The following is a 55,373-nucleotide window of genomic DNA, read 5'->3' as shown; positions in this document are numbered from 1 at the left end:
CGGACTACTTCTTGCCGGCCTTCTTCTTGCCGGCCACGGTCTTCTTCTTGCCCTTGCGGGTGCGCGCGTTGGTCTGCGTGCGCTGGCCGTGGACCGGCAGCCCGCGGCGGTGCCGGATGCCCTGGTAGCACCCGATCTCGATCTTGCGGCGGATGTCGGCCTGGATCTCCCGGCGGAGGTCGCCCTCGGTCCGGTAGTTGCCCTCGATCCAGTCGCGCAGCTTGATCAGCTCGTCGTCGCCGAGCTGGTGCACCCGCAGGTCTCCGCTGACGCCGGTGTTCGCGAGGGTCTCCAGCGCCCGCGTCCGGCCGATCCCGAAGATGTAGGTGAGAGCGACCTCGACGCGCTTGTCGCGCGGGAGGTCGACGCCGAGAAGGCGTGCCATGTGGGCAGTTCCTTTCATCGCACGGAGGTATGGACGCATCGCGTCCGCACACACCCTGCCCGGGTGGCGGCCTCGGCCTCCGTCGATCCGAGGGTGGTCCCTTCACACGCCACTGCCGTACGCCCCTGCGGGACGTACGGCTGAACGTGCGAAGACTGCGATGCGCTTGTCGAGCGGGTCGAGCGGCCCTGCGGCCGTCAGCCCTGGCGCTGCTTGTGGCGCGGGTCGGAGCAGATCACCATGACCCGGCCGTGCCGGCGGATGACGCGGCAGTTCTTGCAGATCTTCTTGACGCTCGGCTTGACCTTCACTGGGTCTCCTAGGGCTTAGGGTCACCCCCGCACCGCCACGCGCGAGAGAGGCAACCTCAGTGAATTGGCGCCGCAGGCCGTCGCGGACGGGTCCCGCGGCGCACGTTCACTTGTATCGGTAGACGATCCGACCGCGCGTGAGGTCGTAGGGGCTCAGCTCCACAACGACGCGGTCGTCCGGCAGGATCCGGATGTAGTGCATCCGCATCTTGCCGCTGATGTGGGCGAGCACCTTGTGCCCGTTGTCGAGCTCCACCTTGAACATGGCGTTGGGCAGCGACTCGATGACGGTGCCCTCGATCTCGATGGCCCCTTCTTTCTTGGGCATGTCCTCCGCGCTTCACTGATCGGCTCATTGGACGAACCGGCCCGCTGCGTCCTTCGATGCGATTCTCGGACCGCCGGTGAAGGCGGAAGCCACGGCGATTCAACGCCGGAGATGGGAATCGGGCGGTCGACGACGGACCGACACAGGAGTGTACGTCACCGACCCGCCGAATGCGAAATCAGCGCATGACACGGCTGCGGAGACTGCTCCCATCACAAGCATACCCTGCTGGGGCGTTGGTACCTTTCAGTAGTAGAGACGTCCGAGGAGGATCAGCATGCCGAGCTATGACTTCGCGCTGATCCTCAGTCGTCCCCTCTACGAGGAGGAGCTGGACCCCCTGTTCGACCGCACGCACGGCGCGGTCACGGTGTCCATCATCACCGATCCCCAGCACGCCGAACGTCCCGGCAACGCGTCCTGCACCTGGGAGGGCCCCACCCTCGCCGCGGCGATCATGGAGCTGGTCGAGCACGTCGAGACGAGCGCCCCGGGCCTGCACGTCCTGCAGGTCGAGGCCGACCCGCTGCTGACCATCCGGGACATCGCCGAACGCGTCGGCCGCTCCACCGACTCCGTCCGGCACGCCATCACGGGCGCGCGCGGCGCCACCGGCTTCCCCGCGTCGGAGATGTCGAGCGCGGGCCACCGGCTGTGGCGCTGGTCGAAGGTCGCCGCCTGGTACGGCCTGGACGACCCGCAGCTCGTCGAGGCCAAGCCCACCGTGCAGGCGATCAACGGCTGGCTCGCGCTCCGCGACGTCGTCCCCGACGTCGCCCCCACCCCCGAGGAAGTCACCTCGGCCCTCAGCCTGGTGATCCCCCACGTCGCCTGACCCCGTCCCGCCGCCCGGAGCGCAGTTCCACGGAGCGGAGGCCGACGGGCATGCAGGAAGTCTTCAGGATCCGGGGACTGCACCGATACGGCGTCGAGACCGGGCCGTGATCTTCTTCTCATCGCACCGAGTCGACAGCCCGGCCCGCTGACGACAAGATCGTCCCGCACGGGTCCCGGCGCCGCGGCCGGACGGCGGCCCTCCGGACGTCCGGGCGCCGGTCCGTGGTTTTCTTGCAAGGGGGAGGATCAATGGCGATCATCGCGCAGTTGAGCGACATCCACCTGGCGGCCGGACGGGACGGCGAGGTGGACGACGGCTCGGGCCCGGTGCGCGCGCTGCGGGCGGCGGTGTCCAGCCTGCTCACGCTGCCGGCGCGGCCCGACGCGGTCGTGCTCACCGGAGACCTGGCCGACGGCGGGCTGCCGGCGGAGTACGCCCGGCTGCACGCGCTGCTGTCGCCGCTGCCGATGGCCGTCTACCCGATGCCCGGCAACCACGACGACCGGGACGCGCTGCGCGCCGTGTTCAAGGACCACCCTGCGGTCGCCGCCACCGGGACCGGTCCACAGGCGCCGCTGCAGTACGCGGTGGACGTCGCGGGGGCGCGCCTGGTCTGCTGCGACACCACGGTGGACGGGCACCCGCACGGCCACCTCGACGAGGAGCGGCTCCGCTGGCTGGACGACACGCTCGCGGCGGCGCCCGACACCCCCACGATCGTGGCGACGCACCATCCGCCGTACCCGATCGGCATCCGGTTCATCGACGACATGCGGTTCGTGGACCCCGCGGGGTTCGCGGCGGTGGTCGAGCGGCACCCGCAGATCGTCCGCGTCATCTCCGGGCACGTCCACCGGGGGTCGGTGGGGTCGGTCGGCGGGAAGGTGAGCACGACGTGCCCGAGCACCTACCGGCAGTTGTTCCTCGACCTGACGCGTCCCGGACGGGCCGCGGTCACCGGGGAGCCCGCGGGGTTCGCCATCCACCTCGTGGACGAGCGGGGCTCGGCCACGACGCACTTCGTCCCGACGGGCAACTACCGCCCGCTGATGGACGTCGAGTGATCAGCCGCGCCGCGAGTCCATGATCGTCCGCAGCACGAGGACGGCGGCCCACGGGCCCACGACCCAGATCCACCACGGGTAGACGAACCCGGCCGTCACCCCGATGATCAGCCAGATGGCGAAGTTGAGCCCGCCGACGGCCGCCAGCCCGGCCCACGCGGCGCGCTCGACGCTCACCCCGGTGCCGGCGCGGTGCACCGACAGGTCGGTGCTCTTGGGCTGCGCCGCGGGCACGGGCAGCTCGTAGAGGTCCTCCTCGGGAAGGTCCGCGGTGATCTCGTCGAGCCGGCCGATGGTCCTGGCGCTGTAGACGTCGTCGAGCCGTTCGTGCAGCTCGTCCACGGTGATGCGGCCGAGGGCGCAGTGTTCGCGCAGGCTCGCGGCCACCCGGTCGCGGTCGGCGTCCGATGCCCGCATGTCCGGATTCGGCGCCACGTCAGCTCCCTCCCGAAGCCCCCCGTCTAGGGGGTGTGCGCTTCCAGCTTGGCGAACCACTCCCGGCCCTCGTCAAGAGCGGTCAGCACACGCGGCCCGTCGGGGGTGACGGCGAACGTGTGCTCGAAGTGCGCGGAGGCGCGCCCGTCGGTGGTGATGACGGTCCAGCCGTCGTCCAGTTCGACGGTCTGCTTCGTCCCGAGGTTCACCATGGGCTCGACGGCGAAGCACATCCCGGGCCGCAGCACCGGGCCGTGCCCGGGCGCGCCGTGGTTGGGGATGAGGGGGTCCATGTGCATCTCGGTGCCGATGCCGTGCCCCCCGTACCCCTCGACGATGCCGTAGGGGCCCTGAGAGCGGACGTACGACTCGACGGCATGCGACATGTCGGTCAGCCTGGCCCCGGCGACTCCGGCCGCCAGACCGTGCCACAGGGACGTCTCGGTGACCTCCAGGAGCCGCTTCAGGTCGTCGGTGATCTCCCCGACCGGGACGGTGATCGCGGCGTCGCCGTGCCACCCCCGGACGATCGCGCCGCAGTCGATCGAGATGACGTCGCCCTCGCGCAGCACCTTCCCGGCCCGCGGGATGCCGTGCACGATCTCCTCGTTGACGGACGCGCAGATCGTCCCGGTGAAGCCCTGGTATCCCTTGAACGACGGGACGCCGCCGTTGTCGCGGATGTGCTCCTCGGCGAGCGCGTCGAGGTCCAGGGTGGTGATCCCCGGCTTGACCGCGTCCCGGAGGAGTTCGAGCGTGCGGCCGACCAGCAGGCCGGCGGCCCGCATCAGCTCGATCTGCTCGGCGGTCTTGACCTGGATCGCGGGCCTGCGTCTGAACATCCCTCTCCCAAAACGGCGTCGCCGGGACCGCGAGTGCGATCCCGGCGATCGTGCGGCCGCGCGCGGCCCGGCGTCTCCGCCGTCACTTCTCCGACCGGCGGAGCGCGTCCAGCGCGCGTGCGGTTACCTCGTCGACCGGGCCTGTGGCGTCGATGCGCACCAGAATGCCCTCGTCTCCATAGAACTGCACGATGGGCTCGGTCTGTTCCTTGTACACCTCGAGCCGGTGCCGGACGACCTCTTCCTTGTCGTCGTCCCGCTGGAACAGCCGACCGCCGCAGTCGTCGCAGATGTCGTCCTGCTTGTCGTCGAAGTCGACGTGCCAGATCTTCTCGCACTTCGTGCAGGTGCGCCGGCCCGACAGCCGCCGGACGACCTCGTCCTCGTCCACGACGAGCTCGAGCACGATGTCGAGCCGCACGCCGAACTCGTCGAGGATCTTCTTGAGCGTCTCGGCCTGCGGCACGTTGCGCGGGAAGCCGTCCAGGAGGAAGCCCCCCTGGGCGTCGTCCTCGGCCAGCCGGTCGCGCACCATCGCGATGGTGATCTCGTCGGGGACGAGATCGCCGCGGTCCATGTACTCCTTGGCCTTGCGGCCGAGGTCGGTGCCGCCGCTGACGTTGGCGCGGAAGATGTCACCTGTCGAGATCTTCGGGATGGACAGATGCGATGCGATGAACTGGGCCTGCGTCCCCTTGCCCGCTCCCGGGGGGCCCACCAGGACGATACGCACTACCGGAGGAAGCCCTCGTAGTGATGCTGCTGGAGTTTGCTCTCGATCTGCTTCACGGTATCCAGTCCGACGCCGACGATGATCAGGATGCTCGCGCCCCCGAAGGCGAACTGCTGGGTGGCGTTCAGGAGTGCGAACGCCACCATCGGGATCAGGGACACGATCCCCAGGTAGAGCGCTCCGGGTGTGGTGATCCGGGTCAGCACGTAGTCGAGGTACTCGGCGGTGGGCCGGCCAGGACGGATACCTGGGATGAAACCACCATACTTCTTCATGTTGTCGGCGACTTCAGTGGGGTTGAAGGTGATGGCGACGTAGAAGTACGTGAAGAAGATGATGAAGGCGAAGAACACCGCCATGTGCCACGGGTTGTCCTGCTGGAGGTAGGGCTGGGCCTCCTGCAGCCACTTGGTGTCGGGCCAGAGCTGCGTCGCCAGGACCGGCAGGTACAGCAGCGACGACGCGAAGATGATCGGGATGATGCCGGCCTGGTTCACCTTCAGCGGGATGTAGGTCGACGTGCCGCCGTACATGCGGCGGCCCACCATCCGCTTGGCGTACTGGACGGGGATGCGCCGCTGGGCCTGCTCGACGAAGACGACCCCGGCCATGATGGCCAGGCCGACCGCGATGACGACCGCGAAGACGAACCCGCCCTGCGCCTTGTAGATGCCCCAGAACTGGGCGGGGAAGACCGCGACGACCTGAGTGAAGATCAGGATCGACATGCCGTTGCCGACGCCGCGGTCGGTGATCAGCTCACCGAGCCACATGATCACCGTGGTGCCGGACACCATCACGATCACCATCGTGACGATCGGGAAGATGCCGGTGTCGTACAGGATGTCGCCGCTGCCGGAGATGCCCTGGAAGAGCTGTCCGGTGCTGGCCATCGCCACGATGCCGGTGCCCTGCAGGATCGCCAGCGCGACCGTCAGATACCGGGTGTACTGGGTGATCTTCGTGGTCCCGGACTGGCCCTCCTTCTTCAGGGCCTCCAGTTTGGGGATCACCACCGTCAGCAACTGCAGGATGATGCTCGCGGTGATGTAGGGCATGATGCCCAGCGCGAAGATCGAAAGCTGCAGCAGCGCCCCGCCGCTGAAGAGGTCGACGAGGCCGTACAACTGGCTGCTGTCCCGGGCCGCGTCGGCGGTCTCTCGCAGCACCTGCACGTTCACGTTCGGGGTCGGGATGTTGGACCCAAGCCTGAAGATCAGGATGATGAACAACGTGAAAAGCAGCTTTTTACGCAGGTCAGGCGTACGGAAAGCCCGAGCGAACGCGGTCAGCACCATTCCTCCTGCGCGACTGACGAAATCATGAGGCCGCCGAGGGGCCGGTTACAGGTCCATGCGGTACGGCGGGGACGGCCGTGTGCAAGCTCACGTTAGCCGCCTCGCCGGTGTGACTCTAACAGCAGATGCGAACGGGGCCGCCCCGCCCGGCGCCCGAACCTTCCGGCCCGCGGCGCAAGGCGAAGACGGCCCCCGCATCGAAGGTGTTCCTTCTTACAGCTCGTCGGCGGTTCCACCGGCCGCGGCGATCTTCTCCTTCGCGGAACCGGAGAAGGCGTGCGCCTTCACCTGGACCGCGACGGAGATGTCGCCGGTGCCGAGGACCTTGACCGGACGGCCCGGGCGCACCGCGCCCTTCGCCGCCAGGTCCTCCGCCGTGACCTCGCCGCCCTCGGGGTAGAGCGCGGCGAGCTTGTCCAGGTTCACGACCTGGAACTCGACCCGGTTCGGGTTCTTGAAGCCCTTCAGCTTCGGCACCCGGCGGATCAGCGGCATCTGGCCGCCCTCGAACCCGACGGGGACGGTGCTGCGGGCCTTGGTGCCCTTGGTGCCGCGGCCCGCGGTCTTGCCCTTCGACGCCTCGCCGCGGCCCTTGCGGGTCTTGGCTCGGTTGGCGCCGGGGGCCGGACGCAGGTCGTGCAGCTTCAGGTGCGTGCCCTCGGAACCCGAGGCGTTCTTCTCGAGATCAGCCGCCATGGTCAGTCGACCTCCTCGACAGTGACCAGGTGGGCCACCGTCCGGATCATGCCGCGCACCTCGGGCCGGTCCTCGCGGACCACGCTCTGCCCGATCTTCTTCAGGCCGAGGGTGCGCAGCGTGTCACGCTGGTTCTGCTTCTCGCTGATCACGGACTTCTTCTGCGTGATCTTCAGCTGGCTCATGACGAGGCGACCTCCGCCCGCGGCTCGCTGCCCGCGGCGCGGGCCCGGAGCATGGCCGCCGGAGCGACGTCCTCGATCGGCAGACCGCGCTTGGCCGCGATCTCCTCGGGACGCTTCAGCGCCTTCAGCCCCGCGATCGTCGCGTGCACGATGTTGATCGCGTTGTCGCTCCCCAGCGACTTGCTCAGCACGTCGTGGATGCCGGCGGCCTCCAGGACGGCGCGGACCGGGCCGCCCGCGATGACGCCGGTACCGGGGCTCGCCGGACGCAGCAGGACCTCGCCCGCGGCGTCGCGCGCCTGCACCAGGTGCGGGATGGTGCCCTGGATCCGCGGCACCTTGAAGAAGTGCTTCTTGGCCTCTTCGACGCCCTTGGCGATCGCGGCCGGCACCTCCTTGGCCTTGCCGTAGCCGACGCCGACGGTGCCGTTGCCGTCACCGACGATCACCAGGGCGGTGAAGCTGAAGCGACGACCGCCCTTGACGACCTTGGCGACCCGGTTGATCGCCACGACCTTCTCGATGTACGACTGGCCCTTGTCGGCGCCACCGCGGCGGTCGTCGCGGCGGCCGTCGCGACGGTCGCCACCCTGACCGCCACCACGCCTCTGCGCTGCCATCAGTGGTTCCTCTTCTCGTTCGTCGTGCAGACCATCACAAGGGCCGTCACAGCTGCAGGCCCCCCTCGCGCGCACCGTCCGCGACAGCGGCGATGCGGCCGTGGTACTTGTTGCCGCCCCGGTCGAACACGACGGCGGAGACGCCGGCCTCCTTCGCACGGGCGGCGACGAGCTCGCCGACCTTGCGGGACTTGGCCGTCTTGTCGCCGGAGTCGGCGCGCAGGTCGGCCTCCATCGTCGACGCGCTGGCCAGCGTGTGGCCCTTGTCGTCGTCGATGACCTGGACGAAGACGTGCTGGTTGGAGCGGGTCACGACCAGGCGCGGCCGCGCGGCGGTGCCCACGACCTTCTTGCGGACCCGCAGGTGCCGGCGCCTGCGGGACTTCGCCCGCGCCGACGTGGCCTTCCCGGCCAGGGTCTTGGTGCCTGCCATGACTACTTACCAGCCTTTCCGACCTTGCGGCGGATCTGCTCACCCTCGTAACGCACGCCCTTGCCCTTGTACGGGTCGGGCTTGCGCAGCTTGCGGATGCGGGCGGCGATCTCGCCGACGAGCTGCTTGTCGATGCCCTCGACGGTGAGCTGGGTCGGCTTCTCCACCGTGAAGGTGATGCCCTCCGGGGGCTCGACCGTGATCGGGTGGCTGTAGCCGAGCGAGAACTCGAGGTTCTTGCCCTTGGCCACCACACGGTAACCGACGCCCTGGATGACGAGGGTCTTCTTGTAGCCGTCCGTGACGCCGACCACCATGTTGTTGATCAGCGTGCGGGTCAGCCCGTGCAGGCCCCGGACCTTCTGGATGTCGTTCGGCCGGGTGACCGAGATGACGCCGTCCTCGAGGGTGACCTCGATCGGGTCCGCGACGGTGTGCGAGAGCGTGCCCTTCGGCCCCTTGACGGTGACCGCGCGGCCGTCGATGTTCACATCGACGCCGCTGGGCACGGTGATGGGGGAACGTCCGATTCGCGACATTGTTAGATTCCTCCCCTCACCACACGTAGGCGAGGACTTCCCCGCCCACGCCACGCTTGCCGGCCTGCCGGTCCGTCATCAGACCGGACGACGTCGAGATGATCGCGACGCCGAGTCCGCCCAGGACCTTCGGCAGGTTGTCCTTCTTCGCGTACACGCGCAGACCCGGCTTCGACACGCGCTTGATGCCGGCGATCGAACGCTCACGGGTCGGGCCGAACTTGAGCTCGATCACGAGCTTCTTGCCGACCTCGGCGTCCTCCACGCTCCAGCCCGAGATGTAGCCCTCCTGCTGGAGGATCTCGGCGATGTGCGCCTTGATCTTCGAGTACGGCATCGCCACCTGGTCGTGGTACGCCGAATTCGCGTTCCGCAGACGCGTCAACATGTCTGCGATCGGGTCGGTCATCGTCATGGCCTGCTGGCCCTCCTCGCCACGGTTTCCTCGGCCCGGCGCGGGCCGTGGACCTTTGGCGCGGTCGAGGGCACCCCGCTGGGTGCCCGGTGGTTATTACACGCCGGTTCCGCTCCCCCTCGCGCGGAGGGGGAGACGGTCACCAGCTGGACTTGGTGATGCCGGGCAGCTCGCCGCGGTGGGCCATCTCCCGGAAGCAGATCCGGCACAGGCCGAACTTCCGGTAGACCGAGCGCGGACGCCCGCAGCGCGAGCATCGAGTGTACGCGCGCACGCCGAACTTCGGCTTCCGCGCCGCCTTGGCGATCATCGACTTCTTCGCCATGCTCAGCTCTCCTTGAAGGGGAAGCCCAGGAGCTTGAGCAGCGCCCGGCCCTCGTCGTCGGTCTTCGCGGTCGTGACGACCGTGATGTCCATGCCCCGCGAACGGTCGATCTTGTCCGGGTCGACCTCGTGGAACATGACCTGCTCGGTCAGCCCGAAGGTGTAGTTGCCGTTGCCGTCGAACTGCTTCGGCGACAGACCGCGGAAGTCGCGGATACGGGGCAGCGCCGTGGCGAGCAGGCGGTCCAGGAACTCCCACATGCGGTCGCCGCGCAGCGTGGCGTGCGCGCCGATCGGCATGCCCTCGCGCAGCTTGAACTGCGCGATGGACTTGCGGGCCCGGTTCACGGCGGGCTTCTGGCCGGTGATCGCCGACAGGTCGCGGATCGCGCCCTCGATCAGCTTCGCGTCCTTCGCCGCGTCGCCCACGCCCATGTTGACCACGATCTTGGTCAGGCCCGGGATCTGCATGACGTTCTCGTAGCCGAACTGCTCGCGCAGCTGCCCCGCGATCTCCTCGCGGTAGCGCAGCTTGAGCCGCGGCTGCGGGACGGGTCGTTCGGTCACGGTCTCAGTCATCGGAAGCAGGCTCCTTACCGCCCTTGCCGGCCGACTTGGCGCGGTTCTTGTGCGGGCGGGTGACCCGGACCTTGTTGCCGTCCTCGTCGAACGTGTAGCCGATCCGGACGGGCTCGCCCTTCTCGACGAGCGCGACGTTGCTGACGTGGATCGGAGCCTCGACCTGGACCCGGCCGCTCTCCTTGCCGGCCCGCTGCGCGTCGGCCTTGATGTTCTTGGTGATGATGTTGGCGCCCTCGACGACGACGCGCTCGCGGCTCGGGTCGACGCGCAGCACCTTGCCCGTCGCGCCCTTGTCCTTGCCGGCGATGACGACGACCTCGTCGCCCTTACGGATCTTCATCACAGCACCTCCGGCGCGAGCGAGATGATGCGCATGAACTTCTTCTCGCGCAGTTCGCGGCCCACCGGGCCGAAGATACGGGTGCCCCGGGGGTCGCCGCCGTCCTTGATCAGGACGGCCGCGTTCTCGTCGAAACGGATGTAGGAGCCGTCCGGGCGCCGGCGCTCCTTGCGGGTGCGCACGATGACCGCCTTGACGACATCCCCCTTCTTCACGCCGGCGCCGGGAAGGGCGTCCTTCACCGTCGCGACGATGATGTCGCCGACTCCCGCGTAGCGCCGACCCGAGCCGCCGAGAACCCGGATGCAAAGGATCTCCTTCGCACCCGTGTTGTCGGCGACCTTGAGTCGCGACTCCTGCTGGATCACGTTGACTCCTGTTCGTCACACCGGTTCTGCTCGCTTCGCGGAGCAGCCTGGTGGAACCGGGTAATTACTTGGCCTTCTCGAGGATCTCCACCACGCGCCAGCGCTTGGTGGCCGACAGGGGGCGGGTCTCCATGAGACGGACGCGGTCGCCGACGCCGCACTCGTTGGACTCGTCGTGCGCCTTGTAGTTCTTCGTCCGCCGGATCACCTTGTGGTACTTCGGGTGCTTGACGCGGTCCTCGACGGACACGACGACCGTGCGGTCCATCTTGTCGCTGACCACGAGGCCCTCGAGCACCTTGCGGGTGTTCCGCTGCTTGGTCTGCTCGGTCATTCGTTGCCCTCCACGGCGTCCTCGACCGTGACGATGCCGAGCTCCCGCTCACGCATCACGGTGTAGATGCGAGCGATCTCGCGCTTCACGGTGCGCAGCCGCCCGTGGCTCTCCAGCTGGCCGGTGGCGGCCTGGAAGCGAAGGTTGAACAGCTCCTCCTTCGCCTCCTTCAGCTTGGTCACCAGGACATCGTCCGGCTCGGTCCGCAGATCTTCGGCGGTAAGACCCTTGGCCATCAGGACTCACCCACCTCTCGCTTCACGATCTTGCACTTCATGGGCAGCTTGTGGATCGCACGCATGAGCGCGGCCCGAGCGATCTCCTCGTTGGGGTAGGAGAGCTCGAACATGACGCGGCCCGGCTTCACGTTGGCCACCCACCACTCGACCGAACCCTTACCGGAACCCATGCGGGTCTCGGCGGGCTTCTTGGTCAGCGGGCGGTCCGGGAAGATGTTGATCCAGACCTTGCCGCCACGCTTGATGTGACGGGTCATGGCGATACGCGCGGCCTCGATCTGCCGGTTCGTGACGTACGCGCCCTCGACCGCCTGGATGCCGTACTCGCCGAACGTCACCCGCGTGCCGCCCTTGGCCATGCCCCGGCGCTTCGGGTGGTGCTGCTTGCGGTGCTTGACCTTGCGAGGGATCAGCATGGGTTACTTCAGCTCCCCTCACCCTGCGGAGCAGCCTCGGTCGCCTGCGCGGGCTGCTCGGAACTCTGCTGCTGCTTGTTCGCGCCACCGCGGTCGCCGCCGCGGCCGCCACGGCCGCCGCGCCCGCCGCCACGGCGCTCACGGCGCTCGCCCCGGCCACCGCCGGCGGCGCGCTGCTGGGCGGCCTGCTGCTCGCGCTCTGCGCGGGTCTGCGCGGCCTCGCCCTTGTAGATCCACACCTTCACGCCGATGCGGCCGAACGTCGTCCGGGCCTCGTAGAACCCGTAGTCGATGTCGGCGCGCAGCGTGTGCAGCGGCACCTGGCCCTCGCGGTAGAACTCCGACCGCGACATCTCGGCGCCGCCGAGACGGCCGCCGCACTGCACCTTGATGCCCTTGGCGCCCGACTTCATCGCGGACTGGATCGCCTTGCGCATGGCGCGGCGGAACGCCACACGGCTGGACAGCTGCTCGGCCACGCCCTGCGCGACGAGCTGCGCGTCGATCTCGGGGTTCTTCACCTCGAGGATGTTCAGCCGCACCTGCTTGCCGGTCAGCTTCTCCAGGTCGCCCCGGAGACGCTCGGCCTCCGCACCGCGCCGGCCGATGACGATGCCCGGCCGGGCCGTGTGGATGTTGACCTCGACACGGTCACGGGTCCGCTCGATCTCCACCTTGGAGATGCCCGCCCGGTCCATGCCCTTCTGCAGCATGCGCCGGATCTGGACGTCTTCCTTGACGTAGTCCTTGTAGAGCTTGTCGGCGAACCACACGCTCTTGTGGTCGGTGGTGACGCCGAGACGGAACCCGTGCGGGTTGATCTTCTGACCCACTACCGGGCCCTCCTCGTCTTCTTACCGCCGGTGCCGGCCGAAGCCTCGTCACGCGACTCCACGACCACGGTGATGTGGCTCGTGCGCTTGTTGATGCGGTAAGCCCGGCCCTGGGCGCGGGGACGGAAACGCTTCAGCGTCGGCCCCTCGTCCACCCACGCACGACTGACCACCAGCGTGTCCGAGTCGAGCTTGAAGTTGTGCTCGGCGTTGGCGATGGCACTCGCCAGCACCTTGCCCACCGGCTCACTAGCAGCCTGGGGGGCGAACCGCAGCACCGCCTGAGCCTCCGCGGCGGGCAGGCCGCGGATGAGGTCCACCACGCGGCGGGCCTTCCTGGGCGTGACACGGATGTACCGCGCCTGGGCCCTGGCTTCCATCGCTGTCCCTCTCTCCTACGATCTCTGCTCTGCCGGTCAGCCGCGACGGCTACGGCGGTCTTCCTTGACGTGGCTGCGGAACGTCCGCGTCGGCGCGAACTCGCCGAGCTTGTGCCCCACCATGGCGTCGGTGATGAACACCGGGACGTGCTTGCGCCCGTCGTGCACGGCGATCGTGTGCCCGATCATGTCCGGGACGATCATGGAGCGCCGCGACCACGTCTTGATGACGTTCTTGGTGCCCTTCTCGTTCTGGGCGTCCACCTTCTTGATCAGGTGGTCGTCCACGAAGGGGCCCTTCTTGAGGCTACGTGGCATGACGAGCGACTCCTACCGCTTCTTCTTGCTGCGACGACGGACGATCAGCCGGTCGCTCGACTTGTTCGCCTGGCGAGTGCGGCCTTCCTTCTTGCCCTTCGGGTTCACCGGGTGGCGGCCACCGGAGGTCTTGCCCTCACCACCACCGTGCGGGTGGTCGATCGGGTTCATGGCCACACCGCGGACGGTCGGGCGCTTGCCCTTCCACCGCATACGGCCGGCCTTGCCCCAGTTGATGTTCGACTGCTCGGCGTTGCCGACCTGGCCGACCGTCGCACGGCAGCGCACGTCCACCATCCGCATCTCGCCGGAGGGCATGCGCAGCGTGGCGTACTTGCCCTCCTTGGCCAGCAGCTGGACGCCCGCGCCCGCGCTGCGGGCCAGCTTGGCGCCGCCGCCGGGCCGCAGCTCGATGGCGTGGATGACGGTACCCGTCGGGATGTTGCGCAGCGGAAGGCAGTTGCCCGGCTTGATGTCGGAGCCCGGCCCGTTCTCCACCCGGTCGCCCTGCTTCAGGTCGCGGGGGGCGAGGATGTAGCGCTTCTCGCCGTCCGCGTAGTGCAGCAGCGCGATGCGCGCGGTGCGGTTCGGGTCGTACTCGATGTGCGCGACCTTCGCCGGGACGCCGTCCTTGTCGTGCCGGCGGAAGTCGATCACGCGGTACGCGCGCTTGTGCCCGCCGCCCTGGTGCCGGGTGGTGATCCGGCCGTGGTTGTTGCGGCCGCCCTTCTTCGGGAGCGGCTTCAGCAGCGACTTCTCGGGCTCGCGGCGCGTGACCTCGACGAAGTCGGCCACGCTCGACCCGCGACGACCCGGAGTGGTCGGCTTGTAGTTACGGATGCCCATCTTTTTCGTTCATCCCTTGTCTTCTTCGAGGCCCCGGCCCGTTAGGCCGTGCCGCCGAAGATGTCGATCCGCTCGCCCTCGGCCAGGCTGACGATGGCGCGCTTGGTGTCCTTGCGCTTGCCGAAGCCGTACCGGGTGCGCTTGCGCTTGCCCGGACGGTTGAGGGTGTTCACGTTCGTCACCTTGACGTTGAACACCTCCTCGACGGCCTGCCTGATCTGCGTCTTGTTGGCGTCCGGGCGGACGATGAACGTGTACTTGTTCTCGTCCAGCAGCCCGTAGCTCTTCTCCGAGACGACCGGCGCGATGATGACGTCGCGGGGGTCGGCGATCCTCGCCATTTCCTGCCCCCTCCTTACTTCTTCGCCGCGCGCGAGATGAACTCGTCGTACGCCTTCTGCGTGAAGACGACGTCGTCGTTCACCAGCACGTCGTAGGTGTTGAGCTGGTCGGAGACGAGAAGGTGCACGCTCGGCTCGTTGCGCAGGCTCTTCCAGGTCAGCTCGTCCTCGCGGTCCACGACCACCAGGACGCGCTTGGCCTCGGTGACCGAGCGCAGCGCCGTCAGCGCCGTCTTCGTCTTCGGCGCGTCGCCCTCGATGAGGTGGTCGACCACGTGGACCCGGCCGTAGCGGGCGCGGTCGGACAGGGCGCCGCGCAGCGCGGCGGCCTTCATCTTCTTGGGCGTCCGCTGCGTGTAGTCACGCGGCTGCGGGCCGTGGACGGTGCCGCCGCCGGCGAACTGGGGCGCGCGGGTCGAGCCCTGACGGGCGCGGCCGGTGCCCTTCTGCCGGTACGGCTTCTTGCCACCGCCGCGGACGTCGCCGCGGGTCTTCGTCGCGTGGGTGCCCTGCCGAGCGGCCGCCTCCTGCGCCACCACGACCTGGTGGATCAGCGGGACGCTGGTCTTGGCGTCGAAGATCTCGGCGGGCAGGTCGATGTCGAGCTTGGAGGTCACTTGCCCGTCCCCTTCACTGCGTCGCGGACCAGGACCACGCCGCCGTTGGGACCGGGGACCGCGCCCTTGATGAGCAGCAGGCCCTTCTCCTCGTCGATGGCGTGCACGGTCAGGTTCTGCACGGTCGTCCGGGCGTTGCCGTGCCGACCCGCCATGCGGAGGCCCTTGAAGACGCGACCGGGGGTCGCGCAGCCGCCGATCGACCCCGGCGAGCGGTGCTTGCGCTGGGTGCCGTGCGAGGCGCCGAGGCCCTTGAAGCCGTGGCGCTTCATGACACCGGCGGTGCCCTTGCCCTTGCTCGTACCGGTAACGTCGATCTTCTGGCCGGCCTCGAAGACGCTGGCGGTGATCTCCTGGCCGAGTTCGTACTCGGTGTCGCCCCGGAGCTCGACGAGGTAGCGGCGCGGCGTGACGCCGGCCTTCTCGAAGTGCCCCGCCCGCGGCTTGTTCACCTTCCGCGGGTCGATCTGCCCGTACCCGATCTGGACCGCCGTGTAGCCGTCCTTCTCCTGGGTCTTGAGCTGGGTGACGACACAGGGCCCGGCCTGGACGACGGTCACCGGAACGATCCGGCCCTCATCGTCGAAGACCTGGGTCATGCCGAGCTTCTCGCCCAGGACGCCCTTCCTCTGCTCACTCATTCTAGGTGCGTCCCTCAGAGCTTGATCTCGATGTCAACGCCGGCCGGAAGGTCGAGGCGCATCAGCGAATCGACCGTCTTGGGCGTCGGGTCGATGATGTCGATCAGCCGCTTGTGCGTGCGCATCTCGAAGTGCTCGCGGCTGTCCTTGTACTTGTGCGGCGAGCGGATGACGCAGTACACGTTCTTCTCGGTCGGCAGCGGCACCGGGCCCGCGACCTTGGCGCCAGTCCGCGTCACCGTCTCAACGATCTTCTTCGCGGAGGTGTCGATGACCTCGTGGTCGTAGGCCTTGAGCCGGATGCGGATCTTCTGTCCCGCCATGGTGGCCTCGGTGTCCTTTGCTGTAGTGCCGCTGTTACTTCAGGATTCGTGACGAGGCGGCCCGGCCGGCAGGTGTGCGCGGCCGGGCCGCCGCGTCGACGAGGGGTGTTACTTGATGACCTTCGTGACGCGACCGGAGCCGACGGTCCGGCCACCCTCGCGGATGGCGAACTTCAGGCCCTCCTCCATGGCGACGGGCTGGATCAGCTCGACGCGCATCTCGGTGTTGTCGCTCGGCATGACCATCTCGGTGCCCTCGGGGAGGTGCACCACGCCGGTCACGTCCGTGGTCCGGAAGTAGAACTGCGGACGGTAGTTGTTGAAGAACGGCGTGTGGCGGCCGCCCTCGTCCTTGGACAGGATGTAGACCTGCGCCTCGAACTCGGTGTGCGGGGTGGTCGTGCCCGGCTTGATGACGCACTGGCCGCGCTCGACGTCCTCGCGCTTGGTGCCGCGCAGCAGGAGGCCGACGTTGTCGCCCGCCTGGCCCTGGTCGAGCAGCTTGCGGAACATCTCGACGCCGGTGACCGTCGTCTTGGACGAGGTGTCCTTGATGCCGATGATCTCGACTTCCTCGTTGACGTTGATCACGCCGCGCTCGATCCGGCCGGTGACGACGGTGCCGCGGCCGGTGATCGAGAAGACGTCCTCGATCGGCATCAGGAACGGCTTGTCGATGTCACGGGTCGGCTCGGGGACGTTCTCGTCCACCGCGCTCATCAGCTCGACGATGGACTGCGTCCACTTCTCCTCGCCCTGCAGGGCCTGGAAGGCGGACACGCGGACGACCGGCAGGTCGTCGCCCGGGAACTCGTACTCCGAGAGCAGCTCGCGGACCTCGAGCTCGACGAGCTCCAGGATCTCCTCGTCGTCGACCATGTCGCACTTGTTCAGGGCGACGACGATGTACGGCACGCCCACCTGGCGGGCGAGCAGCACGTGCTCCTTGGTCTGCGGCATCGGGCCGTCGGTCGCGGCGACCACCAGGATGGCGCCGTCCATCTGCGCCGCACCGGTGATCATGTTCTTCACGTAGTCGGCGTGACCGGGGCAGTCCACGTGCGCGTAGTGCCGGGACTCGGTCTGGTACTCGACGTGCGCGATCGAGATGGTGATGCCGCGCTCGCGCTCCTCCGGCGCCTTGTCGATGTCCTCGAACGGCGTGAAGGGGTTGAGGTCGGGGTACTGCTCGTGGAGCACCTTGGTGATCGCCGCGGTAAGCGTGGTCTTACCGTGGTCGATGTGCCCAATGGTGCCGATGTTCACGTGCGGCTTGGTCCGCTCGAACTTGGCCTTCGCCACTGGTTGCTCCTTGTTGCGATCCTCGGCCGCCTAGACGACCGCTTCGATGTGGGTCCTGGTGATCTGGGACAGGCCGGGTGCTACTCGCCCCGCGCCTTGGCGATGATCTCCTGCGCGACGTTCCCGGGAACCTCGGCGTAGGAGTCGAACTGCATGGTGAAAACAGCCCGGCCCTGGGTCTTGCTTCGCAGATCACCCACGTAGCCGAACATCTCGGACAGGGGAACGAGCGCCTTGACGACGCGCATCCCGCTCCGCTCGTCCATGGACTGGACCTGGCCGCGACGGCTGTTGAGGTCGCCGATCACGTCGCCCATGTTCTCCTCGGGCGTGGTGACCTCGACCGCCATCATGGGCTCCAGCAGCGTGGGGGACGCCTTGCGGGCGGCCTCCTTGAACGCCATGGAACCGGCGACCTTGAACGCCATCTCCGACGAGTCGACCTCGTGGTAGGCGCCGTCCTGCAGGGTGACCTTGACCCCCACCATGGGGTAGCCGGCCAGGACACCGAAATCGGCGGCCTCCTGGCAGCCCGCGTCCACCGACGGGATGTACTCCCGCGGGATGCGGCCGCCGGTGACCTTGTTCTCGAACTCGTAACCGTCGGACCCGCCGCCCAGCGGCTCGAGGTCGATGATCACGCGACCGAACTGGCCGGAGCCACCCGTCTGCTTCTTGTGGGTGTACTCGACCTTCTCGACCTTCTTGGTGATCGTCTCGCGGTACGCCACCTGCGGCTTGCCGACGTTGGCCTCGACCTTGAACTCGCGCTTCATCCGGTCGACGAGGATCTCCAGGTGGAGCTCGCCCATGCCGGAGATCACGGTCTGGCCCGTGTCCTCCTCGGTGCGGACCTGGAAGGACGGGTCCTCCTCGGCCAGCCGCTGGATCGCGGTGCTCAGCTTCTGCTGGTCGGCCTTGGTCTTCGGCTCGATCGCCACGTGGATGACCGGCGCCGGGAAGTTCATCGACTCGAGGACGATGGGGTCCTTCTCGTCGCACAGGGTCTCACCGGTGGTGGTCTGCTTGAGGCCCATCACCGCGACGATGTCGCCGGCGCCCGCGCGCTCGATCTCGGTGCGCTTGTTGGCGTGCATCCGGTAGATCTTGCCGATGCGCTCCTTGCGCTCCTTGACGGAGTTCATCACGGCGGTGCCGGACTCCAGGACGCCGGAGTAGATCCGCACGAACGTCAGCTTGCCCAGGTGCGGGTCGCTGGCGATCTTGAACGCGAGCGCCGAGAACGGCTCGTCCTCGCTCGGGACCCGCTTGAGGACCTTCTCCTCGTCGCGGACGGCGTGGCCCTCGATGGCCTCGACGTCCAGCGGCGACGGCAGGTAGCGGACGATCGCGTCCAGCAGGGGCTGCACGCCCTTGTTCTTGAACGCGGTGCCGCACAGGACGGGCGTCAGGTTCGCCGCGATCGTGGCCCGGCGGATGCCCGCGTGGAGCTGCTCGACGCTGGGCTCGGTGCCCTCCAGGTACAGCTCCATGATCTCGTCGTCGTTCTCGGCGAGCGTCTCGACGAGCTTGTCGCGCCACTCGCGCGCCGCGTCGGTGTGGGTGTCGGGGATGTCGACGGTGTCGTACATCTCGCCGAGCTTGGCCTCCTCGTTCCACACGAGGGCCTTCATGGCCACCAGGTCGATGACGCCCCGGAAGTCGGACTCGGCACCGATCGGCAGCTGCAGCGGCAGCGGCGTCGCGTTCAGCCGGTTCTCGATCATGTCGACGCAGCGGTGGAACTCCGCGCCGACGCGGTCGAGCTTGTTGACGAAGCACATGCGGGGCACGCCGTACCGGTCGGCCTGCCGCCACACGGTCTCGGACTGCGGCTCCACACCGGCGACACCGTCGAACACCGCGACAGCGCCGTCGAGCACCCGGAGGTTGCGCTCCACCTCGACGGTGAAGTCGACGTGGCCGGGGGTGTCGATGATGTTGATCGTGTGCTTGACGTCGTCAACGGGCCAGGAGCAGGTGGTGGCGGCGGAGGTGATGGTGATCCCCCGCTCCTGTTCCTGCTCCATCCAGTCCATGGTGGCGGCGCCGTCGTGGACCTCGCCGATCTTGTAGCTCATCCCCGTGTAGAACAGGATTCGCTCGGTCGTCGTGGTCTTGCCCGCGTCGATATGGGCCATGATCCCGATGTTGCGGACCTTGCCCAGATCCACACCGGTTTTGGTAGCCACTGTCGTCCTCGCTGCGTCTCGTCGTTGCAGTTCCGCCGGGGGTTACCAGCGGTAGTGGGCGAAGGCCTTGTTGGACTCCGCCATCTTGTGCGTGTCCTCGCGCTTCTTGACCGACGCGCCGAGGCCGTTGCTAGCGTCCAGGAGCTCGTTCATGAGGCGCTCGGTCATCGTCTTCTCGCGACGCTGCCGGGCGTACACCACCAGCCAGCGCAGCGCCAGCGTGGTGCTGCGGGCCGGGCGGACCTCGACCGGGACCTGGTAGGTCGCGCCACCGACACGGCGGCTGCGGACCTCCAGGGTCGGCTTCACGTTGTCGAGCGCGCGCTTCAGCGTGACGACCGGGTCGTTGCCGGTCTTCTCGCGGGCGCCCTCGAGGGCGTCGTAGACGATCCGCTGCGCGATGGAACGCTTGCCGTCCAGGAGAATCTTGTTGATGAGCGCGGTCACCAGCGGCGAGTTGTACACCGGGTCAGCGATCAGCTGGCGCTTGCCAGCGGGGCCCTTGCGCGGCATCAGCTCTTCTCCTTCTTCGCGCCGTACTTGCTGCGCGCCTGCTTACGGTTGCGGACGCCCTGCGTGTCGAGGGACCCGCGGATGATCTTGTACCGAACACCGGGGAGGTCCTTCACACGGCCGCCGCGCACGAGCACCATCGAGTGCTCCTGCAGGTTGTGACCGACACCGGGGATGTAGGCCGTGACCTCAATCCCGCTGGTCAGCCGGACACGGGCGACCTTGCGAAGCGCGGAGTTCGGCTTCTTGGGCGTCGTCGTGTAGACGCGCGTGCAGACCCCCCGGCGCTGGGGGCTCTCCTTCAGCGCGGGCGTCTTGTTCTTGGTCACCTTGTCCTGGCGGCCCTTGCGGACCAGCTGCTGGATCGTGGGCACCGCGTCTCCGTCTTCCTCGTACCGAGCCGGTAAGTCTTGTCTGCAATCACCACCTCAGGAGAGGCTGTGACCTGCCGGTTTCCCGACCCTCTCCGACCCACGCGGTCGGGCGTGTCGCCACCTCGCGGAAGTAACTCCACGAAAAACCGACACAGACCGCCCGGCCCGTGAAGGGCCGAATCAAGCCGGGGAGTAGATGCGGCCGCCGGCCCTGCCCTGACGGGCTTCGCCTGAGCGCACGCATAGCGGCCCGCATAGAGCGGGCACAAGCGAAAAGGTTACCGACCGCGACGCCAAAGTGCAAAGCGAGCAGCGCACTACCGTGCGGACGCCTCCCGGCGCAAGCCCACCGGGCCCGCGACGGCCGGTTTCCCCCTCAGAACGGCCTAATGCCGACGGGAAGTTCCCGCCCGTGAGGCGGGAGTCCCGTCGGCATTGTGACCCACGCACCCCGTGTTGGGGAAGATGTGGCCGAAACTTGACCCGCGTGCTAGCGCAGGAACAGCACCGCCAGCACGATCACCACGAGCAGGGCGATGCCGACGCCCGCGGTCATCAGGACGACCTTCTTCTTGCCGCCCGCCCCGGCGTCCCCGCCGTAACCGGCCGGCTGCCCGTACTGCCCCGGCTGTCCGTACTGGCCCGGCTGGCCCGGCTGGCCGTAGGGCTGCTGCTGACCGAACTGCAGCGCGCCGTGCTGCTCGTCCTTCCCGCCGCCCTGCTGGTCGGGGTGCCCGAACGGCGGGTACTGCCCGCCGGTGCCCTGCCCGGGCGCCTGTCCCGGAGCCTGCTGGCCGGGTGCCTGCTGACCGGGTGCCTGCTGACCGAACTGCTGCTGGTCATAGGGCTGCTGGCCGAACTGCTGCTGCTCGGGCGGCCCGAACTGCTGCTGCCGGCCGTAAGGCGACTGCTGCCCGAAGTCCTGCTGCTGCCCGAAGTCCTGCTGCTGCCCGAAGTCCTGCTGGCCGAACTGCTGCGCGCCCGGCTGCGGCGGCTGCTGTTGCTGCGGCTGCCCGCCCGCGGCCTGCCACTGCTGCTGGCCGAGGTCCATCACCGTGTGGTCGGCGAGGCCGCCGCCCGACTCGGCGGGACGGCCCTGCCCGCCCTGGGCGGACGGGTCGAACGCCTCCGTCACCGGAGCATCCTCGGGGGCGCCGAACCCCTGCGGCCGCTGCTGCCCGGAGCCCTCCCCGGGCGGCGGGACCATCAGCGTGCGCTCGGTCTCGGACTGGCCCGGGTGCCCGGGCTGTCCCGGCTGCTGCGGCTGTCCCGGCTGCTGCGCCTGCTGGGCGTCCGGCGACCACGGCTCCGGCGTGGCCGGCGGCGCGGGCGCCTGCCACGGCTCGGGCGGCGCTTCGTGCTTGCGCTCGGGCCCGGTCGCGACCGGGACGTCGGTGCCGGGCGACCAGTGCAGCGTCGCCTGGTCGTCGACCTTCGGCCGGGGCCTCTCGTGCTCCCCCGTGCCCTGGTTCGCAGGGCCCGGCGCCCGCTCGGCGGCCGGCTCCTGCGGGGCGGGACGCTCGGCGGGCGGCGCGCCCTCGGGACCGCGCGGCTCGACCGGCGGGAACCCGCCCGTCGACGTCCCGTACGGCTGCTGCCCGAACGGCGGCTGCTCCGCCGGGGCGCCGTGCGCGGGCTGCTGCGGGTATCCGGGCTGCTGCGGGGGCTGCCCGTACTGCTGCTGCTCCGGCGGCGGGAATCCGCCGGGCTGCCCGTAGGGCTGCGGCGGCGGAGACGGCGGCTGCTCGCCGAACTGCTGGACGGGCTGCTCCACCATGGTCGGCGGGGGCGGGGGCGCCGAGCGGTCGCCCTGCGGCTGCCCGTACGGCTGCTGCGGAGCGGGGGGCTGTCCACCGGGCGGCTGCTGCTGCGGGGCGGAGGGCTGCGGCGGCTGCTCGGCGGGGCGGGGCCGGCCGCCGAGCTGCGGAGCGCCGAACACCACCGTGCGCTCGCCCAGCGGACGGGCGGGAGGCTGCTCGCCCTGCCCCTCCGGGGGCGTGACCTGGCCCTCGTCTTCCGGCAACGGCCGCTGCGGTCCCTGCGCGCCGTCATTCTCGGTCATCGTCGGGCTCCTTCAGCGCCGTCGTCCCGGGGCTCCTCGGCTCCCGGTACGCCCGGAGACGCGCGGCGCATAACGCGCTCTCCGGACCTGTCTCGGTTTCCCCTCGTAGCGCGGTCGCCACGCGTGGGCGGTTCTCGGTCCCCAGACTGCCCCGTTCGCCGGTGCGATCGCAAATCACCACCCTGCGCTAGGAATCACCCCGGGAAACGGGTGCGGCCCCGTCCACCATGCATCGCCGCGGCGACGATCACCACCCCCGGGGCGCTTCGACGTCGGCTTCCTCACGCGTGTCGCGCGCCGCGCGCCCGCCCATGACGAGGATCACGACGCCGATCGTCCCGAAGACGGCGTTGCCGACCAGGTCCGCGGTGGCCGAGCCGCCGCCTTCCGGACGGACGGGGAACGCCGTCCACACGTACGTGCAGGCGGCGCCCGCGGCGAGCGCGAACCGGTGCCGCACGCCCCAGCCGGGCCGTCCCGACCACCGCCAGATCGCCGGGACGCCCGCGGCGAGGACGGCGCACCACACCGCGACGCCCCACCACTCGTACCAGTCGGCGGTGATGAGGTTGAGCGGCCCCCAGTAGGCGCTCGTGACGGCGAGGGCCGCCGCGCCCGCGAGCCACGGCGACGGTGCCGGACGGCCGCCGGACGGCGCGCGGTCCGGGAACCGGACGAGCAGCGCGCACGCCACGAGCGCGACGATGATCGCGGTGACGCCCGCGATCTGCGCGGGTTCGCGGACGAAGCGCTCGACCGTGTGGTTGCCCCAGAAGACGAAGGCCGAGCCGGCCGCGTAGACGAGGCCGGTGACGATGAGGCCCGTCCGTCCGAGCCAGGGCGTCGTGCGGCGGCCGCGCGCCAAGGTCTCGACGATCGCGATGGGCACGCACATGCTCCACACGCCGTGCAGCGCGAGGACGGTCTGCGTCAGTTCGACGCTCATGCCGACCGAGGGGAGGAAGGACGGCCCGTGCAGCATGTCGACGCCCGCGTAGGAGTCGTTCCAGAGGAGCTGGTCGACGGGGCCTTCCTCGATGAGCGCGTGGGCGGCGGCGAGGAGGGCCATGGAGGGCCATCCGGAACCGTACCGGCGGCCGAGTTCGCGCACGAGCAGCGCGCCGCCGCCGTACAGGGGCGCGAGCAGGAAGCCGAGCGGGAGTTCGGCGGGCGAGAGGTTGCCGAGCAGGTACTCGCCGACGAAGGGGGCGAGCAGGAAGAGCCCGATCACCGGGGCGTGGCGCCGTGTCACCGACATGCCTCCGACCGTAGGAACGGCCGTACCGGCGCCGATACGGCCGAAAGCGGAGGGCGGGACCGACCATCGTCGATGCCCCGGACGGCCGAAGGCCCGCCCCCGGACGGCCGAAGGCCCGCCCCCGGGCGTCCGGGGGCGGGCCTGTGCGGTCGTCCGTCAGCCGAAGGCCTGGCACTCCACCTCGGCGCGGCGCTCGGTCATGCCGAGCCGGACGCTGGAGGACACGCACGCGCGCTGCTTCTCGTTGAGCTGGACGTCGCCGCACCTGGTGGTGCTGGAGTAGGTGCGGCAGTCCTGGGTCTGCTGCGGCCGCGGTTCGGCGGCGGCGGCGGTGCCGCTGATCCCCCCGGCGGCGACCATGGCGGCGACCAGCGCTCCAGTCATGACCCTCTTCATGCGCTTCCTCCCCCGAAATGCATGTTCGTCAGCAATGTCGTAACTCCCCGAACACGCAGGCCACAAAACGCGGCTAAACGTCAAGAAAACCACGACTCCCGCAGGTCAAGCGCCGGTGACCGGCGCACCGGCGAAGTCGCGGACGGGACGGCCGGCGCGGGCGGTACCGGGTTCGAGGCCGCCCCCCGCCGTGGCGGCGGACGCGGCTCACCCCCGCGCCACATTTGCTTACTCGCCCGACACTGCCCACATCTGTCACTCTGCGTAATCATCTCTGGTGGCAGCCGGGTCGACAGCGCGGTTCGGCCCGGCTGCCCGAGGGCGCACCGCCCTCCGGACGTCCCGACCCCGGGGAGAAGGGCCGACATGACGGACGTGCGCGGACGGCTGCGGAGCGGGCCGGTCCCGGCGATCAAGACGCTCGTGGAGCGGCCCGACCTGGCCGACGCGCCGATGGGGACGGACGCCGACGTGCCCGCGTTCGTCGGGCACGACCCGGCGGGACGGTTCGTCGGCTACTGGGGCATCGCGGAGCGGTTCCCGGAGTTCTCCCTCGTGGCCGTGGACCCCGACGGTGCCGTCGTCGGCAAGGGCGGCGGGGTGCCGTTCACCGGGCGGGGGACGCTGCCCGACCGGGGCTGGGACGAGCTTCTCGCGTGGGCCCTCGACGACGTCCGCCGCGGCGCTCCCCCGGACTCGCTCGGCCTGCTCGGCATCGCCGTCCGGCCCGACCAGCGCGGGACCGGCCTCGCCGCGCGGATGCTGCGGGCGCTCAAGGAGGCGGCGCGGGCGGCGGACCTGGCGGAAGTGGTCGCGCCCGTGCGCCCCACCATGAAGGACCGCGAACCGGACGTGCCGATGCGCGAGTACGCGCGGCGCACCAGGCCCGACGGGCTCCCCGCGGACCCGTGGCTGCGCACCCACGCGCGGGCCGGGGGGACGATCGTGTCGGTGGCGCCCGCGTCGATGGTCGTCGCGGGCTCGCTCGCCGAGTGGCGGGCGTGGACGGGCCTGCCCTTCGACGCCGACGGCCCGGTGCACGTTCCGGGCGCCCTCGCCCCGGTGCTCTGCTCGCTCGCGCACGACCACGCGGTGTACGTCGAGCCGAACGTCTGGGTCCGCCACCCGCTCCCCTGACCCCGCGCCGCCCGCGCGGCCGGGCCGGCCGAGCGCGCGCGGGCCGGGGCCGGGCGTCCCGACCGCCCGGCGGGCCCGTGGCCCGGGGCCCGGTGCCCGGGGTCGCAGCCGGGCCGGAGAAGGGCGAGGCCCCCTCCGCCTTTCGGCGGAAGGGGCCTCGCTCTGCGCGTCGTCAGTGCGCGAACTCCGGGGCTACCGGTTGTACTGCCCGAAGTCGTACTCCTCCAGAGGCACGGCCTCGCCGGAGCCCTGCCCGAAGGCGTACTCGGCTCCGTCGTCGTAGGAACCGACGGAGTACACCGCGGCCTTCGCCTCCTCGGTCGGCTCGACCCGGACGTTGCGGTACTGCGGCATGCCGGTACCGGCCGGGATGAGCTTACCGATGATGACGTTCTCCTTGAGGCCGAGCAGCGGGTCGCTCTTGGCGTGCATCGCGGCCTCGGTGAGGACCCGGGTCGTCTCCTGGAAGGACGCCGCCGACAGCCACGACTCGGTCGCGAGCGAGGCCTTGGTGATGCCCATCAGGACGGGACGGCCGGCGGCGGGCTGGCCGCCCTCGGCGACGACGTTGCGGTTCGTCTCCTCGAAGATCGGCCGCTCGACCAGGTCGCCCGGCAGCAGGTCGGTGTCGCCCGACTCGAGGATGTTCACCCGCTTCAGCATCTGGCGGACGATGATCTCGATGTGCTTGTCGTGGATCGACACGCCCTGCGACCGGTAGACCTCCTGGACCTCCTGGACCAGGTGGAGCTGCACGGCGCGCGGGCCGAGGATGCGCAGCACCTCGTGCGGGTTGATCGCACCCGCGATGAGCTGCTGGCCGACGTCCACGGCCTGGCCCTCCTTCACCAGGAGGCGGGACCGCATCGGCACCGGGTAGGCGATCTCGTCGGAGCCGTCGTTCGGGACGATGACGACTTTGCGGGCCTTCTCCGTCTCGTCGATCTTGACGCGGCCGGCGACCTCGCTGATCGGGGCGACGCCCTTGGGGATGCGGGCCTCGAACAGCTCCTGGACACGCGGCAGACCGTGCGTGATGTCGCCGCCGGCGACACCGCCGGTGTGGAACGTCCGCATGGTCAGCTGGGTGCCGGGCTCACCGATGGACTGCGCCGCGATGATGCCGACGGCCTCGCCGACGTCCACCCGCTTGCCGGTGGCCAGCGAGCGGCCGTAGCAGGCGGCGCAGACACCGATCTTGGCCTCGCAGACCAGCGCGCTGCGGGTCCGGACGCTCTCCACCCCGGCCTCGACCAGGCGCGTCACGACCGCGTCGGACAGGTCGGTGTCGGCCGGGAAGATCACCGTGCCGTCCACCTCGACGTCCTCGGCGATCGTACGGCCGACCAGCGCGGTCTCGGTCGTGGCGAGCTTGACCAGCGTGCCGTCCGGCAGCCGCTCGGCGACCTCGAACGGGATCGTGCGGTCGGTGCCGCAGTCGACCTCGCGGACGATGACGTCCTGCGCGACGTCCACCAGACGACGGGTCAGGTAACCCGAGTCGGCGGTCCGCAGCGCGGTGTCGGCCAGACCCTTCCGGGCGCCGTGCGTCGAGATGAAGTACTCGACGACCGACAGGCCCTCGCGGAACGACGACTTGATCGGCCGCGGGATCGTCTCGCCCTTCGGGTTGGACACCAGGCCGCGCATGCCGGCGATCTGCCGGAGCTGGAGCGGGTTACCGCGGGCGCCCGACTGGATCATCATCCAGATCGGGTTGTCCTTCGGGAACGCCTCCTCCATGTTCTTGGCGACGTCGGCCGTGGCCTTGTTCCAGATCTCGATGAGCTCCTGCTTGCGCTCGTCATCGGTGATCAGACCGCGGTTGAACTCGCGCTGCACCTTCTCGGCGCGGGCCTCGTAGCCGCTCAGGATCTCCTGCTTGCCGGGCGGCGTGATGACGTCGTCGATCGCGATGGTGACGCCCGACCGGGTCGCCCAGTGGAACCCGGTGCTCTTGAGCGCGTCGAGCGAGTTCGCGACGGTGACCTTCGGGTAGGTCTCCGCCAGCTCGTTGACGATCGCCGAGAGCTGCTTCTTGCCGATCTCCGCGTTCACGAACGGGAAGTCGGCGGGCAGCGTCTCGTTGAACAGCGCGCGGCCGAGCGTCGTCTCCAGCCGGTACGGCTGCGACGGGTCGTAGCCCTCCGGGGCCGTCCAGCCGCGCGGCGGCGGGACGTCCTTCAGCCGGATGCCGATCTTCGCCTGGAGGTCCAGCTCGCCCCGGTCGTAGGCCATGATCGCCTCGGCGACCGAGCCGAACGCGCGGCCCTCGCCCTCGGCGCCGTCCTTCTCCGTCGTCAGCCAGTACAGGCCGATGACCATGTCCTGGGTGGGCATGGTGACGGGCTTGCCGTCGGACGGCTTGAGGATGTTGTTCGTGGACAGCATCAGGATCCGCGCCTCGGCCTGCGCCTCGGCGGACAGCGGCAGGTGCACCGCCATCTGGTCGCCGTCGAAGTCCGCGTTGAACGCGGTGCAGACCAGCGGGTGGATCTGGATGGCCTTGCCCTCGACAAGCTGCGGCTCGAACGCCTGGATGCCGAGGCGGTGCAGGGTCGGCGCCCGGTTCAGCAGCACCGGGTGCTCGGTGATGACCTCTTCCAGGACGTCCCACACGACCGGGCGCGCGCGCTCGACCATCCGCTTCGCGGACTTGATGTTCTGCGCGTGGTTCAGGTCGACGAGCCGCTTCATGACGAACGGCTTGAACAGCTCGAGCGCCATCTGCTTGGGCAGGCCGCACTGGTGCAGCTTGAGCTGCGGGCCGACGACGATGACCGAACGGCCCGAGTAGTCGACGCGCTTGCCCAGCAGGTTCTGCCGGAACCGGCCCTGCTTGCCCTTGAGCATGTCGGACAGCGACTTCAGCGGACGGTTGCCCGGCCCGGTGACCGGGCGGCCGCGGCGGCCGTTGTCGAACAGCGCGTCGACGGCCTCCTGCAGCATCCGCTTCTCGTTGTTGACGATGATCTCGGGCGCACCGAGGTCGAGCAGCCGCTTGAGGCGGTTGTTCCGGTTGATGACCCGGCGGTACAGGTCGTTCAGGTCGGACGTGGCGAACCGGCCGCCGTCGAGCTGCACCATCGGGCGCAGGTCCGGCGGGATGACCGGGATGCAGTCGAGCACCATGCCCAGCGGGCTGTTGCGGGTGTTGAGGAACGCGGACACGACCTTCAGCCGCTTGAGGGCGCGGGCCTTCTTCTGGCCCTTGCCGGTGCGGATGATGTCGCGCAGCTTCTCGGCCTCGGCGTCGAGGTCGAAGTTCTGCAGCCGGGCCTGGATGGCCGCGGCGCCCATGCCGCCCTCGAAGTACCGGCCGAACCGGTCGCGCATCTCGCGGTAGAGCAGCTCGTCGCCCTCGAGGTCCTGGACCTTGAGGTTCTTGAACCGGTTCCACACCTCGTCGAGACGGTCGAGTTCGCGCTGCGAGCGGTCCCGCAGCTGCTTCATCTCCCGCTCGGCGCCGTCGCGGATCTTGCGCTTCTGGTCGGCCTTCGCGCCGGCCTCCTCCAGCTCCGCCAGGTCGGCCTCCAGCTTCTGCTGGCGGGCCTCCACCTGCGCGTCGCGGGCCTGCTCGATCTGCTGGCGCTCCACGGAGATGTGGGCCTCCAGCGTCGGCAGGTCGCGGTCGCGGCGCTCGGCGTCCACGCTGGTGATCATGTAGGCCGCGAAGTAGATGATCTTCTCGAGATCCTTCGGGGCCAGGTCCAGCAGGTACCCCAGGCGCGACGGGACGCCCTTGAAGTACCAGATGTGGGTGACCGGCGCGGCCAGCTCGATGTGGCCCATCCGCTCACGCCGCACCTTGGCGCGGGTCACCTCGACGCCGCAGCGCTCACAGATGATGCCCTTGAACCGGACGCGCTTGTACTTGCCGCAGTAGCACTCCCAGTCGCGGGTCGGACCGAAGATCTTCTCGCAGAAGAGCCCGTCCTTCTCCGGCTTGAGGGTCCGGTAGTTGATCGTCTCCGGCTTCTTCACCTCGCCGTGGGACCACTGGCGGATGTCGTCGGCGGTCGCCAGGCCGATGCGAAGCTCGTCGAAGAAGTTGACGTCAAGCAACGTGTTTTCCCCTTGAGTTGATCAGACCTCTTCGACACTGCTCGGCTCGCGCCGGGACAGGTCGATGCCGAGCTCCTCCGCGGCGCGGAAGACGTCCTCGTCGGTGTCGCGCATCTCGATGGACATGCCGTCGCTGGAGAGCACCTCGACGTTGAGGCAGAGCGACTGCATCTCCTTGATGAGCACCTTGAAGGACTCGGGAATGCCGGGCTCGGGGATGTTCTCGCCCTTGACGATGGCCTCGTAGACCTTCACCCGGCCGAGGACGTCGTCGGACTTGATGGTCAGGAGCTCCTGCAGGGCGTAGGCGGCGCCGTACGCCTCCAGCGCCCACACCTCCATCTCACCGAAGCGCTGGCCGCCGAACTGGGCCTTACCGCCGAGCGGCTGCTGGGTGATCATGGAGTACGGACCGGTCGACCGGGCGTGGATCTTGTCGTCGACCAGGTGCAGCAGCTTGAGGATGTAGATGTAGCCGACCGAGATCGGGTCCTTGTAGGGCTCGCCGGTCCGGCCGTCGAAGAGCCGCGCCTTGCCGCCCGGGCCGACGAGCCGCTGCCCGTCGCGGTTCGGCAGGGTGGACTCGATCAGGCCGGTGACGTCGTCCTCACGGGCGCCGTCGAACACCGGCGTCGCGGTGTTCGTCCACGGCGGAGCCTCGTCGGCGCCGATGGCCTTGAGCGCGCGCTTCCAGTCTTCGTCGTCGCCCTCGACCTTCCAGCCGCGGCTGGCGACCCACCCGAGGTGCGTCTCCAGGACCTGGCCGACGTTCATCCGGCCGGGCACGCCCAGCGGGTTGAGGACGATGTCGACCGGGGTGCCGTCCTCGAGGAACGGCATGTCCTCGACGGGGAGCACCTTGGAGATGACGCCCTTGTTGCCGTGCCGGCCGGCCAGCTTGTCACCGTCGGTGATCTTGCGCTTCTGCGCGACGTACACCCGGACCAGCTCGTTCACGCCGGGCGGGAGCTCGTCGCCCTCGTCGCGGGAGAACACCCGGACGCCGATGACCTTGCCCTGCTCGCCGTGCGGCACCTTCAGCGAGGTGTCGCGGACCTCGCGCGCCTTCTCACCGAAGATCGCGCGCAGCAGCCGCTCCTCCGGGGTCAGCTCGGTCTCGCCCTTCGGGGTGACCTTGCCGACCAGGATGTCGCCGGGCACGACGTCGGCGCCGACGCGGATGATGCCGCGCTCGTCGAGGTCGGCCAGGACCTCCTCGGAGACGTTCGGGATGTCCCGGGTGATCTCCTCGGGGCCCAGCTTGGTGTCGCGGGCGTCGACCTCGTGCTCCTCGATGTGGATCGAGGACAGGACGTCGTCCTGCACGAGGCGCTGCGACAGGATGATCGCGTCCTCGTAGTTGTGGCCCTCCCACGGCATGAACGCCACGAGGAGGTTCTTGCCGAGCGCCATCTCGCCGTTGTCGGTGCAGGGCCCGTCGGCGACGACCTGCCCCTCCTCGACGCGCTGGCCCTCGTCGACGATCGGCTTCTGGTTGAAGCAGGTGCCCTGGTTGGACCGCTTGAACTTCGCGACGCGGTAGGTGGTGCGCGTGCCGTCGTCGTTCATCACGGTGATGTAGTCGGCGGAGACCTCCTCGACGACACCGGCCTTCTCGGCCGTGATGACGTCGCCGGCGTCGGTCGCGGCGCGGTACTCCATGCCGGTGCCGACCAGCGGCGCCTCGCTCCGCAGCAGCGGCACGGACTGCCGCTGCATGTTGGAGCCCATCAGCGCCCGGTTGGCGTCGTCGTGCTCCAGGAACGGGATCATCGCGGTGGCGACCGAGGTCATCTGCCGGGCCGAGACGTCCATGTACTGGACCTCGCGGGCCGGGACGAGCTCGACCTCGCCGCCCTTGCGGCGGACCAGGACGCGGTCGTCGACGAAGGTGCCGTCGTCGTTGAGCAGGGAGTTGGCCTGCGCGATGACGAAGCGGTCCTCCTCGTCGGCGGTCAGGTAGTCGATGTGCTCGGTGACGACCCCGTCGGTGACGCGGCGGTACGGCGTCTCGACGAACCCGAACGGGTTGACCCGGCCGAACGCGGCGAGCGAGCCGATCAGGCCGATGTTCGGGCCTTCCGGCGTCTCGATCGGGCACATGCGGCCGTAGTGCGACGGGTGGACGTCGCGGACCTCCATGCCCGCCCGCTCACGCGACAGACCACCGGGACCGAGGGCGTTCAGGCGGCGCTTGTGCGTCAGCCCGGCCAGCGGGTTCGTCTGGTCCATGAACTGCGACAGCTGGCTGGTGCCGAAGAACTCCTTGATGGAGGCGACGACCGGCCGGATGTTGATCAGGGTCTGCGGCGTGATCGCCTCGACGTCCTGGGTGGTCATCCGCTCGCGGACGACGCGCTCCATGCGGGCGAGGCCGAGCCGGACCTGGTTCTGGATCAGCTCGCCGACCGTGCGCAGGCGCCGGTTGCCGAAGTGGTCGATGTCGTCGACCTCGATCGGCACGGGGACGGCGCCGAGCGTCGCCTCCTCCTCACCGGCGTGCAGCCGGACGAGGTACTCGATCGTCGCGACGATGTCGTCCTCGGTGAGGGTGCCCTGGTTCATGTCCAGGTCGAGGCCGAGCTTCTTGTTGATCTTGTAGCGGCCGACCTTGGCGACGTCGTAGCGCTTCGGGTTGAAGTACAGGTTCTCCAGCAGCGTCTGCGCGGACTCGCGCGTCGGCGGCTCGCCCGGGCGCAGCTTGCGGTAGATGTCGAGCAGCGCGTCGTCCTGGCCGGAGGTGTGGTCCTTCTCCAGGGTCACGTTGATCGACTCGTAGGAGCCGAAGCGCTCACGGATGCGCGCCTCGTCCCAGCCGAGCGCCTTGAGCAGCACGGTGACGGGCTGCTTGCGCTTGCGGTCGATGCGGACGCCGACGTTGTCGCGCTTGTCGATCTCGAACTCGAGCCAGGCGCCGCGGCTCGGGATGACCCGGCAGCCGTAGATGTCCTTGTCGGACGCCTTGTCGAGGGCGCGGTCGAAGTAGACGCCGGGCGAGCGGGTCAGCTGCGACACGACGACGCGCTCGGTGCCGTTGATGATGAAGGTGCCCTTCGGGGTCATGAGCGGGAAGTCGCCCATGAACACCGTCTGGCTCTTGATCTCACCGGTGGTGTTGTTGATGAACTCCGCCGTGACGAACATCGGGGCGGAGTAGGTCATGTCCTTGTCCTTGCACTCCTCGACGGAGTACTTGGGCGGCTCGAACCGGTGGTCGCGGAACGAGAGGGACATGGTCCCGGAGAAGTCCTCGATGGGACTGATCTCTTCGAAGATCTCTTCGAGGCCCGACTGGGTCGGGACGCTCTTACTTTCGGCCTTCTGGGCCGCCTCGACCCGGGCCTTCCACCTCTCGTTGCCCAGCAGCCAGTCAACAGAGTCGGTCTGCAGAGCAAGGAGGTCCGGGACTTCGAGCGGCTCCTTGATGCGCGCGAAGGAGACGCGGTTCGGACCGGTTGCGGTATTCGAGGCGTTGCGCGAGGCTGCCAAGAGTGGTCCTTCCGAGGGCTCGCGGCGTAACTGACGACACGCACGCCAGACGATCCACGTCCAAGACCTACGCGATAGGGTCCAAATCGGACTCTCGTAGGGGTGCTCTCACACGCGGATAGTCAGAGGGCAGCGCAAAGGGGCAGTGTAGCCGACTCGCCACACCGCTCGCAACTCTAGCGCCGCAGTATGCATCACGTTGCTTTGGAGCATCGCCCCTCGAGCCCGTGCAGTCAAGAGCGGACTTGGACTTTTCAGGCTCTGACCTGCAGTGAGGAAGGCCATAGTTTAGGATCTCTTCGCCTACCCGGCGGTAGGCCCCTGGGGACGGGCGATTCCGGGCACCTCGGACCCCGCGCGACCACCCCGGCGGACCGCTCCCACGGCCGCCCACACGGCCGCGCGGCGGGCGCGGGAACGGCCCCGGACGCGGACCGGGCGACCACCCGCCAGGGGTGATCGCCCGCTCCCGGAACGCGCCGTCAGGTCAGGAGATGACCTGGAGCTTCTGCGCCAGCCACGCGCCGTCCTTCTCGACCATGACCATCCGGATGCGCAGCGGCTCCGGCAGCCGCGGCTCGGTGTCCTTGTTCGTCGCCGACGCGCGGTTCGCGTACACGAGGACGACCACCTCGTCCGGCTTCGCGCTCACCGCGCCGGCCTTGAGGATCGTGGTCGTGGACACCGCCTGCTGCTGCGTCGCCTGCGTCCGCAACTGGGCGGCGAGCGCGTCGAACTCCTTGTGCAGGTCGCCGGTCGTGGTCGCGGACGCCGACTTCAGGTCGGTCTCGAGGGTCCGGTAGTCGTAGGACGACAGCGCCTTGGCGGCGTTCGACGCGGCGGCGACGGCGTCGCGGCGGGCGTCCGCGGTCGCCTGCTGCTCGCGGACCTTCAGGCCGAGGAACACCGCGCCGGCCGCCAGCGCGACCGCCACCACGGCCAGCACGCCGGTGACCAGCACCGGAGAGCCGCGCCGCGTGGACAAGCGGACGGGCGCGTCGTCGTCCCCGGCCTCGGCGTCCGACTCGGCGGCCTCCGACTCCTCCCCGTCCTCGTCGTCCTCGTCCTCGGAGTCTTCGTCCTGGTCGTCGTCCTCGGAGTCCTCGTCGTCGTCCTCGGAGTCCTCGTCGTCGTCCTCGGAGTCCTCGTCGGTGACGTCGTCGTCCTCGAGGTCCTCGTCGTCCTCGTCGTCGATCTCGTCGGCGCCGGTCTCGACCTCGGTGGGAACGGCCGCGGACGCCGCTGGTTCGTCCGCTGAGGCCCCGCCGCCCCCGGGCGCGACTTCGGAGCCCTTCCGCCCCTTCCGCTTCTTCTCGAGCGATGTGGCGGCCTCGCCGGGCTCCTTCGCGCCGTCCGCGGCGTCCCCGTCGGCGGCGTCCCCGTCGCCGGCGTCGTCCGCCTCGGCGGACGCGGCGTCGGCGGCGATCTGCGCGAGCCGCGCCGCCTCCTGGGCGCGGGCCGCCGCCTCCTCGGCGAGCCGGGCGGCCTCGGCGGCCTCCTCGGCCTTGGCGGCCCGCTCCGCGGCCCGGCGGGCCCTCTCCTCCGCCGTGGCGGCCTTCGCGGCGGCCTCTTCCTTGGTCAGGCCCTTTTCGGAGTCCTTCTCCAGGACGGCCTCGCCGCCCTTACGGCCCTTCCCGGGCTTGTCTTTGGAGGAGCGCTTGCCCCGGCCGAGCATTGTCACGGGACCATCTCCAGTTGGGACACGAGCCAGCGGTCATCGACCTTGGTCATCTGCATCAGGTACCGGTAGGCGCGCGTGACGCCGTTCTTGACCTTCTGGTTGGTGACGGTGCCGTTGAGGGAGACCATCACTTCGGCCGAGTCGTCGTCGATGGAGACGACGGCGGCCTCCACGTCGGTGACCGTCGACTGGGCCTTGGTCTTGTTCAACTGGTCCAGGAAGACCTTCGACTGGGAGCTGAGCTCGTCCTTCAGGTCGCCGGTCGAGCCGGACACGATCCGGTCGAGGTCCTGCTGGGCGGTCTTGCTGTCCAGGGTCAGCAGGTTGACGCCCATCTGCCGCGCGGACTGCCGCGCCTGGGCCCAGTCGTCGGCGTCGCGGTCGTTCTGCCAGACGCGGTGGCCCAGCCAGCCGGTGCCGGCGAGCAGGCCGGCGACGACCACGCTCAGCACGACGACCAGCGTGCGGGACCCTTTCCCCCCGAGGCGGCTCATCGGGCCGGCCTCACTGGCTCAGAGGTCCGAGCAGGAGCCACTTCCACGATGAATCCTCTCCCAACTCCCGCGAACCTGCGGTGCGGGGCATGACGTATCGCTTGCCGTCGGCGCCGTACACCGCGCCGGTCGAAGGATCGTATCCAGCGAATTTCACTGAATCGGCCGGATATGACATGTAGAGCTGTCCGTTCGCCAGCATCGCGCCGCCGGACGATTCCGCGTCCTTCCCGGTCGTGCGCGCCTCCGTGCCGGAGCCGCCGTCCGAGCCCGCGGCGGACGCGGCGTCCGAACCGGAGCCGCCGCCCGACCCCGACCCGCCGGACGCGCCGCCCGCCGGGAATCCGGCGCCCTCGGTGGCGCCCTCGGGCAGCTTCGGCGCGGGCACCATGGCCTCGGTCGGGAAGTTGCGGGCGCCGCGGACGGCCTTCTCGGAGTTGTGCGGTTCGGCGCACCCCGCGTCGAGCCTCGGCGTCTTGTGCGAGGTGTCCTGCGGCCACCGCTGGTCCGTCTTCTCGTAGCCCTTGGTGCAGTTGGGCGGCGAGTTGATGTTCAGGACCAGGCCCATGTGCTGGGTGCCGTCACCGGGCATGACGGTCGGCAGACCGGCGACGGTCACCGGGTAGAGGATGAACAGCGACCGCAGGCCCGCCTGGCGGGTCGTGACGATCTGACCGGTGGTCGTGAGGTTCGCCAGCAGCACCGGCAGCGTCGGAGACAACTGGTTGATGGCCTGGTGGGTCTGGCTCACCGCGCCGGGCGCGGCGTCGATCGTCTGCCGCAGCGCCTTGTCGTCGTTGCGGATGGACGTGCTCAGCTCGTTCAGGTTCCGGGCGAAGCCGCGGATGTTCGCGCCCTGGTTCCGCTGGGTGTCCAGGACGGTGAGGCTGTTGTCCAGGAGCTTCTTGGTGTCCGGGTACGCCTCGTCCGCGGTTTCCAGGATCCGGTCGGTGTCGTCGAGGATCTGCTGGAGGTCCTCGGCGGTGCCGGTGAACGCGGTGTTCAGCTCGTCGATGACGATGCCGAGGTCCTCGGTGTTCACCGAGGTGACGAGGGCGTCCACGTTCTGCAGGAGCTCGGCCGTGGAGACCGGCAGCTTCGTGCGCTCCTTGGGGATCGTGTAGGGGTCGCCCTCGTCGAGGTACGGGCCGCCCTTCCGGGCCGGCACCAGGTCGATGTACTGCTCGCCGACGGCGGAGCGGTTCGCGACGACGGCCGTGAGGCCCTCCCGCGGGATCCGCTCGCCGCGCTCCAGCTCCAGCTCGACCTTGATGCCGGAGTCGGTCAGCTCGATCGGGCCGACCCGTCCGACGGGCACGCCGCGGTAGGTGACCTCGGCGTTGGTGAAGATGCCGCCGGAGTCGGTGAGGTCGACGTAGGCGGTGTACTGCCGGCCGAGCATCTCGCGGCCGAAGCCGATGTAGTTCACCGACACGACCGTCACGCCGATGATCGTGATGAGCAGGAAGGCGATGAGCTGGATCTTGACGCCGCGCTTGAGGATCACGAGAGGCCCCCCGTCATCAGGGTCGACAGACCGCTCTGCCGCTGACCGAACGCCCCCGGGCGGTTCTGGCCGCCGCCGAAGAGGTCCCAGAAGTCGCCGCCGTCCTCGTCCTCGCCGCCGGTGCCGGGGGTCTTCTTCCCGGTGGGCGTCGTGGACGGGGTCGGCGTGGGCGTCGTGCCGCCGGGGGCGTCCGTGCCCCCGCCGCCGGGCTGCTGCCGCGCCCCGCCGCCCGCCGCGCCGGCGGCGCCGTCCGGCGGGAGGACGCCCAGCGGCGCGTCCGGCAGCGTCAGGTTCGGCACCTGGATCATCTTGCGCATGTCCTGCCCGCTGCCGAGCTGGCCCTCCAGGTCGGTGCCGCCGAGGAGGTTGTGCGCGAGGGACTCGAAGTCCAGGTCGACCGTCAGGTGGACGTTGCCGTAGTCGCCCTCGATGACGTTCTCGAACGTCGCCGGGAACGGGTAGGTGATCAGCGTCTCCAGCGCGTTCGGCAGGTTGGAGCCCGCCTTGTTCAGGTTCCGCAGAACCGTGTCGAGGTTCCGCAGGTTGCCCACCATGTCGTCGTGCGACTGGTTGATCACGTTCGTGGTGGTGCGGCTGAGCTTGTCCAGCGCGACCAGCATCTCGGTGAGGTCCTCGCGGTTCTGCTCCAGCACCGCGATCGCGGGCCCGGTCTCGTCGATCGTGTCCCGGATCGTCTCCCGCTCGGCCGACAGCTTCGCCGTCAGCCGGTCGAGGCTGTCGAGCGCCCGGGTGATGGCGTCCCGGTTCTGGTCGAGGGTGCCGACGAACACGTTCACCCGGTCCAGCACGGACTTGATCGTCGCCTCGCGGCCGCCCATCGCGGCCTGCAGCTCGTGGCTGATCGTCGAGACCTGCTCCAGGCCGCCGCCGTTCAGCAGCAGCGACATCGCCGACAGCACCTGCTCGATCTCGGTGCCGTGCGCGGTGCGGGCCAGCGGGATCACGTCGCCCGCGCCGAGCCGGCCGCGGGGCGGCTCGTTCGCGGGCGGCGACAGGTCGACGAACTTCTCGCCGAGCAGGCTCGTCTGCGAGATCCGCGCGCTCGCGTTGTCGGGGAGCTCGACGTCCCCGCGGACCGCGACCGTGACGACCGCGCGCCAGCCGCCCTCGCCGCCGGCCAGCTCGATCTCCTCGACCTGGCCGACCGACACGTCGTTGACCTTGACCACCGACTGCGGGACGAGGTCCAGCACGTTCGAGAACTCGATCTTGAACGTGCGGGGGTCGTCGCCGAGGTCGGGGCCGCCCGGCAGCGGCAGCGACGCCACGCCGTCGAACGAGCAGCCCGACAGCGCCGTCACGCCGGCCAGCGCCGCCGCGCCGAGCAGCCGCGCCCGGCGCCGCGCGCCCCGCACGGGCCGTGTCCTGCTCATCGGCCACCTCCAGGCAGCAGTGCGGAGAGTCCCTGCGGCCCGTGGGCGTTGCCGCTCTGCCCGCCCTGCGCGTTCGTCCGCGTCTTCTTCGTCTGGGCGTTCGCCCCGGAACCGCCCTTGTACGGGTTGTCGGGGTCGTTCGGGCCGTAGGCGTCCGGCGGGATCGGGACGGGGTCGTAGTGGGTGGTCAGCGCCGTGATCCACGACAGGTCCAGGTGGAGGCCGCCCAGCGCCCGGCCGATGCCGTTGTAGGGCTCGACGAAGTCGAGGCACTGGTCGGCGGGCGTCCCGACGGAGTACGCCAGCGAGCACACCCAGTCGGCGAGGTTGTTGAACTGCCGCAGGTCCGCCCGGTTGTGGATGGTGCCGCTGATCGGGTCGTAGGCGCGGGCCAGGTTGTTGATGGCGAGCGGGCCGGCCGTGAGGATCTCGGCCAGCGCCTCCTTCTCCTTCACCAGCACGCCGGTGATCTGCGCGAGCTGCTCGACGTTGTCGGACAGCTGCCCGCGGTTGTCCTTCACGAACTTCTCGACGTTCCGCAGCGTCGGCCCCAGCGTGTTCAGCGCCGCGCTCAGCTCCTCCTTCTCCTGGGAGAGCTGCCCGGAGACGGAGTTGAGCCGGGTGGTGAACGACTTGATCTGCTGGTCGTTCTCCTTCATCGCGTCGGTGATGATCCGCAGGTTCTCGATCGTCTTCGCGACGTCCTCGCGGTCGGTGCTCAGCGTGCTGAGCATGTCCGACGTGTTCTTGATCGTCTCGTTGATGTCGTCGCCCTGGCCCTGCAGGTTCTCGGCGCCGACCCGCAGCAGCCGCGACAGCGAGCCCTCGCCCGTCGCGCCCGGCGCGTTGGCGCCCTGCGGGCCGAGCGCCTCGCTCAGCTCGTTCAGGCTGCCGCTGATCGAGTCGATCTCCACGGGAACGGCCGTCCGGCTGGTGGTCAGCGTCGCGCCGTCCTTCATCACCGGCCCGTTCTTGTAGGCGGGCGTGAGCTGGACGTACCGGTCGGCGACCAGCGTCTGGTTGACGATGACGGCCTGCGCGTTCGCCGGGATCTTGTACTTCGCGTCGTACTTCAGCTTCACCCGGACCGAGTCGCCGACCGGGTCGACGCTCGTCACCTCCCCGACCTTGATGCCGAGGATGCGGACGTCCGCGCCCGCGTAGAGGCCGACGGTCTTGGTGAAGTACGCGGTCATGTGCCGCTGCTTCGGCTCCTGCAACAGCAGGACGAGCGCGGCGGCCAGCACCGCGACGGCGAGTATCACGCCGCCGAGGCGGAGAATCGTTGCCGAGTTTCGCACTACCGGTACCTGCCTGCTGTCACGGGAGGAAGGGAAGCGGGCTGTCGCCCTGGTTCTGGCCGTTCTGGCCCTGCCTGGTCTGGTTCTGGCCGTTCTGGGCGCCGTGCTGGGTGCCGCCGTGGCCGCCGCCCTCCCCCTTCGTCCCGGCGTTCGAGTCGTCGATGGACGCCGGGATCGGGATGAGGTTCTGCAGGTAGGCGTCGAACCAGCGGCCGGTGCCGGTGACGTCCGCGAACTGGCGGGCGAACGGGCCGAACAGCTGCAGGATCCGGTCGAGGTTCTGCTGGTTCTTCAGCAGCACCTGGTTGACCTGCTCCAGGTTGTCCAGCATCGGCTTGAGCTGCGCCTCGTTCTCCCTGATCAACGCGTTGACCTGCTGGGAGAGGCGGACGGTGTTCACCAGCAGCCGGTGGATGACCTCGCGCCGCGCCTGGACGGCCGCCAGCAGCCGGTCGCCGTCCCGGACGAGCTTCTCGAAGTCCTCGTTGCGGTCCGCGAGCAGCCCCGACACGCTGCGGGCCTTGTCGGCCAGCTCGTGCAGCTCGTCGTCGCGGGAGGCGATGGTGTCCGACAGCCGCCGCAGGCCCTGCAGCGACGCCCGCACCTCGTCGGGCGAGTTCGCGAACGTCGTCGACAGCACGTCGAACGACCGCGCGACCTGCTGCACGTCGATCTGCCCGACCCGCTCGCCCAGCTCGCTGATCGCCGGGACGACCTCGAACGGCGTGTGCGTCCGCTCGAGCGGGATGTGCGACTTCATCGGCCGCGACCCGTTCGGCGACAGCCCGAGGTAGTGCGCGCCCAGCAGCGTCTTGATCTTGATGCTCGCCTCGGTGCGGTCGCCCAGCTTCACGCCGTCGTCCACCCGGAACGTGACCTTCACCTTGTCGCCGTCCAGCTCGACCGCGCGGACCTGGCCGACCTTGACGCCCGCGATGCGGACCTCCTCGTCGGGCTCGAGCCCGGCGGCCTCCCTGAACGACGCGGTGTAGGTCTTGCCGCCGGTGACGAACGGGATCCGGTCCAGGTTCATCACCACCAGCAGCGCGACGATGATGATCGCGAACGCGGAGAGGCCGATGGGGACCGGGTTTCGCTCCCGGAACGGAATCCTCATCTACTTGCACCTCGCGTTCTCGTTCACGATCGCCGGTGTCTGGTAGACCGGTCCGCCCGGCAGCCGCACCCGCGCGTCGAGACCGCAGACGTACATGTTGAACCAGGAGCCGTAGGACGAGATGTTCAGCAGTTCCTCGAGCCGCCGCGGCGTCCGCTGCAGCCCCTTGTCGAGGGTCGCGCTGTGGTCGTCGAGCGTCCCGGTGAGCTTCCGCAGCCCCGCGATGTCGTCCTTGATGTCGGGCCGGGTGTCCTGCAGCAGGCCCGCCGTCGCCGACTCCAGCCCGTTGATCGCCTCGACCGACTCGAAGATCGCCTCACGGTCGTGGGCCAGCCCGCCGACGAAACTCCGCAGGTCCACGACCATCTTGTTGACCTGCTCGTGCCGCGAGTCGATCGTGCCGAGCACCTCGTTGAGGTTCTCGATGACCCGGCCGATCACCTGGTCGCGGTCCGCGAGCGTGTTCGTCAGCGACGCCGTGTGCCGCAGCAGGCTGTTGATCGTCCCGCCCTCGCCCTGCAGCACCTTGATGATCTGCATCGCGAGGGTGTTGACGTCCTTCGGCTCCAGCGCCCGGAACAGCGGCCGGAACCCGTTGAACAGGACGGTCAGGTCCAGCGCCGGCCTGGTCTGCGCCAGCGGGATCGTGTCGCCCGGGTCGAAGAACTGGTTCGGCCGCCCGGCCCCGTCGGTCAGCGCCAGGTACCGCTGCCCCATCAGGTTGCGGTAGCGGATGTGCGCCTGCGTGGACTTCGGCAGCCCGGCCCGGAACACCCCGTCGGAGTCCAGGCTGAACGTCACCAGCGCCTGCGTGCCCTTGTGCAGCTCGATGTCCTCGATCTGCCCGACGCGCACGCCGGCGACCCGCACGTCGTCGTTCTCCAGCAGCCCGGTGACGTCGGAGAACACCGCCTTGTACGTCTTCGACGGACCGAACCGCAGGTTCGAGATCGTCATCGCCAGCACGCCCGTGGTCAGCGAGGTGAGGACCACGAAGATCCCCAGCTTGATCGCCGCGCCCGTCGTCTTCACTCGACCGTCACCACCGATCCCTGCAGCAGCGGCCCGAACATCAGCGCCGACATGTCCGACAGCTCATCGGACGGCGTCCGGGTCAGCGGCGCGACGATGTTCTTGATCGTCTCGTTCTCGTTCGCCGAGCCCGGCTCGACGAACACGTTCGACAGCGCGCGGCCCCGGTTCCCCGCCGCGCCCGCGTTCGCCGGGTCGGGGTTCTTCCACCACAGGTCGTCCTGCGTGCCGTCCAGCGCGAGGTAGTCCGGGAAGGGGACCTTCGAGTTCGGGATCCCGTAGCAGCGCGGGTTGCGGTGGTCCCGGGCCTCCGGCTTGTCCAGCGGGTACTTGTACGCCGGGCGCGGCTTCACGATCTCGATCGTGAGGTTGTACGTCGACGACCCCCCGCCGCCGCCCACGCGCTCCAGCTCCGGCTTGGCCTCCATGATGCCCTCGAGGACGCACGGCAGCGACGGCGAGTACTTCGCGACGATCTGCAGCACGTCCCGGTTCGCGATGTTCACCCCGATGATCTTCGGGCCGTTCTGCCGCATGAACGTGTTCCCGTCGTCCGACAGCGCCGTCACCGCGGGGATGAGCCGCTCGATCGTCCGTTCCTTGTCGGTGATCGTCCGGCTCGTCACGTTCAGGTTCCGGAGGGTCTGCAGCAGGTCGGGGGCCGCGGCGTTGTAGACGTCCGCGACGTCCGCCAGGCCGTGCAGGTCCTTGACGAGCGTGCCGAGCTCGGGGTTGATCTTCTTGAGCAGCGCGTCGGCCTGCTCCAGGTTCTCGCCGAGCTGGTCGCCGCGGCCCTGCAGCGCCGTCGCGAGCGCGTTCAGCGTCGTGTTCAGCTCCGCCGGCTTCACCGCCTGCAGCAGCGGCAGCAGATCGTCCAGCAGCCGGTTGATCTCGACGGCCGCGCGCGACCGGTCCTGCTGGATCGTCATGCCGTCCGTCAGCCCGGCCGCCCCCGCCTGCGCGGGGATCTCCAGCGACACGTACTTCTCCCCGAACAGCGTCTTCGGCAGCATCCGCGCCTGGACGTTCCGCGGGATCAGCTTCGCCTTCTCCGGGTCCAGCGCCAGGTGCAGGATCGCGCCGTCGTCGGTCACCTCGGTGTCGCGCACCTCGCCGACGATCAGGCCCCGCACCTTGACGTCCGAGTGCGGCAGCAACTGCAGCCCCACCCGCTCGGCGGCGACCTTCACGCGCACCACCGGCTGGAACGCCTTGTTGTAGAACGCCACCGTCAACGCCAGCGAGAGGACGATGACCGCGACCATCGTCACACCCAGCAGGCGCAGTCGCATCCGTTCGCTCATCGCGCCCTCACCCCGCGATCCGCACCGACGTGTCGGTGCCCCAGATCGCCATGCCGAGCATCAGGTCCGCCACGTTGATCACGACGAGGCTCGTGCGCACCGCACGGCCCACCGCGACGCCCACGCCGGCCGGCCCGCCGCTCGCGTTGTAGCCGTAGTAGCAGTGGATCAGCATCACCAGGACGGCGAAGATGATCACCTTGCCGAACGACCACAGGATGTCGTTCGGCGGCAGGAACAGATTGAAGTAGTGGTCGTAGGTGCCGGTCGACTGCCCGTAGAACGTCGTCACGACGATCCGGGTCGCGCCGTACGACGCCAGCAGACCCACGATGTACAGCGGGATCACCGCGATCATCCCGGCGATCATCCGCGTCGTCACCAGGAACGGCATCGACGGGACGGCCATGACCTCCAGCGCGTCGATCTCGTCGGAGATCCGCATCGCGCCGAGCTGCGCGGTGAACCCGCACCCGACCGTCGCCGACAGCGCCAGCGCCGACACCAGCGGCGCGATCTCGCGCGTGTTGAAGTACGACGCGACGAACCCGGTGAACGCGGCCGTCCCGATCTGGTCCAGCGACTCGAACCCCTGCAGGCCGACCTGGCTGCCGGTGAAGAACGTCATGAAGCCGACGATCACCACCGAGCCGCCGATCACCGCGAGGCCGCCGGTGCCGAGGCTCACCTCCGCCAGCAGCCGCATCACCTCGGTGCGGTACCGGCGCAGCGCCCGGAACGTCCACGCGAACGCCCGCAGGTAGAACGACAGCTGGTGCCCGAAGTCGTCCAGCCGCTGGAGCGGCACGTTCAGCCACCGGCCGAACGTCCGCCCCGCCTTTCCAGCCGTCGCCATCACATGCCCTTCGACGGAACGAACTGGAAGTACAGCGTGGAGATCAGGAAGTTCTCCACGAACAAGAGCATGAAGGTGATGACCACGGTCTGGTTGACCGCATCGCCCACGCCCTTCGGGCCTCCCTTGGCGTTCAGTCCCTTATATGCCGCGACCAGGCCGGCGGTGATGCCGAAGACGAACGCCTTGAACTCCGCCTGGAGCAGGTCGGGGAGCTGCGCGATCGCGTTGAACGAGGCCAGGTACGCGCCCGGCGTCCCGTCCTGCAGCATGACGTTGAAGACGTAGCCGCCCATCAGGCCGACGACCGACACCAGGCCGTTCAGGAACAGCGCCACGAACGCGCACGCCAGCATCCGCGGGACCACCAGGCGGTGCAGGGGATTGATCCCCAGCACCTCCATGGCGTCGATCTCCTCGCGGATCTTCCGTGATCCGATGTCGGCGCACATCGCCGACCCGGCCGCGCCGGCGATGAGCAGCGACGTGACCAGGGGGCTCGCCTCGCGGACGATCGCCACGACCGCCGTCGCGCCGGTGTAGGACTGCGCGCCGAGCTGCCGGATCAGCCCGCCGACCTGCAACGACAGCACGCCGCCGAACGGGATCGCGACCAGCATCGTCGGGACGACCGTGACGCTGACGATGAACCAGGCCTGCTGGATGAACTCGCGCCACTGGAACGGCCACTGGAACATCGCGCGGCCGGTGTCCAGACACAGGGCGAAGAACCGCCCCGGTTCCCTGACCACGACGTTCGTCGCGCCGTCGCCGATCTTGCGGAGCGACACACGGGACGACCTGCCGTCTTCACCGCCCTGGTTCGCGCCGATACCAGGAGTGGACATCAGTGATTCGCACCCGCCCCGTACTGTCCGGGCGGCGGGCCGCCGGGGAACTGGCCGGGCGCGGCGGCGGCTCCGCCGGCCGGGGCCAGCGACGCCACGTAGCGCGGCCACTCCTCGACCCAGTTGCGCCCCAGGTCGTCGATGAACGAACCGGGCGGCGGGACGACGCCGTGCGCCGCGCACCACGCGCCGGGCGCGTGCTGGCCCGCGCGCAGCAGCCCGTTCGTCGGCATCTGCTGCGGCGGGATCGGCGGCAGCTTGCCCGGGTCGTGCCCCATCTTCGCCTCGGCCTCGAGCTCGGAGGCGTCCTTCTCCTCCGACATGCCGATCGGGCCGATCTTGCTCGCGTTGAGGAACTGCCGGACGACCGGCTCCTCGCTCGACAGCAGCATCTCCCGCGGCCCGAACATCGCCAGGTTCCGCTGGTACAGCAGGCCGATGTTGTCCGGGACGGTCCGGGCGGTGTTGATGTCGTGGGTGACGATCAGGAACGTCGCGTTGATCTGCGCGTTGAGGTCGATGAACACCTGGTTCAGGAACGCGGTCCGCACCGGGTCGAGGCCGGAGTCCGGCTCGTCCACCAGGAGGATCTCGGGGTCCAGCACCAGCGCGCGGGCCAGGCCGGCGCGCTTCTTCATACCGCCGGAGATCTCGCCGGGCAGCTTGTACTCGGCGCCGAGCAGGCCCACCAGGTCCATCTTCTCGAGGACGATGCGCTTGACCTCGGACTCGGACTTCTTGGTGTGCTCGCGCAGCGGGAACGCGATGTTGTCGAACAGGTTCATCGAGCCGAAGAGGGCGCCGTCCTGGAACAGGACGCCGAACAGCTTCCGCGTCTCGTACAGCTGCGACTCGGGCAGGTTGGGCAGGTCCCGGTCGCCGATCCAGATGTGCCCGCGGTCCGGCTTGAGCAGCCCGACGAGCGACTTCAGGAAGACCGACTTGCCGGTGCCGGATGGGCCCAGGAGAACGGAGATCTCCCCTGCGGGAATGGTCAGCGACACGTCCTGCCAGATCACCTGGCGGCCGAAGGACTTGGTCAGGCCCTCAACTCTGATCTCGACGCCCACTCGTCACCTTTCGTCCAGGCCGGGGGGAATCCCGAACCAATGAGCGAGTAGTACTCAGGCTCTGTCTTACCGAGGCTGTCTTACCGAGGCTGTCTTACCGAGGCTGTCTTACCGAGGCTGTCTTACCGAGGCTGTCTTACGGAGGTTCTGTCGTCACACCGCGTGCCCGTCCCCTTGCTACCGTCCGGTAGCCGTGACGGGTGCCACTACCGTAGCGACCTCCCGGGCAAATGGAAGAGGTACCGGACCAGATCAGCGGCTAAATGCGACGTCGTAAGACAATCGTTACTTACGGCGTCTATGAGACTAGTGGTCCAAGAACCGACACCTCAAGCCGGGGGGTCACGGCGCGGCCGTCCGCTGTTGCCCGACGGGCGGCCGTTACGGGAGCGGCCCGGTGGGGCCACAGCACCAGAACGGGACGCTACGCCCCGGTATGTGACCCGCACAACCCGCCCCGGCACACGGTTTGAACCGGGCATTTATCACCTCGGGACAGAAAACCGAGGCCCCTGACCAGCATGGTTGCGCAGCAACCGACAACCCGCAGCACCCGACGACGCGGGCCGGCCGGCCGCCCGGTGGCCGCTCCCCGTCCACGCGCGCTCGCGCCCGTCCGTCCGGCCCCGCCCGGGTGCGGGGAGGCGTCCGGAGCCGGACACGCGAGAAGGCGGCCACCCGGAACGGGTGACCGCCTTCTGCGACGCGGTGGAGCCGAGCCGCACGGCTCCGGTGCGCGAAGGTCCTGCGGACCGTCCTGGCTACTTGACGGTGACCGAGGCGCCCGCCTTCTCCAGGGCCTCCTTGGCCTTGTCGGCGGTCTCCTTGTTGACCTTCTCCAGCAGCGGCTTCGGCGCGCCGTCGACCAGGTCCTTGGCCTCCTTCAGGCCGAGGCTGGTGAGCGCGCGCACCTCCTTGATGACCTGGATCTTCTTGTCGCCGGCACCCTCGAGGATGACGTCGAACTCGTCCTGGGCGGCCTCCTCGCCGCCACCCTCGCCGCCACCGGCGGCCGGGGCGGCCGCGACGGCCACGGCCGGAGCGGCGGCCTTGACGTCGAAGACCTCTTCGAACTGCTTCACGAACTCGGAGAGCTCGAGAAGGGTCATCTCCTTGAAAGCGTCGAGCAGCTCGTCGGTGCTGAGCTTCGCCATGATGTTTCCTCCGCTATGGCTTGAAACTGGGGTGTACGGAACCGCGGGTGCCTATTCGGCGGACGCTTCGGCGGGGGCGGTCTCGCCCTCGCCCTCGCGCTTGGCGCGCAGCGCCTCGGCGAGCTGAGCCGTCTGCGTCGGCAGGGCGTTGAAGAGCGCGGCGGCGTTCGCCATGGAGCCCTTCATCGCGCCGGCCAGCTTCGCGAGGAGCACCTCGCGAGACTCCAGGTCGGCCAGCTTGGTGACCTGCGCGGCGTCCATCGACTGACCGTCGATGTACCCGCCCTTGATCACCAGCGCCGGGTTCGCCTTGGCGAAGTCGCGCAGGCCCTTGGCGGCCTCGACCACGTCGCCCCGGACGAACGCGATGGCCGACGGGCCTTCGAGCAGCTCGCGGAACCGCTCGTCGACACCGGCCTCGTTCGCGGCGCGCTTGGTCAGCGTGTTCTTCACAACGCGAAAACGTGCGACCTCGCCGAGGTTGCCGCGCAGTTCGGTGACCTGCGCGACCGACAGCCCGCGGTACTCGGTCAGCACGGCGCCGTTCGAGCTCTCGAACTCGTTCTTGAGCTCGGCGATGGCCGCATCCTTGTGGTCCTTGGCCATGGCCCTCCTTCCGATTACCTTGGGGAAGCCGCCGGGGCGAAAAAGGTCTCGGAAAAGGGAACGCCCCGGCGCAGGCGCACGGGGCGTGGACATGACGCGGAGGTCATGCGGAAGCTCTCGTCTCACCTACGCGGGCCGCCCGAATCTCTTCGGGTCCTTCGGCCGCCCGTGAGCGGGCGGCGACCGGCGGTCTTCGGCACGGAACAGACTACGCGGGCGAGCGCCCTCAGACCAAATCGGCGCGTCCCGTAACGGCCGAGGGGGCCGCGCCCTCCGGCGCGACCCCCTCGGCTCGGGTCGGGGATTCCGGGTCAGCTGCCGCCGAGGCCGCCGCCCATGCCCTGCATCATCTCGGCCATGTCGGTGACCTGGCCCGCGGGCGGCGCCGCGATCTGCACCGGCTTGCCGTAGTCGCGGTAGGTCATCGTCATCGACATCGCGCCCGCGGCGGACGACGGCGTCGTCATCGCCATCTTCTGCGGGAGCTGCTGCCCGTCCACCCACACGTCGAACTTCATCGACTCCATGCCCGTCTGGGCGATGGCCGCGCGAGCCGCGTCCTGCTGCTCCGCGGGAAGCTCCGCGATGGCGTCCGCCAGCTTGTACGTGCCCGAGTAGTGCGTCGTCTCGACGCCGTTCACGTTCTCCTTGCCGACCTCACGGACGTCCTTGGACGCCGTCAGCTTCTTCATGTTCTGCACCGGGTCCATCTGCTGCGACTGCTGCAGCATCTGGTCGATGTTCAGCCCGGCCGCCTTGCCCGCCTCCTCGAGGGAGATCTTCATCCAGGGCTTGCCCCCGGCGCCGGGCAGCTCCGACAGCATCGGCATCTTCATGTACATGGTGCGGCCGATGAGCAGCTGCTCCATCCCGGCCATGGACTGGCCGCCGACGGACATCTCGGTGTACTTCATGCTGTACGCCAGCTCGGGCTTCAGCTGGTACTGCATGACTCCGGCCGCCTTGACGTTCCCGTCGGGGGCCTGGACGGTCATGTCGAAGTCGGCCTGGAAGCTGTCGATCTGGCCGGTCTTCTCCGCGCTCTTGCCCAGCACCTGGGCCGCGCTCAGCTTCAGGTTCTCGCCCGCCTGGCTCACCTTGTCGCCGGCATCGCCGAGACAGCCGGTGAGCGAGAGGGTCAGGCTGGTGACCAACGCGGTCCCCACGGCGAACCGACGGATCATCTTCACGGTCTCCTCGCATCGTCGAAGAGCGGCCCGGCCGGGACCGGACCGCCCTTTATTCGTTCCTTATGACGCGGGAGACCCCCGCCCGGTTCGCCCCGAACTGGAATTTCCGTCAGTTAACGGTCAGTTACCGCCGAGGAAGGACTGCAGGGAGAGCGTCCCGACCTGGTCGGCCGGGGGCGGGTTCACCGACACCGGCTCGCCGTACTCGCTGTAGACGACGGTCACCTCGCCCGCGTGCCCCCGGTCGCCCTTCACGTTCGTCTCGAGCTTGCGCGGCAGGTTCTCGCCGTCGGTCCACAGGTCGAACTCGATCGTCGCGTCGGCGTCCGCCGGCATGTACTGCCGCACCTCCTCGCGCGTCTGCGCGTCGAGGCGGCTCAGCGCGTCCTGGACGGTGACGGTGCCGGCGTAGTGCGTCGTCTGGACGCCGTTGACCTCCTCGGTCCCGACGCGGCGGACGTCCTCGGAGCCGGTGAGCATCTTCGTCTGCTCGGCCGGGTTCACCTTCCGGACCTGGTCGATCAGCCGCCGGACGTCGAAGCCGCTCTGCTGCGCGACCTGGTTCACGTCGATCTTCACCCACGGCTTGCCGTCCGCGACGAACCGGGCGAGCTGCGGGACCTTCGCGTACAGCACGTCGCCGGTGTAGATGGCGCGCCCCTGAAGGCCCGGGATCGCCGACCCGCCCCGCGACGCCTCGTCCAGCTCGGCGGAGAACTTCAGCGTCGGCCGCAACTGGAAGCGGCCGTTGGCGCGGATCTTCCCGGCGCCGTCCCCTTCGGTCGTGACGGTCAGGTCGGCCTGGAACGTGTCGGCCTTGCTCGTCTCCTTCGACGAGGCCAGCAGCGCCTCGTTCGCGCTGAGGTTCACGTTGGCCGCCGTGCCGCCCGACCCGTCCCCGCCGCAGCCGGACAGCAGGAGCACCGCCCCCATCGCGGTTCCGCCGGCGGCGACCATGAGTCGTCGGTTCATCGGTTCTCGAGCCTCCTTGATCGCCCTGCTCGTTACCCACCAGTCTGTAGGCGCGGCGGGAACGCGGCATCCCCCGATGGTACGAATGCCGGGCGATCCGGTACGCCTCTGGAGGTACCGGCCGGGATGACGAACGGGCTCCCGGGGACGTCTCAGCGGTAGGAGCCGAACGTCATCGAGCCGTCCAGCCCACCGGCCGGGGCCTGCGCCTTCAGCCCGATCCAGGTCGGACGGCCCTTCGCGTTCGCCCACAGGTCCACGCCGGCCCCGGTCTCCGCCGGGACGACCTTGCCGATCTCTTCCGCCGCCTGCCGCGGCAGCAGCGGGTACAGGTGGCCCATGGCGGTCTCGGCGAGGAAGTGCGTGCGGCCCTGCGCGTCCGGTCCCTCCGCGAACAGGCCGGGGAGGCTCGCCATCAGGTACGTGAACTGGCGGGGGTCCGACTGCGTCTGTAGCTGCGTCAACTGGGCCTCGGTCAGCTTGGACTGCGTCCACTGCCGCCCGTCGTACCCCTTCAGAACGCCGTCCTTCACCACGACCTTCTCTGTCACCTTGGACGTCTGGCCGTCCTTGACCGTGGTGGTGACGCCCGTCGCGGTCAGCGCGAACTCCGGGTAGAGCGTGAATTCCGCGGTCTCCGCCGCGTGCGTGTAGTCGCCGCCCGTCCCGAGCGTCAGCTTCACGTCCGTCTTGCGGACGAACGCGCGCAGATCGGGGCTCGGCTTCGGCTGCTCGTCGGGCAGCACGGCCTTCGCGGCCGCGCTCCCGCCGCCCGCCGCGGCCGTCCCGGCGCCGCCGGACGAGCCCGCGCCCGCGCCCGAACCGGCCCCGGCGCCCGCGCCGGAGCCCGTCCCGGTCCCGGGGACCGCGCCGCCGGAGGGGGTCAGCGTTCCCGTGCCGGGCCCCTCCCCGGCGGCGTCCCGCTCGGCCATGGCGGCGGCGGGCGGCATCGCCCCGGCGTCCGGCCCCGGGCCGCCGCCGGTCTTCACCACCGCCAGGACGACCGTGGGGACGACCGCCACGGCACCGAGCGCGGACATCGCGATGATCCGGTCCGTTCTACGCTTCACGGCCCCGATTCAACACCAGGTTCCCCGGCGGTAACAAAGGTCTTCGCATATCGGTTTGGCCATTTCCGGACCAGATATCCGGTAATCCCCCTCTTTCCGCCGGAAACGCCACAGGGCGCCCCCGTGCGGGGACGCCCTGTGATCAGGCCGAACGGATCAGGCGGTCTCGAGCTCCGCCGTCAGGTTGCGGACCGCGTTCGGGTCCACCGGGATGCTCGGGCCCATCGAGGTGGTCAGCGCGGCCTTCTTGACGTACCGGCCCTTGGCGGCCGACGGCTTGAGCCGCTGGATCTCCTCGATCGCCGCCGCGTAGTTCTCCACCAGCAGGCGCTCGTCGAACGACGCCTTGCCGATGATGAAGTGCAGGTTCGCGTGCCGGTCGACCCGAAACTCGATCTTGCCGCCCTTGATGTCGGAGACGGCCTTGGCCACGTCCATGGTGACCGTGCCCGTCTTCGGGTTCGGCATCAGGCCGCGCGGACCGAGCACCCGGCCCAGCCGGCCGACCTTGCCCATCTGGTCCGGCGTCGCCACGACCGCGTCGAAGTCCAGGAAGCCGCCCTGGATCCGCTCGATCATGTCGTCGGAGCCGACGAAGTCGGCACCGGCCTCGCGGGCCTCGTCGGCCTTCGCGCCGCCGGCGAAGACCAGCACGCGGGCGGTCTTACCGGTGCCGTGCGGCAGGTTGACGGTGCCGCGCACCATCTGGTCGGCCTTGCGGGGGTCGACGCCCAGCCGCAGGGCGACCTCGACGGTCGCGTCGAACTTGGTGACCGCGGTCTCCTTGGCGAGCCGCACGGCCTCGACCGGGCTGTACAGCCGGTCGCGGTCGATCTTCTCGGCCGCGGCGCGGTAGCCCTTGCTGCGCTTCATGCTGTTCCTCCAGTGGAACTCGTGGTCGCGGGCCGCGCCCGGCCCTCCCACGTGACGGACTTACTTGACCTCGATGCCCATGGACCGCGCGGTGCCCGCGACGATCTTCTCGGCGGCCTCGAGGTCCTTGGCGTTGAGGTCGGGCATCTTGGTGCCGGCGATCTCGCGGATCTGGTCCGCGGTCACCGAGCCGACCTTGGTCTTGTGCGGCTCGCCGCTGCCCTTCTCCACGCCCGCGGCCTTCAGGATGAGCTGCGCGGCCGGCGGGGTCTTGGTGACGAAGGTGAACGAGCGGTCCTCGTAGATGGTGATCTCTACGGGGATGACGTTGCCGCGCTGGGCCTCCGTCGCAGCGTTGTACTGCTTGCAGAAGTCCATGATGTTGACGCCGTGCGGACCGAGCGCGGTACCGACCGGCGGCGCCGGGGTCGCGGCGCCCGCCTGCAGCTGCACCTTGACGACTGCGGCGACCTTCTTCTTGGGAGGCATGCCTCACCCCTTGTGTCCCATTTTTCGATGGCTCCGACTCCCGGAGTTCCGGGCAACACGGCGGCTGGAACGATTCCGCCGTGTGGGAGCCGCTGTACGCCCCTGGTCGGGGCGGGTCTGTCAGATCTTGGAAACCTGGTTGAAGGACAGCTCGACCGGAGTCTCGCGCCCGAAGATGCTGACCAGCACCTTGAGCTTCTGCGCCTCGACGTTGATCTCGTTGACGGTGGCCGGGAGCGTCGCGAACGGGCCGTCCATGACGGTGACGGACTCGCCGACCTCGTAGTCGACGGTCGCCTGCGCCTTCGCGGGCTCCTTGGCCTTGACGGCCCCGGCGACCTCTTCGGGCTCGGGGGCCAGCAGCTTCGCGACCTCGTCCAGGCTCAGCGGGGACGGCTTGTTCAGCAGGCCCACGAACCCGGTGACGCCCGGGGTGTTGCGGACCGCGGCCCAGGACTCGTCGGTGAGGTCCATGCGGACGAGGATGTACCCCGGCAGGACCTTCTCGTTGACCTTCTGCCGCTTGCCCTGCTTGATCTCGGTGACCTCGTGCTGCGGGACCTCGATCTGGAAGATGTAGTCCTCCATGTTGAGGGTCTGCGTCCGGGTCTCGATGTTGGTCTTGACCCGGTTCTCGTAACCCGCGTACGTGTGCACGACGTACCAGTCGCCCGGCTGGAGCCGCAGCTCCATCTTGAAGTCGGCGTACGGGTCGACCGGGGGCCCGGCGGGGACCTCGTCGGCTTCGTCCTCTCCGGCGCCCTCACCGGTCTCCGCGCCCTCACCGGTCTCCGCGGCCTCACCGGTCTCCGCGGCCTCGCCCGGCTCGGCGTCCTCGCCCTCGGTGGCGGCCTCGTCCTCGGCGCGCACCTCGGCGGCGAGGTCGGCGGCGCCCTCGGCGACCTCCGGACCGGGGGGCTCTTCGCCCTCGAGCTTCGTGTCCGCGGGCTCGCCTTCCCCGGCGGTGACGGCCGCTTCGGCCGCCTCGTCGGCGGGCTCGGCCGCCTGGCCGGCCGCAGCAGCCGCAGCGGACTGGGCCTCTTCCACGGCCTCGTCGTAGGGCTGTGAGGACTCGGACACGGTGTCTCTTTCTCTCGGTCTGCGCTGACTGGTTGTACGACGGTACGGCGGTGCGGCCGTTCGGCGGCCGCGCGCGGCCCGGACGGCCGATGCGCCGGTCGTCCCGGCGGGGCTGGGTCAGCCGAAGATGGCGTAGATGCCTTCCTGCAGACCCCAGTCGGCACCGGAGACGAGCGCGACCATGAAGATGACGAACACCAGGGAGACCGTCGTGTACGTGATCAGTTCCCGGCGGGTGGGCCAGATGACCTTGCGCAGCTCGGCGACGATCTGGCGCACGAACAGCGCGGGGGAGGTCCGCTTCCCGACCTTCTTCCGCTTGCCCTTGCCGTCGTCCTTGGCCTCGGGCTCGCCGCGCGTCTCAGTCGCCATGCCGCCGTTCACCTCATCGGTCGTGTTCTGACCACCTCGTGGTCGCCGCGCCGTTCACGCCTTCGCGCGTCACGGCGTCGGCCGCCGCGACGCGGCCGGCACGGGTGCGCGCACCGCACCTCGCAGGGCAGGAGGGACTCGAACCCCCAACCGCCGGTTTTGGAGACCGGTGCTCTACCAATTGAGCCACTGCCCTTCATTCTCCGAAGACGGAGAACTGCCCGACCGGGTGGCCGAGCGCGTGCCGGTTACCAGCTTACGGCCTCCCGAGGGTCGCTCGTGCGGACAGCCTCGTAGCCGGTGACGCGTCACTAGTGGCAGGAGTCTACGTCGCCGCGGCCCCCGCGTCGAACCGAAACCCCAGAAGATCGTCGGGTCGGGGTCGCGGAACGCGCCCCCACCGGCCCATACATATCGCTCTGGTCACCGGCCGGGGTCTGTAACGATAGGGGTATGAGCATCGACCGTCCTCGCATCTCCAAGCGCATCTCCGCGATCTCCGAGTCCGCCACGCTGGCCGTCGACGCCAAGGCCAAGGCGCTGAAGGCCGCCGGGCGTCCGGTCATCGGGTTCGGCGCCGGAGAGCCCGACTTCCCGACCCCCGACTACATCGTCGAGGCCGCGGTGACGGCCTGCCGCGTCCCGCGGTTCCACAAGTACACGCCGGCCGGGGGGCTGCCGGAACTGCGCACGGCGATCGCCGAGAAGACCGCGCGCGACTCGGGCCTGCGCGTCGAGTCGTCCCAGGTCCTGGTGACCAACGGCGGCAAGCAGGCGGTGTACGAGGCGTTCGCCGCGCTGCTCGACCCGGGCGACGAGGTGCTGGTGCCCACCCCGTACTGGACGACCTACCCCGAATCGATCAAGCTCGCGGGCGGCGTGCCGGTGGACGTCGTCGCCGACGAGACGACCGGGTACCGGGTGAGCGTCGAGCAGCTCGAGGCGGCCCGCACGGACCGGACGAAGGTGCTGCTGTTCGTCTCCCCGTCGAACCCGACCGGCGCCGTCTACACCCGCGACCAGATCGAGGCGATCGGCCGCTGGGCGGACGAGCACGGCCTGTGGGTGATCACGGACGAGATCTACGAGCACCTCGTGTACGGGGACGCCGAGTTCTGCTCGATGCCCGTCGTGGTGCCGGAGCTCGCCGACCGCACGCTCGTCCTGAACGGGGTCGCGAAGACGTACGCGATGACCGGCTGGCGGGTGGGCTGGATGATCGGCCCGGCCGACGTCGTGAAGGCCGCGCAGAACCTCCAGTCGCACGCGACGTCCAATGTGGCGAACGTCTCGCAGGCCGCCGCGCTCGCCGCCGTGACGGGCGACCTCGGCGCCGTCGCCGAGATGCGCAAGGCGTTCGACCGGCGCCGCCACACGATGGTCAAGATGCTGAACGAGATCCCCGGGGTGCTCTGCCCCGAGCCGGAGGGCGCGTTCTACGCGTACCCGTCGGTGAAGGAGCTGCTCGGCAAGGAGATCCGCGGCAAGCGTCCCGAGACGTCCGTGGAGCTGGCCTCGCTGATCCTGGAGGAGGCCGAGGTGGCGCTGGTGCCGGGCGAGGCGTTCGGCACCCCCGGCTACTTCCGCCTGTCGTACGCGCTCGGCGACGACGACCTGGTCGAGGGCGTGTCGCGGGTGGCGAAGCTGCTGTCCGAGGCGAGCTGACGAGCTGACGATCGGACGACGGCGAAGGGCCCCGGGCTCCGGCTCGGGGCCCTTCCCTATGGCCGGACGCCCTCGGCGATCCGCATGAGGTCGGCGGCGACGGCGCCGCGCGCCTGGACGGTCGCGCCGACGCCGGGACGCGGCAGCCAGGAGATCTGCCGCCCCGAGCCCGGTGCGGCGCCCTCCAGCGCGGGCGTCCCCCGGACGGACGTCCGGGAGGGGACGCCGACGGACGGCGCGAGGTCCTCGGGCCCGCCGATGCCGGTGCCCTCGACCAGCCGGATCGTCACCCGCCCGGGCTCGCCGCGCCACTCGCACGTCGTCGTGGTGCGGGCGGTGTCGCGCTCGGTCGTGCACGGGCGCGCGGCGGCGAGGCCGTCCGGCAGGTAGCCGAGCCACGCGGGGAGGGACGGCCGGACGCGCGGCGCCTCGACGGCCAGCCCGCCGGGCGCGGCGGTGGCCGGGCGCGGCGTCCGCGGCCCCGCG

General features: G+C 69.5%; 62 protein-coding genes and 1 tRNA gene. 4 read left to right on the top strand and 59 right to left on the bottom strand.

The annotated features are described in order from the left end of the window. Window positions 1-4: 4 nt before the first annotated feature. From rpsM to infA, 3 genes are all read right to left on the bottom strand, one after another. Window positions 5-385 carry a 30S ribosomal protein S13 gene (gene rpsM, locus ACFQ11_RS17975; protein WP_378299923.1) on the bottom strand — a complete coding sequence of 127 codons (381 nt, stop codon included), beginning with the start codon at window positions 383-385 and terminating at the stop codon, window positions 5-7. A 197-nt stretch (window positions 386-582) separates the two neighbouring features. Further along, a complete protein-coding gene (rpmJ, locus tag ACFQ11_RS17970; protein ID WP_026404072.1) occupies window positions 583-696 on the bottom strand; it encodes a 50S ribosomal protein L36 in 114 nt (37 codons plus the stop codon). A gap of 106 nt (window positions 697-802) precedes the next feature. Further along, window positions 803-1,024, bottom strand: coding sequence for a translation initiation factor IF-1 (gene infA / locus ACFQ11_RS17965; protein ID WP_034519601.1), 222 nt, complete (start codon window positions 1,022-1,024; stop codon window positions 803-805). 277 nt (window positions 1,025-1,301) lie between these two features. Between infA and ACFQ11_RS17960 the strand changes: the two genes are divergently transcribed. Then, window positions 1,302-1,859 (top strand): hypothetical protein, encoded by a 558-nt coding sequence (locus ACFQ11_RS17960; protein ID WP_378299920.1) that lies wholly within the window; start codon window positions 1,302-1,304, stop codon window positions 1,857-1,859. A gap of 251 nt (window positions 1,860-2,110) precedes the next feature. Next, window positions 2,111-2,926 (top strand): phosphodiesterase, encoded by an 816-nt coding sequence (locus ACFQ11_RS17955; RefSeq protein WP_378299918.1) that lies wholly within the window; start codon window positions 2,111-2,113, stop codon window positions 2,924-2,926. Here the strand turns inward: ACFQ11_RS17955 and ACFQ11_RS17950 are convergent, their stop codons facing one another. The 32 genes from ACFQ11_RS17950 to ACFQ11_RS17795 all read right to left on the bottom strand — a co-directional run bounded on the left by ACFQ11_RS17950 (window position 2,927) and on the right by ACFQ11_RS17795 (window position 24,109). Then, window positions 2,927-3,361, bottom strand: a complete 435-nt coding sequence (locus ACFQ11_RS17950; protein WP_378299916.1) for a DUF1707 SHOCT-like domain-containing protein — start codon at window positions 3,359-3,361, stop codon at window positions 2,927-2,929. It lies immediately after the preceding gene. Window positions 3,362-3,387: 26 nt separating this feature from the next. After that, window positions 3,388-4,203: a type I methionyl aminopeptidase gene (gene map / locus ACFQ11_RS17945; protein ID WP_378299914.1), complete on the bottom strand. Its 816-nt coding sequence runs from the start codon at window positions 4,201-4,203 to the stop codon at window positions 3,388-3,390. Between the two features lie 82 nt (window positions 4,204-4,285). Further along, the gene (locus tag ACFQ11_RS17940; protein WP_378299912.1) at window positions 4,286-4,936 is read right to left on the bottom strand and encodes an adenylate kinase; all 651 of its coding nucleotides are present in this window, start codon (window positions 4,934-4,936) and stop codon (window positions 4,286-4,288) included. Next, window positions 4,936-6,231, bottom strand: a complete 1,296-nt coding sequence (gene secY, locus ACFQ11_RS17935; RefSeq protein ID WP_378299944.1) for a preprotein translocase subunit SecY — start codon at window positions 6,229-6,231, stop codon at window positions 4,936-4,938. The genes ACFQ11_RS17940 and secY overlap by 1 nt, the downstream gene beginning before the upstream one ends. Before the next feature lie 216 nt (window positions 6,232-6,447). Beyond that, a complete protein-coding gene (gene rplO, locus ACFQ11_RS17930; RefSeq protein ID WP_378299910.1) occupies window positions 6,448-6,930 on the bottom strand; it encodes a 50S ribosomal protein L15 in 483 nt (160 codons plus the stop codon). 2 nt (window positions 6,931-6,932) lie between these two features. Further along, on the bottom strand, window positions 6,933-7,115 hold the full coding sequence (gene rpmD, locus ACFQ11_RS17925) for a 50S ribosomal protein L30 (protein WP_026404064.1): 183 nt from the start codon (window positions 7,113-7,115) through the stop codon (window positions 6,933-6,935). Continuing rightward, window positions 7,112-7,735 (bottom strand): 30S ribosomal protein S5, encoded by a 624-nt coding sequence (rpsE, locus tag ACFQ11_RS17920; protein WP_075894470.1) that lies wholly within the window; start codon window positions 7,733-7,735, stop codon window positions 7,112-7,114. Before rpsE ends, rpmD begins: the two co-directional genes overlap by 4 nt. A gap of 46 nt (window positions 7,736-7,781) precedes the next feature. Then, window positions 7,782-8,168: a 50S ribosomal protein L18 gene (gene rplR / locus ACFQ11_RS17915; RefSeq protein WP_378299907.1), complete on the bottom strand. Its 387-nt coding sequence runs from the start codon at window positions 8,166-8,168 to the stop codon at window positions 7,782-7,784. Window positions 8,169-8,170: 2 nt separating this feature from the next. After that, on the bottom strand, window positions 8,171-8,707 hold the full coding sequence (gene rplF, locus ACFQ11_RS17910) for a 50S ribosomal protein L6 (protein ID WP_378299905.1): 537 nt from the start codon (window positions 8,705-8,707) through the stop codon (window positions 8,171-8,173). Window positions 8,708-8,723: 16 nt separating this feature from the next. Beyond that, window positions 8,724-9,122 carry a 30S ribosomal protein S8 gene (rpsH, locus tag ACFQ11_RS17905; protein ID WP_378299903.1) on the bottom strand — a complete coding sequence of 133 codons (399 nt, stop codon included), beginning with the start codon at window positions 9,120-9,122 and terminating at the stop codon, window positions 8,724-8,726. Between the two features lie 139 nt (window positions 9,123-9,261). Further along, the gene (locus ACFQ11_RS17900) at window positions 9,262-9,447 is read right to left on the bottom strand and encodes a type Z 30S ribosomal protein S14 (RefSeq protein ID WP_067889223.1); all 186 of its coding nucleotides are present in this window, start codon (window positions 9,445-9,447) and stop codon (window positions 9,262-9,264) included. Window positions 9,448-9,449: 2 nt separating this feature from the next. After that, the gene (gene rplE / locus ACFQ11_RS17895; RefSeq protein ID WP_051301106.1) at window positions 9,450-10,025 is read right to left on the bottom strand and encodes a 50S ribosomal protein L5; all 576 of its coding nucleotides are present in this window, start codon (window positions 10,023-10,025) and stop codon (window positions 9,450-9,452) included. Then, window positions 10,018-10,368 (bottom strand): 50S ribosomal protein L24, encoded by a 351-nt coding sequence (gene rplX / locus ACFQ11_RS17890; RefSeq protein ID WP_378299900.1) that lies wholly within the window; start codon window positions 10,366-10,368, stop codon window positions 10,018-10,020. The genes rplE and rplX overlap by 8 nt, the downstream gene beginning before the upstream one ends. Next, entirely contained in the window at window positions 10,368-10,736 is a 369-nt protein-coding gene (gene rplN, locus ACFQ11_RS17885; RefSeq protein ID WP_026404058.1) for a 50S ribosomal protein L14, read from the bottom strand. Before rplN ends, rplX begins: the two co-directional genes overlap by 1 nt. A gap of 64 nt (window positions 10,737-10,800) precedes the next feature. Continuing rightward, window positions 10,801-11,070, bottom strand: a complete 270-nt coding sequence (gene rpsQ, locus ACFQ11_RS17880; protein WP_378299897.1) for a 30S ribosomal protein S17 — start codon at window positions 11,068-11,070, stop codon at window positions 10,801-10,803. Continuing rightward, complete coding sequence (gene rpmC, locus ACFQ11_RS17875) at window positions 11,067-11,306, bottom strand: 50S ribosomal protein L29 (protein WP_026404056.1); 240 nt, start codon at window positions 11,304-11,306, stop codon at window positions 11,067-11,069. The genes rpsQ and rpmC overlap by 4 nt, the downstream gene beginning before the upstream one ends. Next, entirely contained in the window at window positions 11,306-11,725 is a 420-nt protein-coding gene (gene rplP / locus ACFQ11_RS17870) for a 50S ribosomal protein L16 (protein WP_075894463.1), read from the bottom strand. The genes rpmC and rplP overlap by 1 nt, the downstream gene beginning before the upstream one ends. 8 nt (window positions 11,726-11,733) lie before the next feature. Next, window positions 11,734-12,558, bottom strand: a complete 825-nt coding sequence (gene rpsC, locus ACFQ11_RS17865; RefSeq protein ID WP_378299894.1) for a 30S ribosomal protein S3 — start codon at window positions 12,556-12,558, stop codon at window positions 11,734-11,736. Then, the gene (gene rplV, locus ACFQ11_RS17860; RefSeq protein ID WP_378299892.1) at window positions 12,558-12,938 is read right to left on the bottom strand and encodes a 50S ribosomal protein L22; all 381 of its coding nucleotides are present in this window, start codon (window positions 12,936-12,938) and stop codon (window positions 12,558-12,560) included. Before rplV ends, rpsC begins: the two co-directional genes overlap by 1 nt. Window positions 12,939-12,974: 36 nt before the next feature. Continuing rightward, a complete protein-coding gene (gene rpsS, locus ACFQ11_RS17855) occupies window positions 12,975-13,256 on the bottom strand; it encodes a 30S ribosomal protein S19 (RefSeq protein ID WP_030176138.1) in 282 nt (93 codons plus the stop codon). A 12-nt stretch (window positions 13,257-13,268) separates the two neighbouring features. Next, the gene (gene rplB, locus ACFQ11_RS17850; RefSeq protein ID WP_026404051.1) at window positions 13,269-14,102 is read right to left on the bottom strand and encodes a 50S ribosomal protein L2; all 834 of its coding nucleotides are present in this window, start codon (window positions 14,100-14,102) and stop codon (window positions 13,269-13,271) included. Between the two features lie 41 nt (window positions 14,103-14,143). After that, complete coding sequence (rplW, locus tag ACFQ11_RS17845; RefSeq protein WP_378299889.1) at window positions 14,144-14,443, bottom strand: 50S ribosomal protein L23; 300 nt, start codon at window positions 14,441-14,443, stop codon at window positions 14,144-14,146. A 14-nt stretch (window positions 14,444-14,457) separates the two neighbouring features. After that, window positions 14,458-15,060: a 50S ribosomal protein L4 gene (gene rplD, locus ACFQ11_RS17840; RefSeq protein WP_378299887.1), complete on the bottom strand. Its 603-nt coding sequence runs from the start codon at window positions 15,058-15,060 to the stop codon at window positions 14,458-14,460. Continuing rightward, window positions 15,057-15,701 (bottom strand): 50S ribosomal protein L3, encoded by a 645-nt coding sequence (gene rplC / locus ACFQ11_RS17835; RefSeq protein ID WP_378299885.1) that lies wholly within the window; start codon window positions 15,699-15,701, stop codon window positions 15,057-15,059. The genes rplD and rplC overlap by 4 nt, the downstream gene beginning before the upstream one ends. Window positions 15,702-15,715: 14 nt before the next feature. Further along, window positions 15,716-16,024 (bottom strand): 30S ribosomal protein S10, encoded by a 309-nt coding sequence (rpsJ, locus tag ACFQ11_RS17830; protein ID WP_018657599.1) that lies wholly within the window; start codon window positions 16,022-16,024, stop codon window positions 15,716-15,718. A 108-nt stretch (window positions 16,025-16,132) separates the two neighbouring features. Further along, window positions 16,133-17,326 (bottom strand): elongation factor Tu, encoded by a 1,194-nt coding sequence (gene tuf, locus ACFQ11_RS17825; RefSeq protein ID WP_378299883.1) that lies wholly within the window; start codon window positions 17,324-17,326, stop codon window positions 16,133-16,135. 80 nt (window positions 17,327-17,406) lie between these two features. Further along, window positions 17,407-19,518 carry an elongation factor G gene (gene fusA / locus ACFQ11_RS17820; RefSeq protein ID WP_378299881.1) on the bottom strand — a complete coding sequence of 704 codons (2,112 nt, stop codon included), beginning with the start codon at window positions 19,516-19,518 and terminating at the stop codon, window positions 17,407-17,409. A 42-nt stretch (window positions 19,519-19,560) separates the two neighbouring features. Then, window positions 19,561-20,031, bottom strand: coding sequence for a 30S ribosomal protein S7 (gene rpsG, locus ACFQ11_RS17815; protein WP_026404045.1), 471 nt, complete (start codon window positions 20,029-20,031; stop codon window positions 19,561-19,563). Beyond that, window positions 20,031-20,405 (bottom strand): 30S ribosomal protein S12, encoded by a 375-nt coding sequence (gene rpsL / locus ACFQ11_RS17810; RefSeq protein ID WP_026404044.1) that lies wholly within the window; start codon window positions 20,403-20,405, stop codon window positions 20,031-20,033. The genes rpsG and rpsL overlap by 1 nt, the downstream gene beginning before the upstream one ends. Window positions 20,406-20,895: 490 nt before the next feature. Further along, the gene (locus tag ACFQ11_RS17805) at window positions 20,896-22,467 is read right to left on the bottom strand and encodes a hypothetical protein (protein WP_378299878.1); all 1,572 of its coding nucleotides are present in this window, start codon (window positions 22,465-22,467) and stop codon (window positions 20,896-20,898) included. Window positions 22,468-22,714: 247 nt separating this feature from the next. Then, on the bottom strand, window positions 22,715-23,725 hold the full coding sequence (locus ACFQ11_RS17800) for a hypothetical protein (RefSeq protein ID WP_378299876.1): 1,011 nt from the start codon (window positions 23,723-23,725) through the stop codon (window positions 22,715-22,717). Between the two features lie 156 nt (window positions 23,726-23,881). Further along, the gene (locus tag ACFQ11_RS17795) at window positions 23,882-24,109 is read right to left on the bottom strand and encodes a hypothetical protein (RefSeq protein WP_378299874.1); all 228 of its coding nucleotides are present in this window, start codon (window positions 24,107-24,109) and stop codon (window positions 23,882-23,884) included. 378 nt (window positions 24,110-24,487) lie between these two features. Between ACFQ11_RS17795 and ACFQ11_RS17790 the strand changes: the two genes are divergently transcribed. Further along, window positions 24,488-25,258: a GNAT family N-acetyltransferase gene (locus tag ACFQ11_RS17790; protein WP_378299872.1), complete on the top strand. Its 771-nt coding sequence runs from the start codon at window positions 24,488-24,490 to the stop codon at window positions 25,256-25,258. Window positions 25,259-25,450: 192 nt separating this feature from the next. On the opposite strand, the gene ACFQ11_RS17785 is transcribed toward ACFQ11_RS17790, so the two are convergent. The 23 genes from ACFQ11_RS17785 to ACFQ11_RS17675 form a co-directional block, all read right to left on the bottom strand. Then, window positions 25,451-29,323 (bottom strand): DNA-directed RNA polymerase subunit beta', encoded by a 3,873-nt coding sequence (locus ACFQ11_RS17785; RefSeq protein ID WP_378299870.1) that lies wholly within the window; start codon window positions 29,321-29,323, stop codon window positions 25,451-25,453. 21 nt (window positions 29,324-29,344) lie between these two features. Beyond that, complete coding sequence (gene rpoB / locus ACFQ11_RS17780; protein WP_378299868.1) at window positions 29,345-32,812, bottom strand: DNA-directed RNA polymerase subunit beta; 3,468 nt, start codon at window positions 32,810-32,812, stop codon at window positions 29,345-29,347. A gap of 487 nt (window positions 32,813-33,299) precedes the next feature. Then, complete coding sequence (locus ACFQ11_RS17775) at window positions 33,300-34,493, bottom strand: hypothetical protein (protein ID WP_378299866.1); 1,194 nt, start codon at window positions 34,491-34,493, stop codon at window positions 33,300-33,302. Next, entirely contained in the window at window positions 34,490-34,987 is a 498-nt protein-coding gene (locus ACFQ11_RS17770; protein ID WP_378299864.1) for a hypothetical protein, read from the bottom strand. The genes ACFQ11_RS17775 and ACFQ11_RS17770 overlap by 4 nt, the downstream gene beginning before the upstream one ends. A 10-nt stretch (window positions 34,988-34,997) precedes the next feature. Then, window positions 34,998-36,494 (bottom strand): MCE family protein, encoded by a 1,497-nt coding sequence (locus tag ACFQ11_RS17765; RefSeq protein ID WP_378299862.1) that lies wholly within the window; start codon window positions 36,492-36,494, stop codon window positions 34,998-35,000. Continuing rightward, complete coding sequence (locus ACFQ11_RS17760; protein ID WP_378299860.1) at window positions 36,491-37,888, bottom strand: MCE family protein; 1,398 nt, start codon at window positions 37,886-37,888, stop codon at window positions 36,491-36,493. Before ACFQ11_RS17760 ends, ACFQ11_RS17765 begins: the two co-directional genes overlap by 4 nt. Further along, window positions 37,885-39,189 (bottom strand): MCE family protein, encoded by a 1,305-nt coding sequence (locus tag ACFQ11_RS17755; RefSeq protein WP_378299858.1) that lies wholly within the window; start codon window positions 39,187-39,189, stop codon window positions 37,885-37,887. Before ACFQ11_RS17755 ends, ACFQ11_RS17760 begins: the two co-directional genes overlap by 4 nt. 19 nt (window positions 39,190-39,208) lie before the next feature. Then, window positions 39,209-40,306: an MCE family protein gene (locus ACFQ11_RS17750; protein ID WP_378299856.1), complete on the bottom strand. Its 1,098-nt coding sequence runs from the start codon at window positions 40,304-40,306 to the stop codon at window positions 39,209-39,211. After that, on the bottom strand, window positions 40,307-41,338 hold the full coding sequence (locus ACFQ11_RS17745; protein ID WP_378299854.1) for an MCE family protein: 1,032 nt from the start codon (window positions 41,336-41,338) through the stop codon (window positions 40,307-40,309). It abuts the gene before it with no gap. Next, entirely contained in the window at window positions 41,335-42,642 is a 1,308-nt protein-coding gene (locus tag ACFQ11_RS17740; RefSeq protein ID WP_378299852.1) for an MCE family protein, read from the bottom strand. Before ACFQ11_RS17740 ends, ACFQ11_RS17745 begins: the two co-directional genes overlap by 4 nt. A gap of 7 nt (window positions 42,643-42,649) precedes the next feature. Further along, the gene (locus tag ACFQ11_RS17735; protein ID WP_378299850.1) at window positions 42,650-43,498 is read right to left on the bottom strand and encodes an MlaE family ABC transporter permease; all 849 of its coding nucleotides are present in this window, start codon (window positions 43,496-43,498) and stop codon (window positions 42,650-42,652) included. After that, window positions 43,498-44,346 carry an MlaE family ABC transporter permease gene (locus ACFQ11_RS17730; RefSeq protein ID WP_449193569.1) on the bottom strand — a complete coding sequence of 283 codons (849 nt, stop codon included), beginning with the start codon at window positions 44,344-44,346 and terminating at the stop codon, window positions 43,498-43,500. The genes ACFQ11_RS17735 and ACFQ11_RS17730 overlap by 1 nt, the downstream gene beginning before the upstream one ends. After that, window positions 44,346-45,416: an ABC transporter ATP-binding protein gene (locus ACFQ11_RS17725; protein WP_378299848.1), complete on the bottom strand. Its 1,071-nt coding sequence runs from the start codon at window positions 45,414-45,416 to the stop codon at window positions 44,346-44,348. Before ACFQ11_RS17725 ends, ACFQ11_RS17730 begins: the two co-directional genes overlap by 1 nt. A 761-nt stretch (window positions 45,417-46,177) precedes the next feature. Further along, window positions 46,178-46,570 (bottom strand): 50S ribosomal protein L7/L12, encoded by a 393-nt coding sequence (gene rplL, locus ACFQ11_RS17720; protein ID WP_378299846.1) that lies wholly within the window; start codon window positions 46,568-46,570, stop codon window positions 46,178-46,180. Between the two features lie 51 nt (window positions 46,571-46,621). Next, window positions 46,622-47,176: a 50S ribosomal protein L10 gene (rplJ, locus tag ACFQ11_RS17715; RefSeq protein WP_378299844.1), complete on the bottom strand. Its 555-nt coding sequence runs from the start codon at window positions 47,174-47,176 to the stop codon at window positions 46,622-46,624. Window positions 47,177-47,487: 311 nt separating this feature from the next. Then, window positions 47,488-48,360 (bottom strand): DUF6612 family protein, encoded by an 873-nt coding sequence (locus ACFQ11_RS17710; RefSeq protein ID WP_378299939.1) that lies wholly within the window; start codon window positions 48,358-48,360, stop codon window positions 47,488-47,490. Window positions 48,361-48,486: 126 nt separating this feature from the next. After that, entirely contained in the window at window positions 48,487-49,338 is an 852-nt protein-coding gene (locus tag ACFQ11_RS17705) for an LppX_LprAFG lipoprotein (RefSeq protein ID WP_378299842.1), read from the bottom strand. Window positions 49,339-49,490: 152 nt separating this feature from the next. Then, window positions 49,491-50,408, bottom strand: coding sequence for a hypothetical protein (locus ACFQ11_RS17700; RefSeq protein WP_378299840.1), 918 nt, complete (start codon window positions 50,406-50,408; stop codon window positions 49,491-49,493). A 156-nt stretch (window positions 50,409-50,564) separates the two neighbouring features. Continuing rightward, window positions 50,565-51,281 (bottom strand): 50S ribosomal protein L1, encoded by a 717-nt coding sequence (rplA, locus tag ACFQ11_RS17695; RefSeq protein ID WP_378299838.1) that lies wholly within the window; start codon window positions 51,279-51,281, stop codon window positions 50,565-50,567. A gap of 60 nt (window positions 51,282-51,341) precedes the next feature. Continuing rightward, the gene (rplK, locus tag ACFQ11_RS17690; RefSeq protein ID WP_378299836.1) at window positions 51,342-51,770 is read right to left on the bottom strand and encodes a 50S ribosomal protein L11; all 429 of its coding nucleotides are present in this window, start codon (window positions 51,768-51,770) and stop codon (window positions 51,342-51,344) included. Between the two features lie 120 nt (window positions 51,771-51,890). Then, entirely contained in the window at window positions 51,891-52,850 is a 960-nt protein-coding gene (gene nusG, locus ACFQ11_RS17685; protein ID WP_378299834.1) for a transcription termination/antitermination protein NusG, read from the bottom strand. A 117-nt stretch (window positions 52,851-52,967) separates the two neighbouring features. Beyond that, on the bottom strand, window positions 52,968-53,222 hold the full coding sequence (secE, locus tag ACFQ11_RS17680; protein ID WP_378299832.1) for a preprotein translocase subunit SecE: 255 nt from the start codon (window positions 53,220-53,222) through the stop codon (window positions 52,968-52,970). A gap of 123 nt (window positions 53,223-53,345) precedes the next feature. Then, window positions 53,346-53,418 (bottom strand) — tRNA-Trp (locus ACFQ11_RS17675). Between the two features lie 257 nt (window positions 53,419-53,675). Here ACFQ11_RS17675 and ACFQ11_RS17670 point away from each other — a divergent pair. Further along, window positions 53,676-54,887, top strand: a complete 1,212-nt coding sequence (locus tag ACFQ11_RS17670) for a pyridoxal phosphate-dependent aminotransferase (RefSeq protein ID WP_378299829.1) — start codon at window positions 53,676-53,678, stop codon at window positions 54,885-54,887. A 56-nt stretch (window positions 54,888-54,943) separates the two neighbouring features. Here ACFQ11_RS17670 and ACFQ11_RS17665 read toward each other — a convergent pair. Next, window positions 54,944-55,373 (bottom strand): hypothetical protein (locus ACFQ11_RS17665; RefSeq protein WP_378299827.1); only part of this gene is annotated, 430 nt, incomplete at its 5' end.

This window comes from Actinomadura sediminis, from assembly GCF_042675525.1.
GTDB lineage: Bacteria > Actinomycetota > Actinomycetes > Streptosporangiales > Streptosporangiaceae > Spirillospora > Spirillospora sediminis.
This window is presented reverse-complemented; position numbering and strand designations above follow the sequence as displayed.

Bases quoted from the DNA above. Each gene is read 5' to 3' on its own strand.
- rplX (WP_378299900.1), bottom strand. From the start codon at position 10,368: ATGAAGATCCGTAAGGGCGACGAGGTCGTCGTCATCGCCGGCAAGGAC.
- rplL (WP_378299846.1), bottom strand. From the start codon at position 46,570: ATGGCGAAGCTCAGCACCGACGAGCTGCTCGACGCTTTCAAGGAGATG.
- rpsS (WP_030176138.1), bottom strand. From the start codon at position 13,256: ATGCCACGTAGCCTCAAGAAGGGCCCCTTCGTGGACGACCACCTGATC.
- rplK (WP_378299836.1), bottom strand. From the start codon at position 51,770: ATGCCTCCCAAGAAGAAGGTCGCCGCAGTCGTCAAGGTGCAGCTGCAG.
- rpsE (WP_075894470.1), bottom strand. From the start codon at position 7,735: ATGGCAGCGCAGAGGCGTGGTGGCGGTCAGGGTGGCGACCGTCGCGAC.
- ACFQ11_RS17760 (WP_378299860.1), bottom strand. From the start codon at position 37,888: ATGAGCAGGACACGGCCCGTGCGGGGCGCGCGGCGCCGGGCGCGGCTG.
- ACFQ11_RS17900 (WP_067889223.1), bottom strand. From the start codon at position 9,447: ATGGCGAAGAAGTCGATGATCGCCAAGGCGGCGCGGAAGCCGAAGTTC.
- rplA (WP_378299838.1), bottom strand. From the start codon at position 51,281: ATGAAGCGCAGCAAGGGCTACCGCGCCGCGGCCGAGAAGATCGACCGC.
- ACFQ11_RS17795 (WP_378299874.1), bottom strand. From the start codon at position 24,109: ATGACTGGAGCGCTGGTCGCCGCCATGGTCGCCGCCGGGGGGATCAGC.
- rpsM (WP_378299923.1), bottom strand. From the start codon at position 385: ATGGCACGCCTTCTCGGCGTCGACCTCCCGCGCGACAAGCGCGTCGAG.
- map (WP_378299914.1), bottom strand. From the start codon at position 4,203: ATGTTCAGACGCAGGCCCGCGATCCAGGTCAAGACCGCCGAGCAGATC.
- rpmC (WP_026404056.1), bottom strand. From the start codon at position 11,306: ATGGCCAAGGGTCTTACCGCCGAAGATCTGCGGACCGAGCCGGACGAT.
- ACFQ11_RS17800 (WP_378299876.1), bottom strand. From the start codon at position 23,725: ATGTCGGTGACACGGCGCCACGCCCCGGTGATCGGGCTCTTCCTGCTC.
- rplJ (WP_378299844.1), bottom strand. From the start codon at position 47,176: ATGGCCAAGGACCACAAGGATGCGGCCATCGCCGAGCTCAAGAACGAG.
- rplO (WP_378299910.1), bottom strand. From the start codon at position 6,930: ATGGCGGCTGATCTCGAGAAGAACGCCTCGGGTTCCGAGGGCACGCAC.
- ACFQ11_RS17730 (WP_449193569.1), bottom strand. From the start codon at position 44,346: ATGTCCACTCCTGGTATCGGCGCGAACCAGGGCGGTGAAGACGGCAGG.
- rplF (WP_378299905.1), bottom strand. From the start codon at position 8,707: ATGTCGCGAATCGGACGTTCCCCCATCACCGTGCCCAGCGGCGTCGAT.
- ACFQ11_RS17750 (WP_378299856.1), bottom strand. From the start codon at position 40,306: ATGAGGATTCCGTTCCGGGAGCGAAACCCGGTCCCCATCGGCCTCTCC.
- rplE (WP_051301106.1), bottom strand. From the start codon at position 10,025: ATGACTGAGACCGTGACCGAACGACCCGTCCCGCAGCCGCGGCTCAAG.
- rpsH (WP_378299903.1), bottom strand. From the start codon at position 9,122: ATGACGATGACCGACCCGATCGCAGACATGTTGACGCGTCTGCGGAAC.
- ACFQ11_RS17770 (WP_378299864.1), bottom strand. From the start codon at position 34,987: ATGAGCCGCCTCGGGGGGAAAGGGTCCCGCACGCTGGTCGTCGTGCTG.
- rplP (WP_075894463.1), bottom strand. From the start codon at position 11,725: ATGCTGATCCCTCGCAAGGTCAAGCACCGCAAGCAGCACCACCCGAAG.
- rplB (WP_026404051.1), bottom strand. From the start codon at position 14,102: ATGGGCATCCGTAACTACAAGCCGACCACTCCGGGTCGTCGCGGGTCG.
- ACFQ11_RS17705 (WP_378299842.1), bottom strand. From the start codon at position 49,338: ATGAACCGACGACTCATGGTCGCCGCCGGCGGAACCGCGATGGGGGCG.
- ACFQ11_RS17805 (WP_378299878.1), bottom strand. From the start codon at position 22,467: ATGACCGAGAATGACGGCGCGCAGGGACCGCAGCGGCCGTTGCCGGAA.
- rpsQ (WP_378299897.1), bottom strand. From the start codon at position 11,070: ATGACCGAGCAGACCAAGCAGCGGAACACCCGCAAGGTGCTCGAGGGC.
- ACFQ11_RS17955 (WP_378299918.1), top strand. From the start codon at position 2,111: ATGGCGATCATCGCGCAGTTGAGCGACATCCACCTGGCGGCCGGACGG.
- ACFQ11_RS17710 (WP_378299939.1), bottom strand. From the start codon at position 48,360: ATGATCCGTCGGTTCGCCGTGGGGACCGCGTTGGTCACCAGCCTGACC.
- ACFQ11_RS17670 (WP_378299829.1), top strand. From the start codon at position 53,676: ATGAGCATCGACCGTCCTCGCATCTCCAAGCGCATCTCCGCGATCTCC.
- infA (WP_034519601.1), bottom strand. From the start codon at position 1,024: ATGCCCAAGAAAGAAGGGGCCATCGAGATCGAGGGCACCGTCATCGAG.
- secE (WP_378299832.1), bottom strand. From the start codon at position 53,222: ATGGCGACTGAGACGCGCGGCGAGCCCGAGGCCAAGGACGACGGCAAG.
- ACFQ11_RS17735 (WP_378299850.1), bottom strand. From the start codon at position 43,498: ATGGCGACGGCTGGAAAGGCGGGGCGGACGTTCGGCCGGTGGCTGAAC.
- ACFQ11_RS17790 (WP_378299872.1), top strand. From the start codon at position 24,488: ATGACGGACGTGCGCGGACGGCTGCGGAGCGGGCCGGTCCCGGCGATC.
- ACFQ11_RS17740 (WP_378299852.1), bottom strand. From the start codon at position 42,642: ATGAGCGAACGGATGCGACTGCGCCTGCTGGGTGTGACGATGGTCGCG.
- rpsJ (WP_018657599.1), bottom strand. From the start codon at position 16,024: ATGGCGGGACAGAAGATCCGCATCCGGCTCAAGGCCTACGACCACGAG.
- ACFQ11_RS17960 (WP_378299920.1), top strand. From the start codon at position 1,302: ATGCCGAGCTATGACTTCGCGCTGATCCTCAGTCGTCCCCTCTACGAG.
- rpsG (WP_026404045.1), bottom strand. From the start codon at position 20,031: ATGCCGCGCAAGGGCCCCGCTGGCAAGCGCCAGCTGATCGCTGACCCG.
- rplV (WP_378299892.1), bottom strand. From the start codon at position 12,938: ATGGAAGCCAGGGCCCAGGCGCGGTACATCCGTGTCACGCCCAGGAAG.
- rplR (WP_378299907.1), bottom strand. From the start codon at position 8,168: ATGGCAGGCACCAAGACCCTGGCCGGGAAGGCCACGTCGGCGCGGGCG.
- rpmD (WP_026404064.1), bottom strand. From the start codon at position 7,115: ATGAGCCAGCTGAAGATCACGCAGAAGAAGTCCGTGATCAGCGAGAAG.
- rplW (WP_378299889.1), bottom strand. From the start codon at position 14,443: ATGGCGAGGATCGCCGACCCCCGCGACGTCATCATCGCGCCGGTCGTC.
- rplC (WP_378299885.1), bottom strand. From the start codon at position 15,701: ATGAGTGAGCAGAGGAAGGGCGTCCTGGGCGAGAAGCTCGGCATGACC.